This is a genomic window from Bartonella sp. AA168HLJHH (genome assembly GCF_042197365.1).
Taxonomy (GTDB): Bacteria; Pseudomonadota; Alphaproteobacteria; order Rhizobiales; family Rhizobiaceae; genus Bartonella.
The window spans coordinates 1-57,671 of the sequence record NZ_JBHIRS010000005.1 but is presented as its reverse complement, the minus strand read 5'-3'; the positions used below and the strand labels follow the sequence as shown (position 1 = coordinate 57,671).

The 57,671-nt window shown below is 36.1% G+C and carries 42 protein-coding genes, 2 tRNA genes and 4 pseudogenes (1 of these 48 running past the window's edge); 9 read left to right on the top strand and 39 right to left on the bottom strand.

The window, feature by feature from the left end; all coding sequences use genetic code 11:
- From ACFINM_RS04645 to sodC, 4 genes are all read left to right on the top strand, one after another.
- On the top strand, nt 1-532 hold the 3' portion of the coding sequence (locus ACFINM_RS04645) for a UbiH/UbiF family hydroxylase (protein WP_375629829.1). It extends 695 nt beyond the left edge of the window; 532 of the gene's 1,227 nt are visible here — the last part of the coding sequence; the start codon falls outside the window, past its left edge; its stop codon occupies nt 530-532.
- 516 nt (nt 533-1,048) lie between these two features.
- Nucleotides 1,049-1,393 (top strand): hypothetical protein, encoded by a 345-nt coding sequence (locus ACFINM_RS04640; protein ID WP_375621250.1) that lies wholly within the window; start codon nt 1,049-1,051, stop codon nt 1,391-1,393.
- Nucleotides 1,386-1,694 (top strand): hypothetical protein, encoded by a 309-nt coding sequence (locus tag ACFINM_RS04635; protein WP_375640782.1) that lies wholly within the window; start codon nt 1,386-1,388, stop codon nt 1,692-1,694. The genes ACFINM_RS04640 and ACFINM_RS04635 overlap by 8 nt, the downstream gene beginning before the upstream one ends.
- 452 nt (nt 1,695-2,146) lie before the next feature.
- On the top strand, nt 2,147-2,674 hold the full coding sequence (gene sodC, locus ACFINM_RS04630; RefSeq protein ID WP_375621248.1) for a superoxide dismutase [Cu-Zn] SodC: 528 nt from the start codon (nt 2,147-2,149) through the stop codon (nt 2,672-2,674).
- A gap of 546 nt (nt 2,675-3,220) precedes the next feature.
- On the opposite strand, the gene ACFINM_RS04625 is transcribed toward sodC, so the two are convergent.
- The 9 genes from ACFINM_RS04625 to ACFINM_RS04585 all read right to left on the bottom strand — a co-directional run bounded on the left by ACFINM_RS04625 (nt 3,221) and on the right by ACFINM_RS04585 (nt 15,699).
- Entirely contained in the window at nt 3,221-4,159 is a 939-nt protein-coding gene (locus ACFINM_RS04625) for a COG2958 family protein (RefSeq protein WP_375611904.1), read from the bottom strand.
- A gap of 372 nt (nt 4,160-4,531) precedes the next feature.
- Entirely contained in the window at nt 4,532-7,285 is a 2,754-nt protein-coding gene (locus ACFINM_RS04620; protein WP_375640777.1) for a DEAD/DEAH box helicase, read from the bottom strand.
- A 22-nt stretch (nt 7,286-7,307) separates the two neighbouring features.
- Nucleotides 7,308-8,951 carry a site-specific DNA-methyltransferase gene (locus ACFINM_RS04615; RefSeq protein WP_375640772.1) on the bottom strand — a complete coding sequence of 548 codons (1,644 nt, stop codon included), beginning with the start codon at nt 8,949-8,951 and terminating at the stop codon, nt 7,308-7,310.
- 83 nt (nt 8,952-9,034) lie between these two features.
- Nucleotides 9,035-9,436: an SUF system Fe-S cluster assembly protein gene (locus ACFINM_RS04610; RefSeq protein WP_273787976.1), complete on the bottom strand. Its 402-nt coding sequence runs from the start codon at nt 9,434-9,436 to the stop codon at nt 9,035-9,037.
- Nucleotides 9,429-10,673, bottom strand: coding sequence for a cysteine desulfurase (locus ACFINM_RS04605; protein WP_375629820.1), 1,245 nt, complete (start codon nt 10,671-10,673; stop codon nt 9,429-9,431). Before ACFINM_RS04605 ends, ACFINM_RS04610 begins: the two co-directional genes overlap by 8 nt.
- Before the next feature lie 10 nt (nt 10,674-10,683).
- A complete protein-coding gene (gene sufD / locus ACFINM_RS04600) occupies nt 10,684-11,946 on the bottom strand; it encodes a Fe-S cluster assembly protein SufD (RefSeq protein WP_375640767.1) in 1,263 nt (420 codons plus the stop codon).
- Nucleotides 11,947-11,957: 11 nt separating this feature from the next.
- Nucleotides 11,958-12,713 carry a Fe-S cluster assembly ATPase SufC gene (sufC, locus tag ACFINM_RS04595; RefSeq protein ID WP_375621243.1) on the bottom strand — a complete coding sequence of 252 codons (756 nt, stop codon included), beginning with the start codon at nt 12,711-12,713 and terminating at the stop codon, nt 11,958-11,960.
- 159 nt (nt 12,714-12,872) lie between these two features.
- Nucleotides 12,873-14,384: a Fe-S cluster assembly protein SufB gene (gene sufB, locus ACFINM_RS04590; protein WP_375611898.1), complete on the bottom strand. Its 1,512-nt coding sequence runs from the start codon at nt 14,382-14,384 to the stop codon at nt 12,873-12,875.
- Between the two features lie 139 nt (nt 14,385-14,523).
- Nucleotides 14,524-15,699 (bottom strand): cysteine desulfurase family protein, encoded by a 1,176-nt coding sequence (locus ACFINM_RS04585; RefSeq protein WP_375640765.1) that lies wholly within the window; start codon nt 15,697-15,699, stop codon nt 14,524-14,526.
- A gap of 160 nt (nt 15,700-15,859) precedes the next feature.
- Between ACFINM_RS04585 and ACFINM_RS04580 the strand changes: the two genes are divergently transcribed.
- The 3 genes from ACFINM_RS04580 (at nt 15,860) to ACFINM_RS04570 (ending at nt 18,793) form a co-directional block, all read left to right on the top strand.
- Nucleotides 15,860-16,540, top strand: a complete 681-nt coding sequence (locus ACFINM_RS04580) for an alpha/beta hydrolase (protein ID WP_375613441.1) — start codon at nt 15,860-15,862, stop codon at nt 16,538-16,540.
- Nucleotides 16,541-16,863: 323 nt separating this feature from the next.
- On the top strand, nt 16,864-18,117 hold the full coding sequence (gene tyrS, locus ACFINM_RS04575) for a tyrosine--tRNA ligase (RefSeq protein ID WP_375640760.1): 1,254 nt from the start codon (nt 16,864-16,866) through the stop codon (nt 18,115-18,117).
- 190 nt (nt 18,118-18,307) lie between these two features.
- Nucleotides 18,308-18,793, top strand: a complete 486-nt coding sequence (locus tag ACFINM_RS04570) for a peroxiredoxin (protein WP_375640755.1) — start codon at nt 18,308-18,310, stop codon at nt 18,791-18,793.
- 346 nt (nt 18,794-19,139) lie between these two features.
- Here the strand turns inward: ACFINM_RS04570 and prfB are convergent.
- The 3 genes from prfB to ACFINM_RS04555 all read right to left on the bottom strand — a co-directional run bounded on the left by prfB (nt 19,140) and on the right by ACFINM_RS04555 (nt 24,301).
- A protein-coding gene (gene prfB / locus ACFINM_RS04565) for a peptide chain release factor 2 (protein ID WP_375640750.1) occupies nt 19,140-20,268 on the bottom strand; the annotation gives its coding sequence in 2 pieces (ribosomal slippage) (nt 19,140-20,198 and nt 20,200-20,268; 1,128 coding nt in all).
- 169 nt (nt 20,269-20,437) lie between these two features.
- Nucleotides 20,438-22,903 carry a penicillin-binding protein 1A gene (locus ACFINM_RS04560; RefSeq protein ID WP_375621237.1) on the bottom strand — a complete coding sequence of 822 codons (2,466 nt, stop codon included), beginning with the start codon at nt 22,901-22,903 and terminating at the stop codon, nt 20,438-20,440.
- A 168-nt stretch (nt 22,904-23,071) separates the two neighbouring features.
- Nucleotides 23,072-24,301, bottom strand: coding sequence for an N-acetylmuramoyl-L-alanine amidase (locus ACFINM_RS04555; protein WP_375640745.1), 1,230 nt, complete (start codon nt 24,299-24,301; stop codon nt 23,072-23,074).
- Between the two features lie 587 nt (nt 24,302-24,888).
- Here ACFINM_RS04555 and ACFINM_RS04550 point away from each other — a divergent pair.
- Nucleotides 24,889-27,519, top strand: a complete 2,631-nt coding sequence (locus ACFINM_RS04550; protein ID WP_375640740.1) for a ribonuclease E/G — start codon at nt 24,889-24,891, stop codon at nt 27,517-27,519.
- Between the two features lie 89 nt (nt 27,520-27,608).
- Here the strand turns inward: ACFINM_RS04550 and ACFINM_RS04545 are convergent, their stop codons facing one another.
- The 24 genes and pseudogenes from ACFINM_RS04545 to ACFINM_RS04430 all read right to left on the bottom strand — a co-directional run bounded on the left by ACFINM_RS04545 (nt 27,609) and on the right by ACFINM_RS04430 (nt 55,846).
- The gene (locus ACFINM_RS04545) at nt 27,609-28,220 is read right to left on the bottom strand and encodes an invasion associated locus B family protein (protein WP_273791265.1); all 612 of its coding nucleotides are present in this window, start codon (nt 28,218-28,220) and stop codon (nt 27,609-27,611) included.
- Nucleotides 28,221-29,860: 1,640 nt separating this feature from the next.
- The gene (locus ACFINM_RS04540) at nt 29,861-30,700 is read right to left on the bottom strand and encodes a hypothetical protein (RefSeq protein ID WP_375640735.1); all 840 of its coding nucleotides are present in this window, start codon (nt 30,698-30,700) and stop codon (nt 29,861-29,863) included.
- Nucleotides 30,701-30,942: 242 nt separating this feature from the next.
- A complete protein-coding gene (gene mfd, locus ACFINM_RS04535; protein WP_375640730.1) occupies nt 30,943-34,431 on the bottom strand; it encodes a transcription-repair coupling factor in 3,489 nt (1,162 codons plus the stop codon).
- A gap of 5 nt (nt 34,432-34,436) precedes the next feature.
- Complete coding sequence (locus ACFINM_RS04530) at nt 34,437-34,724, bottom strand: succinate dehydrogenase assembly factor 2 (protein ID WP_375621232.1); 288 nt, start codon at nt 34,722-34,724, stop codon at nt 34,437-34,439.
- Nucleotides 34,725-34,789: 65 nt separating this feature from the next.
- The gene (locus ACFINM_RS04525; protein WP_375640725.1) at nt 34,790-35,470 is read right to left on the bottom strand and encodes an ABC transporter ATP-binding protein; all 681 of its coding nucleotides are present in this window, start codon (nt 35,468-35,470) and stop codon (nt 34,790-34,792) included.
- Nucleotides 35,470-36,738 carry a lipoprotein-releasing ABC transporter permease subunit gene (locus ACFINM_RS04520; RefSeq protein ID WP_375640720.1) on the bottom strand — a complete coding sequence of 423 codons (1,269 nt, stop codon included), beginning with the start codon at nt 36,736-36,738 and terminating at the stop codon, nt 35,470-35,472. Before ACFINM_RS04520 ends, ACFINM_RS04525 begins: the two co-directional genes overlap by 1 nt.
- 11 nt (nt 36,739-36,749) lie before the next feature.
- Nucleotides 36,750-38,075 (bottom strand): proline--tRNA ligase, encoded by a 1,326-nt coding sequence (proS, locus tag ACFINM_RS04515; protein ID WP_375640715.1) that lies wholly within the window; start codon nt 38,073-38,075, stop codon nt 36,750-36,752.
- A gap of 203 nt (nt 38,076-38,278) precedes the next feature.
- Nucleotides 38,279-39,955, bottom strand: coding sequence for a ribonuclease J (locus tag ACFINM_RS04510; protein ID WP_375621228.1), 1,677 nt, complete (start codon nt 39,953-39,955; stop codon nt 38,279-38,281).
- A gap of 45 nt (nt 39,956-40,000) precedes the next feature.
- Nucleotides 40,001-40,811, bottom strand: a pseudogene (locus ACFINM_RS04505) (biotin--[acetyl-CoA-carboxylase] ligase).
- Nucleotides 40,811-42,265 (bottom strand): NADH-quinone oxidoreductase subunit NuoN, encoded by a 1,455-nt coding sequence (gene nuoN, locus ACFINM_RS04500; RefSeq protein ID WP_375640709.1) that lies wholly within the window; start codon nt 42,263-42,265, stop codon nt 40,811-40,813. The pseudogene ACFINM_RS04505 and the gene nuoN overlap by 1 nt, the downstream one beginning before the upstream one ends.
- A gap of 17 nt (nt 42,266-42,282) precedes the next feature.
- Nucleotides 42,283-43,752, bottom strand: coding sequence for an NADH-quinone oxidoreductase subunit M (locus ACFINM_RS04495; RefSeq protein WP_273791287.1), 1,470 nt, complete (start codon nt 43,750-43,752; stop codon nt 42,283-42,285).
- On the bottom strand, nt 43,752-45,716 hold the full coding sequence (gene nuoL, locus ACFINM_RS04490) for an NADH-quinone oxidoreductase subunit L (RefSeq protein ID WP_375629783.1): 1,965 nt from the start codon (nt 45,714-45,716) through the stop codon (nt 43,752-43,754). The genes ACFINM_RS04495 and nuoL overlap by 1 nt, the downstream gene beginning before the upstream one ends.
- A gap of 6 nt (nt 45,717-45,722) precedes the next feature.
- A complete protein-coding gene (nuoK, locus tag ACFINM_RS04485; protein WP_273791275.1) occupies nt 45,723-46,031 on the bottom strand; it encodes an NADH-quinone oxidoreductase subunit NuoK in 309 nt (102 codons plus the stop codon).
- A gap of 14 nt (nt 46,032-46,045) precedes the next feature.
- A complete protein-coding gene (locus ACFINM_RS04480; RefSeq protein WP_375621225.1) occupies nt 46,046-46,666 on the bottom strand; it encodes an NADH-quinone oxidoreductase subunit J in 621 nt (206 codons plus the stop codon).
- 94 nt (nt 46,667-46,760) lie between these two features.
- Nucleotides 46,761-47,252, bottom strand: a complete 492-nt coding sequence (gene nuoI, locus ACFINM_RS04475; RefSeq protein WP_273723184.1) for an NADH-quinone oxidoreductase subunit NuoI — start codon at nt 47,250-47,252, stop codon at nt 46,761-46,763.
- 14 nt (nt 47,253-47,266) lie between these two features.
- A complete protein-coding gene (gene nuoH / locus ACFINM_RS04470; RefSeq protein ID WP_375629900.1) occupies nt 47,267-48,313 on the bottom strand; it encodes an NADH-quinone oxidoreductase subunit NuoH in 1,047 nt (348 codons plus the stop codon).
- A gap of 22 nt (nt 48,314-48,335) precedes the next feature.
- Nucleotides 48,336-50,405, bottom strand: a complete 2,070-nt coding sequence (gene nuoG, locus ACFINM_RS04465) for an NADH-quinone oxidoreductase subunit NuoG (protein ID WP_375640706.1) — start codon at nt 50,403-50,405, stop codon at nt 48,336-48,338.
- Nucleotides 50,406-50,473: 68 nt separating this feature from the next.
- Entirely contained in the window at nt 50,474-51,778 is a 1,305-nt protein-coding gene (gene nuoF / locus ACFINM_RS04460; RefSeq protein WP_375629774.1) for an NADH-quinone oxidoreductase subunit NuoF, read from the bottom strand.
- 129 nt (nt 51,779-51,907) lie between these two features.
- Nucleotides 51,908-52,598 (bottom strand): annotated as a pseudogene (nuoE, locus tag ACFINM_RS04455) (NADH-quinone oxidoreductase subunit NuoE).
- Nucleotides 52,598-53,788: an NADH-quinone oxidoreductase subunit D gene (locus ACFINM_RS04450; protein WP_375613457.1), complete on the bottom strand. Its 1,191-nt coding sequence runs from the start codon at nt 53,786-53,788 to the stop codon at nt 52,598-52,600. Before ACFINM_RS04450 ends, nuoE begins: the two are co-directional and overlap by 1 nt.
- Nucleotides 53,789-53,908: 120 nt before the next feature.
- Nucleotides 53,909-54,520 carry an NADH-quinone oxidoreductase subunit C gene (locus tag ACFINM_RS04445; protein ID WP_375629771.1) on the bottom strand — a complete coding sequence of 204 codons (612 nt, stop codon included), beginning with the start codon at nt 54,518-54,520 and terminating at the stop codon, nt 53,909-53,911.
- Nucleotides 54,521-54,534: 14 nt separating this feature from the next.
- Nucleotides 54,535-55,116 carry a NuoB/complex I 20 kDa subunit family protein gene (locus ACFINM_RS04440; RefSeq protein ID WP_375629768.1) on the bottom strand — a complete coding sequence of 194 codons (582 nt, stop codon included), beginning with the start codon at nt 55,114-55,116 and terminating at the stop codon, nt 54,535-54,537.
- Nucleotides 55,107-55,472, bottom strand: a complete 366-nt coding sequence (locus tag ACFINM_RS04435) for an NADH-quinone oxidoreductase subunit A (RefSeq protein ID WP_005773599.1) — start codon at nt 55,470-55,472, stop codon at nt 55,107-55,109. Before ACFINM_RS04435 ends, ACFINM_RS04440 begins: the two co-directional genes overlap by 10 nt.
- A gap of 297 nt (nt 55,473-55,769) precedes the next feature.
- Nucleotides 55,770-55,846, bottom strand: a tRNA-Asp gene (locus tag ACFINM_RS04430).
- A gap of 172 nt (nt 55,847-56,018) precedes the next feature.
- On the opposite strand from ACFINM_RS04430, the gene ACFINM_RS04425 reads away from it, so the two are divergent.
- Nucleotides 56,019-56,094 (top strand) — tRNA-Val (locus tag ACFINM_RS04425).
- Between the two features lie 34 nt (nt 56,095-56,128).
- On the opposite strand, the pseudogene ACFINM_RS04420 reads toward ACFINM_RS04425, so the two are convergent.
- The 3 genes and pseudogenes from ACFINM_RS04420 to ACFINM_RS04410 all read right to left on the bottom strand — a co-directional run.
- A pseudogene (locus ACFINM_RS04420) lies at nt 56,129-56,562 on the bottom strand (XRE family transcriptional regulator).
- Between the two features lie 119 nt (nt 56,563-56,681).
- On the bottom strand, nt 56,682-57,374 hold the full coding sequence (locus tag ACFINM_RS04415; RefSeq protein WP_375640700.1) for an AAA family ATPase: 693 nt from the start codon (nt 57,372-57,374) through the stop codon (nt 56,682-56,684).
- Nucleotides 57,328-57,671 (bottom strand): annotated as a pseudogene (locus ACFINM_RS04410) (filamentous hemagglutinin); the annotation flags it as partial. The pseudogene ACFINM_RS04410 and the gene ACFINM_RS04415, both read right to left, overlap by 47 nt.

Below are 57,671 nucleotides of genomic sequence, written 5' to 3'. Positions count from 1 at the left end.
CGCTGAGGAATTATTAAATATAGAACCAAAAACAATTGCAAAAATGATCGAAAACCAAATGCAATCAATGCTTGGAAAGCTAAGCTTAGAAACATCAATTCAAGCATGGCCGCTTTTCGGACTTCTTTCTCATCATTTTGCTGCTAATCGAACAATTTTAGTGGGTGAAGCCGCTCATGTTTTTCCCCCTATTGGGGCACAGGGATTGAATTTAGGATTCCGTGATGTCCAAACTTTAATTGATATTTTACCCAATAAAATATCCAATTCTAACTCTGAAATGATTGTTGCACATTATAACAAATGCCGCAAACCAGATATATTAATCCGAAGTGGAGCTGTTCATGCGCTGAACTCTGCTCTACTTTCTCATATGTTGCCTGTTCATATCATACGAAGCATTGGGCTTGGTTTGTTGCATAGTTTCCCACCATTACGTAATTTATTTATGCGCGAAGGAATGTATCCCGGTTATGGATTTAAGGAAATTATGCAAATATTTCCAACAAAATCATCAAAACAGCTCTACTAAGCAATAATGGATAATAACGTAAAATAATAAATAATAAATTGCATTTTGCAATCATATCTATTACTGATATAAAAAATATTTTTGTTCTTTATAAGAATTAACAAATTATATTAAAATAATTAATTATATTTATTTGATTTATTTATAATAATAACATGTGTAATTAATATAACTGTAAATTATTTTTTATTAAAAATTATTATATATATTTAGTATGTTGATATGAAATAAGAGAAAACTGAATTATATACTACAAATTAAATTATAAAGATATCTTCTAAATCATAGCTGTTAAATTTAGAACTATAAATAAAATGAAAAATAATACCGTTTTGAAAAAGTTATTTTATAAAATTAATTTTAATAAGAAAATAAATAATAAAAAAACAGTTTTATTTAATCAATATATTTTTAAAAATTTTTATTGTTAAGTATAATATTAAAAATAAAATCATCTTTGGAACCTGTTAGTAACACAGAGGTTAATGAAGTGTTGTTTCAACAAATGGTAACAAGATGACACTAAATAATTTTTTGAAATTAAGTACTTTTTTTATAATGATTGCATGTGTCTCGTTGATAGTCACGACTTCAATAAGTGAAGTTTTTCACCTTCCTTATTGTCAAACCTTTACCTATAGCTCTACTCAAAAGGTCACTAAAATAGGTCAGAACTCATTTACTGCTTCACAAGTTAAAAATTGTCTTATGCAAAATGGTTTTGGGAATATTAAACGATTGCGCTTAGATGACAATGGTATCTGGCGTGCTTTAGTAAAATTTAAAAAGTCCCTTTTTTTCGTATCCGTTGACTATTCAGGAACAGTTAGCATTCAAAATGAAAGAAAAGAATATGATTGATTTAAAAACTTACAGCAACGTTTCTTTTCACAGCTGTAAGAAAAAAAAATTAAAAAAGTGCTACCATTCTATTAAAGAATTTGCTTTCATTGGCGGTTTAAATGGTAGCATATCAGGAGCTATCGCGGCAACTCTTGCAGCTTATGGTTATATTGCTCTTCCAGGATTTGGTCCAGTTATCACAATGGGTATAGGAGTAGCACTTTCTGCCGGAATAATAATAGGAGCACTGATAGGATCAGGAATGGGAGGGAGTGTCGGTATATGCTGTATTTTATTGGGAAATTTATATGAATCATAATAATTTTTTCTCTTATAAATTTCATAATGAATAGAAATTTCTCGTCATTTTTTCTATGAAAAACAATTAAATCATCAACAAATTATATGTTCTTTTTTTGATGAAACGATTATCATATTATAAATGAAATAACATCTAACTTACTAAAATTCCTTATTTAATTTCTTATTATACCTCAAAAAGTAGATTTTTTAAAAGCATCTCTTGAAGAAATGTAAGCGAGATATAATTATCCATCCATAAAAGCTGTATTTTTTATAGATCAAGAAATAAAAGTTATGTTCAGAAATATATATAAACACACTTTAATTTATTTGCTCTTTCTAATAACAGAATATTTCTATGTAAATTATTTTTCTTAAATTTAAATTTAAGACATTTATATAATATATCATTAATATAGATTGTTATTTATAGATATAATATATTAAAGTATAAGATAAAGGTATTTCATGAAAAAAATATTATTATCATTATTGTTTTTTATGGCATTTTTAATTCATAAAAATTCTGCATTAGCACTATCAAAACAAGTAAATATTTATAAATTAGAAGATAACAATTCCAAAAAGGCTATTGGTAGCATTAAAATTGAAGAAAACATACACGGTTTGATTTTCATCCCTAATTTATCTACTTTATCAGAAGGGATACATGGTTTTCATGTACATGTAAATCCTTCATGTGATACAAAAGATGGTATAATTGGTGGAAGCGCAGGTGGACATTATGATCCGGAACATACCGGAAAACATTTAGGACCTTATAATGTCAATGGTCATCTTGGTGATTTACCAGCACTTTATGTTGATAAGCAGGGATATGCCATAATGAGCGTTCTTGCTCCACGATTAAAAAAAATCTCTGAAATTAAAGGGCGCTCTTTAGTCATTCATTTAGGGGCTGATAATCAATCAGATAAACCATTACCGCTTGGCGGAGGTGGTGCACGTTTAGCGTGCGGTATTATTGAAAAATAAAGAGTGTATTGTGGCAGACTGCGACAGTACACACTCCCTTTACCATAAGGTGTGAGAGAAATTTATTTTTTAAATCTATTTCAAGAAATTGAGTAAACTGTGTGAATATTTTATAAAATTAATGTTTTTTTGAATGTTTAGTTCGGATAACAAAAAGCTTAATAATCATCAAAACGAACAGCAATGGAAATTAAAGAAATAGTAGTGTAAATTCTCCGTAAGAAGACTTCAATATGAGGAAGTAATATTTTCCATGCTTGATGTAAAAAAGCAAAAAAGTCGAATTTCACTCTCTATAATAAAAAATTTATAATAAATTATAATCATTAAGTCTAGTATCTAATGGAATCACGCTCAATGCACAAAATATAACAGGCCTAAAACAGAATTTTTACTCTTCCCCTACTCAACCCTACTCATGAGGTACGTGAGAAAAATTTTAATTGATACAATATCAATATAATAAGTCAAACAAAATAATTAGAGTAATTTTTCATCACTCTGAAAAAAGGCTTTTAAATAATAGAGTCTTTTTAAAAATACTCCTCATAGATACATACGATCCCAATCTAGTGGACGCATCTCACCAGTTTGATAAAATTGACGAATGAGCTTAATATAATCAAGAAAATCTTTGTTTTCCTCCACTAATCTATTAGCAGTATCCCAATCAATATCACTACGTTCTTTGGCAGGAATTAAGATTTCACTCTCGGAAGAGTTTTCCTTATTAAGTCTTATAAATCCAATTCCATGCAAACTTGAAAGCATCCGAAGCTCTTTTAATGTATCAACTCCTTCAATTTCACTAGCAACTAAATAACTCAAATTAGCCCATGAAGAATTACTAACTGTTTGAAAAAATGCTTTTCGTAAATTTGAACGATTGATGAGAATTTTTACTTCAAAAGACCAAAGCTTTGTCTTTTTATCAAAATATTGCAAAACACAGTCTTTGATTTCACGATTCCATTCCTTGCTTAAATCTTGCATCCCTACGAGATCTGGATAAAGCCATTTATTTCCGCCTGCACCATGTTTATTACGAGAACATTTCTCATTAATGCGCTTGCTATAAACTGCAAGCTCTGACCATAAAAATTTAGATAATAATGGATAAAGATCATGCTCTTTAACAGAGCCATCTTCTGTTCTACTCTTTGCATTGTCCTCTATTGTATCAATTTCAGCACTATCTGTTTGTTCAGTAAAATAATATTGTCGCGGTCGTCCTTCAGTGGTTTTAATTTCTGAATAACGCTTTTGTAACTGAGGGCGTTTTGCCCCTATTTCAGCAACAATTTGCTGAATAAGAGCTGCATCACTATTAAGGGGAGTGATTATTGCCGTTGAATTCTTTTGTTTTTGACGGCATTTTTCTGGGTAATTTTCAAATATCCATTGAGCAATTTCTCGAGCTGTAAACTTTTTTGTCGGGTTTTTCTTTAAAAAATTAAAAACAGTGTTTGTTAAATTTAAAGTCATATGAAAAACTCCCCCTTTTATCCTCTGGGTATTTCATTATATTCAGGCGTTTTAAATGAAAGAACAATAAACTGTTTAAGTTTTTTTAAAAAAAGAACATTTATCAAATTACTCAATAAAATTAAAATATTTTTTTTAATTTATAACTATAACTCAAAGATCTTTTCACATAACGAAAATAAGATTGTACTTTTATAAAAAATTGTAAATGTGCTACAAATCCCCATACAAAAGCATAATCTTGTATAACTTTTCTATACATTTTTCTTTTAACGTCGTTAGAAAAAAGTTAAAATAATTATTCAAATATTTGATTGAACCTCACACCCGTCAATTAAAAAAACTTATGTGTTTTATTTTTGAAGCAAAAAGTTATGAGCTCTCAAGTATAGATTCTGAAATGGTAAACTCTGCACACAAACCTTCAAAACTACTATTTGCTTTAATAGCATCATGGGGAATAAGAACATAATACCATTTTTTATCGCCATAAGTTGCCGCATAGCGCGTTGCATGACAACACCATTGAACTGCAGCTTCTCTCTTTTTTAAAACAATAGGATTTTGCATTTCAGAGGCTTTTTTAGGCTCACAAAGATATTTGGCATCCTTCGTTTCTACAACAAAGTCTGGTTCATAGATTGATCCTTTATCATATTCTATTCTGAAAAAACCTCGAGCGGGTTTCATCCATTTCAATACTTTTGCATCATCCTCTAATATTTGGGCAAATCGTAATTCCCCTTCTACTGAATCAAACTTTTGTAAAGGATAACAGCATTTTCTAAAGCCGCTGAATACAAGTTTTTTAATATCGCTTTTAATGGCAGGAATATTACGAAAATCAAGAGGAGACGTCCCTTGCGGCAACACATAATGGATAGGTTGTAAAATTGTAAAACCTCGTGTAACTTTAACCGCATAATCTTTTTGCGTTTCCCATTGATGTTCTCTTAATTGCGCAACAATAAAACTAGTAAGCTTGTGCTGATAGTGAATTAATACGTTCTCAACAGCTGTATCATTGGGTAAATAAGATCGGAAATGTTCTACTATCTGACTAGCTAATTTTCGTAATAAGAGCGTATGGTTATCATAATCGACAAAGTCATTATCAATCAAACCACGAATGATGTAGTTTTCAAGATAAGGCTCTTTGACATATTCATTCTTAGATGTGAGAAAAATGCTTTTATGGGTACGCAATTCTCGAATTAAAAGTTCTTTACTAACAGGTTGAAAATTTAAGTTTTCTAAATTTTCCAAATCAAAATCATAAAAACCATAAGTAACATCACGCGAAGGAATGAGTATAATATTTGGAATATCTATTATTAGTTCTGTTAATTGTTTTGTCAGAATTGTCACCACTTTTGATACAAGAGACTTTTGTGATGAAGGCTTAATATTCATAACTTTATTAGCAATTTTTTCTTGTATCTGTGCAGAACAAAGCATTTGAGAACTTGGCAATTTATCATTCTCTTTGATAAGATCCCACGCGATCGCTGCAATATCTTGCTCTTCAGGCGTTAATGTAGGGGAATCTGTATGACGTAATATGATACCTTGTAAATCAGAAGATGCTCCATTTATATCGGAATTACGTATTACCATCGTTTGCATCAATAAAGCTTCTACTTGACTTGGAACTGTCACTATATCGGTCTTTTCAAAGGGGATATTCCCTCCTGTTCCAATCTCAATATGCTTTTTTATAATTGAGTTTGGATCGTTTGCACGATCAATAATATCTTGAAAACGATCATGCGCAATAATTGTTAAACGATCAATAGCTTCCACGCCTGTTCTATACCCATAAGGCAAACGCAATCCACGCCCAATTGTTTGCTCTGTTAAAATTTCTGAAGCCGATGCACGCAACGGTACAATAGTATAGAGATTCGTAACATCCCACCCCTCCTTTAATTTATTAACGTGAATAACAATTTCTGTTGGGTCATGAGAATCTTCAATTGCAATCAGCTTTTGAATATTTTGATCTTCTTCTATATTCGACTGTTTTGTATGAATCTCTATAACTTTTCCCTTATAAGCTCCTGCAAAAAAATCATCTGTTTCCAATAAATCACGCAATTTCTGTGCATGATTTGTATCTTGAGCGACAACTAAAATAAAAGGCTTAACAAACTTTTTGTTATAATCTTTGGCATAGGCAATTAAATCTGCTTTCACGTTTTCATGGGCATGAATTGCATCTTGTAATTTGATATGTTCTAATTGTTCAGATGTATAATTTTGAGGTTGAAAATCTTTACGTGTAGCAACAGCAGGCTCTTTTACAAAACCATCTCTCATAGCCTCTGCAAGTGAATAACTATAGACAACATTTTTAAAATCTACGGGTTTTGCACCTATTGTTTTTGGTGTCGCTGTAAGCTCTATTCCTAAAACAGGTTTTAACTCATTAATTGCTGCCGCACCAGCAGAAGCTCGATAACGATGTGCTTCATCCATTAACAAAACTAAATCAGGAAGATTTGCGAGATAATCAAAATAACTTTCACCAATCGTTTCTTGTAAGCGTTTAATTCGCGGAATACTAGATTTTAGTGCGCCTTTTTTATTATCCGTTGTATTAATTTTAGAAATATTAAAAATATTGATAAAGGCCGTATCTCTATTCTCAAACAAACGCTTTTGTCCTTGAATATGGTGTTCATCAACACGAATACCTTTACCACTTTCATAATCTTCACCTGTAATAATAACGGGTCTATTGGCAATAAATTCACTCATTCCACTGAAAACATACTTCGGACTTTGGGGACTAAAATCCTGTTTTAACTTTTCATAAATAGTCAAATTTGGCGCTAAAACAAAAAAATGGCGACTACGACCTGTTAAATAAAGATAGCTGATAAAAGCCCCCATAAGTCGCGTTTTCCCAACACCCGTTGCTAAGGCAAAACAAAAAGAGGGAAAATTTCGTTCAAAATCTTGTACAGAAGGATAAAGATTTTTTATCACTTCTAACTCTGCAACCAAATCAGCATTTTTAGAAAGCTCTATATTTTCTAAGATTTTTACCAAAATATTTAAAGATTCACGTTGAGGATCACGTAACGATAAGCGAGCAGAAATCCTTTTTTCAACAGTGTTCATGAAAAACTCCGCTTTTTATATACTATTCAAATAAATCTAATTCTGCTTGCGTAATAATATCTTTATTTTTGTTGTTTTCTTTTACCACAATCACTGGTTCAAGATTGGCTACATTTAAACTGTAATCGTCCCTTCCCCATTCGCATTTTTCTAATATTGCACGGGGGATTTTAGTGAGTGTTAGATTTTCAAAGAATGCTGATTTTGTATCAAAGGCTGTACCACAAACCAGCAACGTGCGATGAGAGCCAACCTCTTCACTCATTATACGGAGTTGTTCATGGGTCATAGCGCTTGTTGTGACATAAATATAATCTGTTTCGGTTGAATACCCTTGCATCCAATAATGATTTTCATCAGGTGCGTAGGTAAATCCCATATGTTTGCACATGGCTTCTGATAGCATGGCAGCATTATATTCGCGACTAATAATCCATTGTCCCCATGGATCTTTTTGCAACAGGGAAGGTGCAAGGCGATAATAACGGAATCCACCGCCACCTTGCCAATTGACACTTTTGGAAATTCCCCCTTGATCAGTTCCATCAATGACTTGTTTTAAACGAGGGATAATGTGGGTGTGACAATGCTCACCAAGTTCAATCATAATCCACTTCCTTCCCATTTTATGGGCAACAGCACCGGTTGTGCCAGAACCAGCAAAAGAATCCAGTACAAGATCACCGGGATTAGTGGCAAGTTGAATAATGCGTTCCATTAAACGTTCCGGTTTAGGAGTTGTAAAGACACTATCAGAATTAAAAATTTTAACTTCTCTTTTGGCATCTTGGTTGTGTCCCACTTCTGTGTAGGGCCAAATCGTCATTGAAACCATACCATTTTTTACTTCTGATAAAAAACGCTTAATACGTGGCACTCCATTATTATCTGTTCCAAACCAAATACGATTATCTTTCAATAATTCAAAGAATTTTTTTTCATTTATAGCCCAACTTCTACCATTAGGAGGCATCACCTTGCGTCCAGAAGGTGTGATGATTTCATAAATATCCTTAGGCGTTACTCTTTTTACGGACAAATCTCCAGATTGCCATAACCCACGCGGATCATTATCAGGATTTTTATAGCGCGCATCCATATCGCTTGAACGAGGAAGCAATTGAGGGCGCCAAATCGTTTTATCTTTGGCATAAACTATCACGAAATCATGATTGTCTGAAAGCCACTTTGCATCATTCTGCGGAGCAAATTTTTTTTGCCAAATAATGTTGTTGATGAAATTTTGGCGACCAAAAATTTCATCCATCATCACTTTAAGATAAGCTTGTTCATCATCATCAATGGAAATCCAGATACTTCCATCATCCGCCAGTAAATGATGTAACAATTCTAGCCTGTCTCTCATAAGGCTGAGCCATATGGAATGCTCTAAACCATCTTCATAATGTTCAAAGGCATTGCCTGTATTATAAGGCGGATCGATATAGATACATTTTACCTTCCCCATATATTCTTGTTCAAGCGCTTTGAGTGCGAGCAAATTATCACCAAAAATGAGTTTATTATCAAAAATATCTTGGGTAGATACTTGGTGCGGAGCGTGATAAGATTTTTCAAGATCTTCTAATAAGATACGAGGCTCTAGTTTTGGGCGTTTTTCTTTTCCAATCCAAGTGAGTTCTAGTTTTTGTTTATTATAACTCATGCGATCGTCCTTAAATTCAAATGCTTGTGAAAAGTAAACAGCTTATTCATGAATGGCTAAATTAGAGTCTCTTAACAATACTTTTAGTACCATCCGACAGCAATTTGAGCTTCTTCTGACATACAATCAGGTGTCCATGGTGGATCAAAAGTCATAGTGACTTCAACATACGAAACCCCTTCAACTGCACTGACTGCATTTTCTACCCACCCTGGCATTTCACCCGCAACAGGACATCCCGGTGCTGTAAGAGTCATTTCAATTTTTACTGAACGATCATCTTCAATATCAATACGATAAATCAGTCCTAGCTCATAAATATCAGCAGGAATCTCTGGGTCATAAACTGTTTTGAGAGCAGCAATAATATCATTTGTCATACGATCAATTTCGTCTGCTGGAATTGCTGATATGTAAGATTTTTTATTTTCGCTTACAGTTTCAACGGATTCTGTAGAATGACGCTCTTCAATTGATTCAGCCATTAAAAAATGTCCTTGTTTCTTGCAATGCTTCTACTAATTGATCTATATCCTCTTGAGTGTTATACATGGCTAACGATGCGCGGCAAATAGATGTTAGACCAAAGCGCTGTAATAAAGGCTGTGCACAATGAGTTCCCGCACGTATCGCAACCCCTTTTCTATCAATAAACATAGCGATATCATGGGCGTGAATCCCTTCAATTGTAAATGATATAATAGCTCCTTTATTGGGAGAATGACCATAAATACGCAATGACTCAACCATTTTAAGTTTTTCCTGCGCATAAGCTAAAAGGGACCTCTCATGGGCATGAATCTTACTCCGACCTTTCTCTTGTATATAATCAATAGCCGCAGTTAATCCAATAGCTTCAACGATAGGAGGAGTGCCTGCTTCAAAACGGTAAGGAGGAGCATTATAAAAAACCTTATCGGTTGTTACCTCCTCGATCATTTCCCCTCCCCCTTGAAAAGGACGCATTTCTTCTAATCTATCTTCTTTACCATACAAAACACCAATACCAGTGGGTCCATAAAGCTTATGACCTGTAAAGACATACCAATCACAATCGAGATCTTGCACATCAACGGTTAAATGTACTGCTCCTTGAGAACCATCAACAAGAACCGGAATAGAATTTTGATGTGCTAGCTTAATAATCTCTTTAACAGGAGGCACCGTTCCTAATATATTGGACATATGCGTTATAGCAACAAGCCGCGTTTTTTCGCTTAAAGATTTTTGGAAATCTTCAATGTGCAGAACACCATTTTCATCGACAGGAACAAAAATAAGTTTAACACCTTTTTGTTCACGGAGAAAATGCCAAGGAATAATATTTGAATGATGTTCCATGATCGTTAGAACAATCTCATCACCTTCCTTGAGTTTTGGCATCGCCCAACCATAAGCAACAGTATTAATAGCTTCTGTTGCATTTTTCGTAAAAACAATTTCTTCAGCTTTTTGAGCATTTAGAAAAACACGAACGGTTTCACGAGAATTTTCATATGATTGTGTTGCTATATTGGCTAAAAAATACATTCCCCTATGCACATTAGCATAACTATAGTGATAATAATTATTCATTGCATTGAGTACTGACATTGGTTTTTGGGCAGAAGCACTACTATCAAGATATGCTAATCGCTTTCCATAAACTTGATGGTGCAAAATAGGAAAATCACGCCGAATTTCTTCGACATTATAAGTAAATGTTTGTACGTTATTTTCCATTTTTTCTACCTTAAACATTTTTTTCAAGCCATTTACTAATGATATTCTCCAAAACGATTTGAATATTATCTTGCTTGATGTCATCAATGAGCTCAGAGATAAATCCTTTAATCAAAAGCGCACGAGCCGTTTTAAAAGGGATACCACGTGTCATAAGATAAAAAAGATAATCATGATTAATATTAGCAACTGTTGCACCATGACCACATGCAACATCATCAGCAAAAATCTCCAGTTCAGGCTTTGCATTAAATTCTGCATCATCTGAAAGAATAAGGCTATTACAAGCCATGCGTGCATCTGTTTTTTGCGCTTTTTGAGAAACACGTATTATTCCTTGGAAAACACCAACAGCCTTATCTGTAACCACATTGCGTATAATTTCGGTTGATGTTGATTTTTCTTCCACATGACGAACAGTCATTGTAAGATCACTATGTGTTTGTCCTGATAATAAATTTATGACGCGTAATTGAAAATCAGATTCTTCTCCCTGTAATTCAATATCGATTTCTTGGCGATTTAATTGACTCCCTATATTAATGACATAAAGTGATAACTTCGCTCTTTGATCAAGAACAGCACAAAATCGACCAAATTGTGTAGAATTAAAATCACGATTGCGAATGAGAATCCACGTAACATCACTATCAGCAGCAACATTTAATGAAAATATTGAACTGACAAAGGTATCTTTATCATTGCCGACCTGATGTTCAATAAACATAACTTGACTATTTTTATCAACTTTTATATCCGAAAAAATATGAGATTGTCCCCCCATTTGTATATTTTGTAATTCAATGGGGATACTTAACTTTGTATTTTCAGGGATGTGAAAAAGCCAACCATCTGTAACAAAAGCTGTATTTAACTGTCCAATAAAATCTTCATCAGAAATGTTTTGATTTATCTGTACAGAATTATCTTCTAATGCGTCTGAAAGGCGTTTTACTGCAATGTTGTCTACCTTTGACTCTATCGATGTTTTTCCATTGTTTATGGAGAAAACAGCACTTTCTGAAAGCAATGCATCAACCAATTGATTGTCTTGAACTTTTGAAAAATTGCTAATAGACTTCAGTAAGGTACGCAGATTGGTATAATGCCAACTTTCGATTTTACGGGAAGGAAGCCGTGTCATTTGAAACTGCTCAATAGTTTTCTTGCGGATTTCCTGTACAGCTTTATCACCAGGTAAGTGGTTTACATACTGATTGAAATTACTGAGTATATTTTCTTCAACCGCTAACAAGTTTTGCTGTGCATTCATATTTAATAACCTCAAACCGCTTCCCTAATAAGATCAGCATACCCATTTTGCTCTAAATAAAGCGCTAAGGATTTATCACCGCTTTTGATAATTTGTCCTTTATAAAGAACATGTACCGTATCAGGAATAATATAATTAAGCAGCCGTTGATAATGGGTAATCACCAAAAATGAACGTTTTGAATCCCGAAGTTTATTAACACCATCTGCAACAATTTTTAGTGCATCAATATCTAAACCAGAATCCGTTTCATCTAAAATGCAAAGTGTAGGTTCAAGAAGTGCCATTTGTAAAATTTCAGCGCGTTTTTTTTCTCCACCTGAAAAACCTACATTTAATGGACGCTTTAGCATATCCATATCTATTTCAAGTTTGGCTGAAACTTCTTTAACACATTTTATAAATTCAGGAATTTTAAGTTCTTCGTCACCTCGCGCTTTGCGTTGAGAATTCATCGCAACTTTTAAAAATTCCATTGTTGCTACCCCTGGTATTTCCATTGGATATTGAAATGCAAGAAAAACACCATATGCAGCACGTTCTGCTGGATCCATTTCTAAAAGTGATTGTCCATTATAGAGAATAGCTCCTTCTGTTATTTCATAATCATCACGACCAGCAAGCAAATAAGATAAAGTTGATTTTCCGGCTCCATTTTGTCCCATGATAGCGGCAACTTCTCCATCTTGAACTGTCAAGTTTAAACCACGAATAATTTCTGTATCGGTTTCAGCAATACGGGCGTGCAAATTTTTGATCTCTAACATAATTTAATCCTGTTTTGGCTGTTTTTCAGATATCAATGCGTATTATTTTACCTTAGCATCCATCTACTTTTGTAATTACCATAGAGGTCATTTTTAGCATTATGTGCTACCGTTACAGCCTTTTTACATAAAGTCTTCTATTTATCTAATTAAATAAAATTATCCAACACTACCTTCAAGGCTAATACTAATAAGCTTTTGTGCTTCGACAGCAAATTCCATGGGAAGTTTTTGAATGACCTCTTTTACAAAACCATTTACAATTAATGCGATAGCTTCTTCTTCGGGAATTCCTCTTTGCATAACATAAAAAAGTTGGTCATCAGAAATTTTTGATGTTGTGGCTTCATGTTCAAACTGAGCTGTTGCATTTTTTGCTTCAATATAAGGAACTGTATGCGCACCACAATCATTTCCGATTAACAAACTATCACATTGCGTAAAGTTACGCGCATTTTGTGCTTTTCGATGCGCTGTGACTTGTCCCCGATAAGTGTTATTTGAAAAACCTGCAGAAATACCTTTGGAAATAATGCGACTGGATGTATTCTCTCCCAAATGAATCATTTTTGTACCAGAATCAATTTGTTGATAACCGTTTGCAACAGCAATAGAATAAAATTCTCCACGCGCATTATTACCACGGAGTAAGCAGGATGGATATTTCCAAGTAATCGCAGAACCGGTTTCAACTTGTGTCCATGAAATTTTAGAGCTATCACCTCGACAATCTCCACGCTTCGTCACAAAATTATAAATACCGCCCTTTCCATCTTTATCGCCAGGATACCAGTTTTGTACTGTAGAATATTTAATCTCTGCATTTTCAAGGGCAATAAGCTCAACAACAGCAGCATGAAGTTGGTTTTCATCACGTTGGGGTGCTGTACACCCTTCAAGATAAGAAACATAGGAATCTTCAGCGGCGATAATCAATGTTCGTTCAAATTGGCCAGTGTTGCGTTCATTAATCCTAAAATAAGTTGAAAGCTCCATAGGACAACGAACCCCTTTGGGAATATAAACAAATGAACCATCTGTAAAGACAGCAGCATTTAAGGCCGCATAATAATTATCACTTATAGGTACAACTGTTCCTAAATATTCTTTGATAAGCTCAGAATGTTCAATAATCGCCTCTGAAATAGAACAAAAAATCACACCGGCGCGTGCCAGCTCTTTTTTGAATGTTGTTACAACAGAAACAGAATCAAAGACTGCATCAACAGCCACCTGCCCCGATACAGACATACTGTCATCAAAAGTGGAGGGATCAGACTGTTTTCTTACTCCTGCCAAAATCTCTTGTTCTTTAAGGGGAATGCCAAGTTTTTCGTACGTTGCTAATAACTCAGGATCCACTTCATCCAAAGATTTTGGTCCTGTATGATTTTTGGGAGCAGCATAATAATAAAGCTCCTGAAAATCAATTTTAGGATATTCAAGACGCGCCCAATGAGGCTCTTGCATTGTCAGCCAACGGCGATAAGCTTTTAAGCGCCATGTTAGCATCCATTCAGGCTCATTTTTTTTAGCGGAAATAAATTTGATAATATCCTCATTTAAGCCTTTTGGAGCTTTATCGGTTTCAATATTGGTTTCAAAACCATATTTATATTGGTCAACATCTATTTCACGTACTTGGCGTATCGTTTCTTGTACTGCCGGCATAAATTTTCTCCATTTTTTGGCGTCAAAAACCGGTAACTAAAGTCTTGTTTTTTACAAGATTAAAGTAAGCAAGTTATCTCCTAGGCTATAGGTAAAGCGCAAAAATTTCAATCAAACTTATTTTATTTTTAAAATAATTCTAATTTTTATAACTTTCTGATGATAAATCTTCCCCTTTTTTCCTGCTTATAATTTGAGAAAAAAACGACAGAAAATCATCAATATCTTCAGAAGTTGTGCCACGCCCTAGCGAAATGCGAATGGCACCATTTGGAACATGATACCCCATTGCCTCCAACACTTTGCTTTGTTTTACTTTTCCTGAAGAACAGGCAGAGCCGGATGATAAAGAAAACCCTTCTAAATCAAAAGCAATTTGCATCGTTTCAGCTTTTATATTTTTCACGGTAAAGTAAGTTGTATTTGGCAAACGTTGAACTCTTTTGCCAAAAATCTCAACATTTTTACTTATTTTTTGTAGTCCAGCTTCTAATTTATTGCGTAAATATATTAACTGTTTTATTTCCTCCTGTGTGAAGCAATCAGTCATTGCTGCCCCAAAAGCAGCAATAAGGGGCAATGCTTCTGTTCCTCCACGGAGACCTTTTTCTTGTCCTCCCCCAATAATAAGAGGGTGTGGCATGAGAAGATTACCACATGAAACAAAAGCACCGATTCCTTTAGGACCGCCAACTTTATGTGCAGACAGTATAAAAAAGTCTCCTCCTAGCTGATGAATATCCACAAAATTTTTATCTACATATTGTGTCAAATCAACTATAAGAGTGCCTCCTAAATCCCGAACAATAGCGGCGATTTCTGTTAACGGTTGAATAACACCCGTTTCACTATTTGCAGCTTGAATAGCAACAAGAGGTAAACCTGTTGTTTTATCGTGAACCGTTAAGAGTGATGTTAATTTATCTTGTTGTATGAGCCCATCTTGATCAACATCAATGACGCTTATCAACTCTTTAGAAAAACGTCCTCCCTCTGCAACAGAGGGATGTTCAGTCGCTCCAAGGTAAAGATGAGAAAATTTAACTTTTGCTTTCCCCATATTGTAAAAAGGTGTTAACAAAGTCATTGCGGCTTCACTCGCACCAGAGGTAAATACCACGTGATCTGGATCTGTTTTAAGATTTTCAGCGATTTGCCGACGGGACTTTTGCAACAAAGTTTTAGCGGCACGCCCTTCCTTATGAACCGATGATGGATTACCAAATATCTCTAAAGATTCCAGTAACGCTATCCGTGCCACTTTTTTGAGCGGTGTTGTTGCGTTATGATCAAAATATCGGCGTTTTATAACCATTTTACATCGCAATCATTAATCTTATGAATTGATTGAAAAAATAGCGCATTTTTCTTGAAAAGTGCACTAAAAAAAGAATATCTAATAATTATTTAAGAGATTCTATGGTAAAAGTCGACCAGGGTCAAAGAGAGCCTTTTATTGCATTAAGGAGCATTTTATGCCAGAAATTATTTTTAACGGTCCCGCGGGTCGGCTCGAAGGGCGTTATCAACCTTCACAACAAAAAAATGCACCCATTGCGATCATTTTGCATCCTCATCCCCAATTTGGTGGAACTATGAATCATAAAATTGTCTATGACCTCTTTTATATGTTCCAACAACGTGGCTTTACAACTTTACGTTTTAACTTTCGTGGTATTGGTCGTAGTCAGGGTGAATTTGATTATGGAATAGGAGAACTTTCAGATGCTGCTGCTGCTCTCGATTGGGTGCAGACACAACATCCAGACTCTAAAAATTGTTGGGTAGCAGGATACTCATTTGGAGCATGGATTGGTATGCAGCTTTTAATGCGCCGACCGGAAATTGAGGGATTTATCTCAGTTGCCCCTCAGCCTAATGTTTATGACTTTTCATTTCTTGCACCTTGTCCCTCTTCTGGACTTATCATTCATGGCGGTATCGATAAAGTTGCCCCTCCAAAAGATGTTCAAATACTTGTCGATAAATTAAAAACACAAAAAGGTATCATCATTACACAAGAAATATTGGAAGAGGCTAATCACTTTTTCAGTGGATGTCATGAAAAACTTATTGAACGATGTGCCCACTATTTGGATAACCATATCTCCAATGAACTTCTCGCTCCTCCTCCTGAAATACTTTCACTAACTTAGGAAAATACGATAGATTTATAAAAAATTAGCAAAAATCGTCTCTGATCATAACAAAGTAATTTTTTTTAGTCTGCATTTAAAATTTTTCTAAATTTTATTTCAGGATAGAAATGAGAATAACAGAACACCTTTTTTCTATTACTAAGAAGTTTCTTTTTTAGCGTAAAAAAGAAATAATACCTGTATTATTATCTTTATACTACCAATATGTCTCTTTCTCTTGTGAGGTGTGCGTCAGTTATGATAGATAACGCATTAATAATTCGTTATATAGTCGCCTATTATATACAATAAATGCACTCTTAAATTAGGAAATTAAATCTGTGTTTGCCTTTAAATCTGATTTTTTACACATTATGAGCGAACGTGGTTTTATCCACCAAATTTCAGATGAAAAAGGCTTAGATGATCTTTTTTCAAAAGAAACTGTAAGCGCTTATACTGGATTTGACCCAACAGCATCGAGTTTACATGCTGGAAGTCTTCTTCAGATTATGATGCTTTATTGGTTACAAAAAACGGGTCATCGCCCCATTGCTTTAATGGGTGGAGGAACCGGATTGATTGGTGATCCTTCTTTCAAAGACGAAGCGCGACGCCTTCTGACACAAGATGATGTTGCTGCAAATATTGATGGTATTAAAAAGGTATTTGCTAACTATTTGACATTCGGTGACCGAGAAACCGATGCTTGTATTGTGAATAATGCTGAATGGTTATGCAATTTAAACTACTTAGAATTTTTGCGTGATGTAGGAAAGCATTTTTCTGTCAACCGTATGTTGTCATTTGATTCTGTCAGACTCAGACTTGAGCGTGAGCACTCTTTGTCATTCTTAGAGTTTAATTATATGATTCTGCAAGCTTATGACTTTGTTGAACTTTATAAACGTTATGGGTTGCGTATGCAAATGGGGGGCTCTGATCAGTGGGGCAACATTATTAACGGAATCGAATTAGGACATCGTTTAGGAACACCGCAATTATATGCGTTAACATCACCATTGCTGACAACCTCTTCCGGTGCCAAAATGGGTAAATCATTGAATGGGGCTGTATGGCTAAATGCGGATAAACTTTCACCTTATCAATTTTGGCAATACTGGCGCAATACAGAAGATGCTGATGTAACACGATTTCTAAAGCTCTATACTCCATTGCCGATGGATGAGATTCTTAAACTTTCTCTATTACAAGGAACTGAAATTAACGAAGCAAAAAAAATTCTTGCAACAGAAATTACAGCAATGTTGCATGGACGTGTTCTTGCTGATGCAGCAGCAGAAACGGCTCGCAAGACGTTTGAAGAAAAAACTCTGGGAGAAAATCTTCCAACTGTTGAAATTAATGCCTCAGAATTAAAAAAAGGTGTTGGATTGCTCACTCTTTTAGTACAAGCAGGACTCGCTAGATCTAATAGTGAGGCACGCCGACACGTTCAAGGTGGAGGTGTCCGTGTAAATGATCAAATTATTGAGGATGAAACACATCTTATTATTGAAGGGGATGTCAGTGCAGAAGGAACCATTAAACTTTCTTTTGGTAAGAAAAAACATGTTGTAATGAAACCAGTATAATCTTTTGCTGTTTTGTTTATGTTGTTCACGTCGAGCTTGTTCTTTCAATTCAATCGTTGTGATAGGGCGAATTTTGTTAGGGAAATAAAAGTCTCTTCAAAACGATAAAATTCTAGAGAGTTGAATAGTTCTTTTCTTCTGTGTACTCTGATATCTTATACCTGTTACACAAAAAAGAAAGATGAAAACAATGACAAGACCAATGAAAGGTGCTCTTGCTCCTGATTTTACTTTGCCGCGCGATGGAGGTGAGACAGTGTGTCTTTCTGACTTTAAAGGAAAGCCTGTTGTTTTATATTTTTATCCCAAAGATGACACCAGTGGTTGCACAAGTGAAGCACTTGATTTCACAAAATTAAAGATGAAATTTGATGAAATCGGTGTTGCTGTTATTGGAATCTCTCCAGATAATGTAAAAAAACATGATAAATTTAAAATAAAACATGAACTTGATGTCATCTTGGTTTCTGATGAAGAAAAAACGACCCTCGAAGCTTATGGTGTTTGGGTTGAGAAAAGCATGTATGGACGCAAATATATGGGAGTTGAACGGAGCACTTTTTTAATTGATGCAAATGGAATAATAGCAGAAGAATGGCGCAAAGTAAGCGTATCTGGGCATGTTGAAAATGTTTTAGCTACTGCAACACTTTTATATCATAATGGTAACTTGTAAATTGAGTGTTTGATTTACCTTCAAAAGCAAAAGTTATTCTCCCTAATTGATTTTAGTTTTTCAACGGATTCAATTTTTACAATATATTGATTTATAAGGATAATGAATTGTTTTACATTTATATTAGTCCCCCGAATATCGCAAAATTTTCTGATTTCAGATTCTTCCTATCACTTGCAATATCATAAGCAGAATTAGCGTGTGAGAAAAAGTTGAAGAAAGGAACAAGAAAATCCCCCTTTAAACCTTTAAACCTTTAAAGTATCAAAGGCTATATAACATCACAGCATCCATAAAACGAACAGCTTAAGAAAAAATCTACATGGCTTGAAGGAAGGATATGTAATTAACGAATATCCTCAATTTTTTTGTCTTGTCCATAAATGCGCCGTGCGAGTGCTGCCTCTATAAATGCATCTAAATTACCATTAAGTACGGATTGTGGATCCGTATTTTCAATTCCTGTACGCAAATCTTTGACAAGCTGATAGGGTTGAAGAACATAAGATCTAATTTGATGTCCCCATCCGATTTCTGTTTTAGAAGATTCAGCAGCATTGGTTTCTTCTTCTCTTTTTTTAAGCTCTTCTTCATAAAGCCGTGCACGCAACATCGACCAAGCCGTAGCGCGATTTTTATGTTGAGAACGCTCTGTTTGACATTGAACAACAATACCCGTTTTTATATGTGTGATGCGAACAGCAGAATCTGTCGTGTTAACATGTTGTCCTCCTGCTCCAGATGCACGATATGTATCAATACGCACATCTGCCTCTGAAACATCAACTTCAATATTGTCATCAATAACTGGATAAACCCAAATGCTCGCAAAAGAGGTATGGCGCTTTGCATTCGAATCAAATGGAGAAATCCGCACTAAGCGATGAACACCTGATTCTGTTTTTAACATTCCATAAGCATTATGCCCTTTTACAAGAATAGTCGCTGACTTTATTCCTGCCTCTTCTCCATCATGAATTTCTAAAATCTCAACCTTCATTTCATGCTGTTCAGCCCATCGCATATACATACGTAAGAGCATAGAAGCCCAATCTTGGCTTTCTGTTCCCCCTGCTCCAGCATGAACTTCTAAATAGGTATCATTCGGATCTGCCTCTCCTGAAAGAAGTACGTCAATTTGCCTTTTATCTATCTCATTTTTAAGATTACGTATTGATCTTTCTGCATCAGCGATAATTTCCACATCACTTTCTTCTTCGCCCATCGCAATAAGCTCAATGCATTCTTCAAGTGTTTTTGTAAATGATAAAAGACCATTGATTGAATCATCAAGACGTTGACGCTCACGCATCATATCCTGTGCTCGTTGTGCATCATCCCATAATGATGGATCTTCCGCTTTTTGATTAAGATATTCAAGACGCTTTAGTGATTGATCCCAGTCAAAGATGCCCCCTTAGCAATTGTATTGCTTTCTGGATTTCATCAACTAATGTTTCTATTTCTGCTCGCATAATTTAACACCGTATTTTAAAAAACTCTTTTTGGTTGTGTCTCTTAGCATTTTATACAAATTTAATAGCTGCTATCAGAAAATGGTACAGTTCTATCACTCTATTTATAGAACCGACATTGTAAAAAAAGATAAAAACCATGACTCATGGCAAAAGGAGATTTTGTCGATTAATACAGGCCACCTGTCCCACTTTCAAGTGCTTTGTTGACTTGTGGAGAAGTCGTTACTGCAGGAACACCTTCTTGAAAAGAATTTGTACTCCCAATAACTTGATATATATCAGCAGGACCAGTCCCTGGTTTAAATGCTTCTATAATGACATCTTGATCTCCTCTTTCGGCAAGCATTCCTGTTTTCCGATTAATTGGCATTAAAATCATACCTTTTGGCATCTTAAAGGGAACATCTGGCTTCCCTTTAAGAGCATCTGCCATAAAATCACCAAAAATAGGTGCAGCTAATGAACTTCCTGTTCCATTATATCCTAACGAAGCTGGTTGATCATAACCGACAAAAATACCAACGACAATGTCAGGAGTAAATCCCATAAACCAGACATCCTTAGAGTCATTGGTTGTTCCTGTTTTAGCGGCAATATGTCGATTAAGATAACGTAAACGTGCCGCAGTACCACGCTGAACAACCCCTTCCATCATCGAGGTAATTTGATAAGCTGTCATAGGGTCAAGAACTTGATCTCGCTCATCAATCAATGTGGGCTCACTTTGATTATTCCATGAATTCGTATTACAATTTTCGCAAATACGATCATCATGACGATAAATTGTCTTCCCATAACGATCTTGAATTCTGTCTATCAGAGAAGGTTTAATAGAGCGTCCGCCATTGGCAATAACGGAATAAGCTGTAACCATCCGTAATACTGTTGTTTCACCAGCCCCTAAAGCCATGGGAAGATAAGGCTGCAATTTATCTACCACCCCAAAGCGTTCTGCATATTCAGCGACAAGAGGCATTCCCATATCATTGGCAAGCCGTATTGTCATAAGATTACGAGAATGCTCAATACCATAACGCAACGTTGAAGGTCCTGCAAAGGTACCACCATAATTTTTGGGTTGCCAAACTTCACCATTATATTGACGAACTTCAATGGGGCCATCTAAAACAACGGATGCTGGTGTATATCCGTTATCAAGAGCTGCTGCATAAACAAAAGGCTTAAAAGCAGACCCCGGTTGGCGGTAAGCTTGGGTTGCACGATTGAATTCAGATGCGGCAAAAGAAAATCCTCCCACCATAGCAAGAACGCGCCCTGTATGAGGTTCCATAGCAACAATTGCACCTTCAACCTTTGGAATTTGTTGTAAACGATAAGTGTTGTTTGTATTGGATAGTTTTTCAACAAAAATGACATCCCCAACTTGCAGAACATGAGATAAATTCTGAACAGTTTTTCGATAACCATTTTCTTTTACAACATGGAGTGCCCATTTTGAATTAGCTTCAGATAAAACAGCAATTTCCCGTTTTTTTGATAATATACCTGAAGCTTCGCGCTGTGGCTGTAAACCAATCTCTACTTTGTTGGGATTAGTAGAAAGAACAACAGCTAAACGCCATTCAGGAACATCACTTAGCCCTATGATATCTGCAAGTTCTGCCCCCCAATCACCTTTCTCATCAATATGCGCATAAGCTCCACGCCATCCTTGCGCATGATCAAATCTAATTAATCCATCGTGCAAAGCACGTCGCGCAATAAGTTGTAAATGCGGATCAAGCGTTGTACGAATGGAAAGCCCACCTTCATAAAGTGTTTTAGCCCCATAGCGATGTATTAAACGACGCCGTACTTCTTCAGTAAAATAATCAGCTGCAAAAACATAGCTATCACTCCCACGGATTGTCGCTCCTAAAGGTTTAGCTTTCGCTTTTTCACCTTGTTCACGCGTTACATATCCATTTGCAATCATCCGGTCTATAACCCAATTACGCCGATCAATAGCACGTTGTGTATTCTTAAATGGATCATAATTTGCTGGTCCTTTTGGAAGAGCAGCCAAATAAGCACATTGTTCTAGCGTCAGGTCATTGACGGATTTATTGAAATAAGTCAAAGAAGCAGCAGCTATGCCATAAGTGCCACGACCCAGATAAATTTCATTGAGATAAAGCTCGAGAATATGATCTTTTGAATAAGTTTTCTCAATACGCATTGCTAAAATAGCTTCCTTAAATTTACGTTCTAACGTTGTTTCTGAACTTAAAAGGAAGTTTTTAGCGACTTGTTGCGTTATAGTTGATGCACCCTCTGGACGTCTTCCAGAACCAATATTACGAATATTATTGATCAAAGCTCGAGAAAGTCCTTCAGGATCTAAACCAAAATGATGATAAAAGTTTTTGTCTTCAGCCGAAATGAAAGCATTTATAACAAGCTTTGGTATTGATTGAATCGGTAAATAGAGGCGATGTTTTGTTGCAAACTCTGCCATAAGACGGCCATCAGAAGCATGGACACGGGTCATTACCGGCGGCTCATAAAGTGAAAGAACTTCATAATCAGGGAGTGCATTTGCTTGACCACTGGTCATAACACCCCACGTTATTGCACCATAAAGTCCAATAGCAATAAAAAAACGAAGAAGATATCTTAAAAAAATCATCATAAAAATGGCTATCGCTTTCTTAAGAATTAATTAAAGAAAAAATACGTTACTTCAAACACACCAAGTGGATATCACCACAAGATTGAGATCAAGAGAAATTGTTTTCTATCTTTTATTTATACCAGGGTACATTAGAAGCCCATATTGATACTCTATTTTCTCATAAATTTAAAGAGGCTGTATCATTTTCTGCCTATAATCAGCAAATTGACGAATAGAATGAGCAATAGAGGCTGCCATTTGTTTTCTCCAATGAGGATCATTTAATAACTTTTCATCCTCTTTATTGGATAAATAACCTATCTCTATCAAGACTGAGGGTATATCTGAAGCTCTTAAAACTTGAAAATTAGCATACCGATGTGGGTTATTAATCAAGTTAATATGATTCTTTGATAAACTTGAAATAACACTATTTGCAAAATTAACCGAAAATGTATGTGTTTCACGTCGTGTAAGATCCATCAAAATATCTGTAACTTCGAGCGTTTCATCTGCAGGCAAACCATCAAGCAAATCAACTTTATTTTCACTTTCAGCTAAAGATTTTGCAATGGCATCAGAGGCTTTATCTGATATGGTATACACTGTGGCACCGCGAAGAGAATGTAGATCAATCGTATCTGCGTGAATAGATATAAAAAGGTCAGCATCAAACTCTTGCGCTTTTTTAACTCTTTCACTTAGTCTTAAAAAAATATTGGAATCTCGTGTTAAAGCAACGGTAATATGAGAATCCTTTTGTAATTCGTCTCGCAATGCACGCGCAAAGTCTAAAGTCACATCTTTTTCTAAAATTCCAGTAACACCCCGTGCACCACCATCAATACCACCATGACCAGGATCAAGAACAACACGGAAATTATATGCTGGCATTAACTGTGTTTTTGTATCAAAATTGCTTCTTTGCTGTTTTTTTAATATCTCATCAAATTTTTCTTGTGTACTTTTACGAATATCAATCAGCAACTGCCATAAACCATTATTTAATTTTTTTACGACATTTTTTTCAACCACAAAAGCCGTTTTACTTGTCAAAATAATGCGTGAAGTCTGTATGTCAGAGAAAGCATAACGCACATCTGAAAGCATAACGGATAATGTATTCCGTTTCTTTAAAGGCGTATTTTGCATCGAAAAGTCAATTGTAGGTAAATTGATAACCAAACGTGCGGGCCTGTCCAAAATCTGTAAACGAACATTTGGTTTTGAATTAAAAACCGCAATAATACGCGTATGAACACTATCACCAATGGTTCGAAAATTAATAAGTCTCAGAGGATCTGCGGCTTGAACACTAGTTTGGAGTAGCAAAAAAGATAATAAAAAGTATGTGACGAGCACAATAACATCCCCATAAGCTGTTTTCAGCTTTTTGGTAAAAAAAACTCTTATCATAAGCAAAATACTCTACATTACCTTTGTAATAATTTATCTTGTTTACATAAAATGATACACCAATTTATTATCTATTTTTCAATAAAAGCTAAATAAACACCTCAAAACGAAATTAAGGGCATAAAGATATTATAATTATACATGATTTACATTGTTACTTGCCAAACGCATGATATCAACATAAAAGAATATTTATGCTTCCTAGCTGATAATAGTCATCTAAATTATCTGTAACTCATATTAAGTTGTCTTTAGAGGTTTTTTGTCTATTATGCGTTGAGACTTTTTTATGGATGAAAAATTTCTATGTTGTAACATTAGGATTGCATTACTTAAGATTCGTTGGTTCGGATATCCGAACTGTTTTAAAGATTATTTTACCGGAGACTTTTAAGAAAATATGAGTCATAAAAAACAGATGGAAATAATGATGAGAAATGGTGTAAATGCAGTCATGCCTTTGCACGTGGTGTTCCGTCCTGTTTTTCTGGTACCTCCCTTTTATGGCAGACAGCCTTTTATGTTTACGAATAGTTATAGCGTTCGTTTGAATAAAATTGTGCATGTCGCCTTCAGGATATTAACTTATGTCAAACAAAATGCTTATAGATGCCTCCCATCCGGAGGAAACACGTGTTGTTGTTGTTCACGGCAACAAAATTGAAGAACTTGATTTTGAATCAGAACATAGAAAACAGCTCAAGGGGAATATTTATCTCGCACGTATTACGCGTGTAGAACCGTCTCTCCAAGCGGCTTTTGTTGAATATGGTGGAAACCGACATGGTTTTTTAACATTTTCTGAAATTCATCCTGATTATTATCAAATTCCTATTGCTGATCGCCTTGCTCTTCTTGAAGAAGAAGAAAAAGAAGCTGTAGGAGAAAATTCTGTAGATACCTTTACGGAAGAAGCAACTAAAAATAAAAAACGCTCCAGAAGAACAAAAAAAAGTGAAAAAAACAATGTTATAGCAGCCGATATTGAAAATGATATCACATCTGAAGCGATAATAATTGATAATACAGAAGAAGCATTAAATGCTGATATCTCTTATGATGAGATTGAAATGGTCGGTGCTGAGGACATCCGTGAAGAGCTCCCAATTTATCAAAGAAAACAAGGGCGCCAGTATAAAATTCAAGAAGTCATTAAACGACGTCAAATTTTGTTGGTACAAGTTATCAAAGAAGAGCGTGGTAATAAAGGTGCTGCCCTTACAACATATCTATCTCTAGCTGGTCGTTACTCTGTTCTAATGCCCAACACAGCACGTGGTGGTGGTATTTCACGAAAAATTACGAACGTACAAGACCGTAAGCGTCTTAAAGAAATCGTAAAAGAATTAGCCGTTCCAAAAGGTATGGGCGTTATCTTACGAACCGCTGGTGCCAATAGAACAAAAGCTGAAATTAAACGTGATTATGAATATCTTATGCGGTTATGGGACACTATTCGCACTTTGACACTCGAGTCAACGGCGCCATGCCTTGTCCATGAAGAAAGCAATCTCATCAAGCGTTCTATACGAGATCTTTATAATAAGAACATTAGTGAAATTCTTGTCTCTGGAGACCAAGGATATCGTGAAGCGAAAGACTTTATGCGTATGCTCATGCCAAGTCATGCAAAAGTTGTGCAACCTTACCGTGATCCTACGCCCATTTTTGCAAGAAATAATATTGAAATTCAACTTGATAAAATGTTGCAACCACAGGTTTCTTTAAAATCTGGTGGTTATCTTGTTATTAATCAAACAGAAGCACTTGTTGCTATTGACGTAAATTCTGGCCGCTCTACGAAAGAATTCTCTGTTGAAAAGACAGCCTTACAAACTAACCTTGAAGCTGCTGAAGAAGTAGCGCGTCAATTACGCTTGCGTGACCTTGCTGGTTTAATTGTGATTGATTTTATTGATATGCTTGAAGAACGCAATGTGAAGCTGGTCGAAAAAAAATTAAAAGATTGTTTAAAAAACGATCGTGCTCGTATTCAAGTAGGTCATATTTCACACTTCGGCCTTTTAGAAATGAGTCGTCAACGTATTCGCATATCGGTTTTAGAAAGTACGACACAGCCCTGCCCACATTGCGCAGGAACAGGAAATATACGTTCTGAATCATCAATTGCGTTACATGTCATGCGCTCAATTGAAGAATATCTTCTTCATAATTCGCAACATAATATTATCGTGCGCACCCCCGTAGCAACAGCGCTTTATGTATTAAATCATAAACGCAATATTCTTGTTAATTTAGAAGCTCGCTTTAAACTTAATATTAGTATTGAAGCAGATGATAGTATTGGAACACAACATCTTGTTATTTCTAAAGGCTCAATAGCAGAGAGAATTTCTCAATCTTCATTGGAAGATGACAATAAGCAAGAAATTGAAGATTCTGTTTTCATAAAGAGTGAATCTATTGAAAATCCTTCTCCCATTGAAACAAATCAAAAGCGTCGGCGCAAAAATCGTCACGGTGAAATTACTGATCATTCTCTCTCCAACGTTCATAAAAAAGAAGATACCTTGAATGATGATTCTTATCGTCGAGGACGTCGTCGAGGACGTCGTGGTGGTCGACGCAATCAAGATAATAGTTTTCATCAGATTCGCGTTCCTTATGCAGAACCAGTGGGAGATTTTGCTAAGCAAGCTTTAGCAGAAATTAAAGCAGCGCATCGCAAACGTCGTGTTTCACCTGCTAAATCTTTTGAACTTGAAGAAACAAAAAATAATACACAAACTCTAGATATACAACAACAGAGTGAATCTGAAAAAAATGATACAAGTATTAAACCTAAAAAACGTAAAACACGTTCTTCAAAAGTAGTAGAAAATCAACTTTCTTTAGAGAATGATCAAAATATTGCAGAACAAAAATCTCTTGAAAAAAAACCTACAACCAGTCCGGTGCGTAAAACTAAAACAAAAAAAGCAGACAAAGCTATTCATGAGGTAGAAGATAAAGCTCTTGAAAAGAGTAAAAAATCAACACGTGGAACACGTAAAAAATCATCTTCTAAAGAGACAACGCAAATACAAAAAATATTAGAGCAAGAAACTGTAATCGAGATGGAGAAAGTTATCGAAACCTCTCCTTCCCAAATTGAAGAAACAATTAATCAATCCGTTGTTATTTCATCAACGCCTAATGATTCTTCCAAAACTGAACGTATTGGTTGGTGGAAACGCAGAATTCTTTCGAAAAATTAAGGATTAAAAAAAACCGCCACAGAAAACTGTGGCGGTTCAAATAAACAATTATAGAAAACGTTTTGACCAACTTTTATGGTGTGGTTTTATTACTTTTGTTTCGCTTTTTCTTGCTCAGCCCGCATACGCTCTTCAATTTCTTTTTGCTTTGATTGAATAGCTTGCTGCAGCTTTATTTGTTCTTGTTGGAAATCTTTTTCCTCCATACCAGGACCGGTATAGGCTGCTGTAAACCCATTAAGAGAAAATTCAATAGGATTAGCTGAACCACGGAAATTAACTGTGGTTACAACCATTTTTGTACCACTTTTCATAGCTGCTATAAGCTTATCATCTAAGACATCATTAGCAATACAACTTGGTCCATTACAAATAATATAAGGAATTTTTTTAGAGAACTCGTCACCAATTTTAATGTGAACACCTTCTGGCAAAAAACGACCTGTAGGCACTTGAATACCTATACGTTTCTCATTTTGCTTCCCTTTTATTTCAACAAGATTAAAAGCCGTTAAAGGTTGTCCCGTATTCGATAATACAGTATTCATTGTATTACAAATATCAACATCATGCTGCTTACTGCAAACTTTGTACCAACCTTGTGATAAAGTTTGCGCATTTGCAGAAATACCAGCTATAAGAAAAAGGGCAGCGGCTCCAACTAATACTGAAACAGCAGAATAAACATTTTTATGCGACATGATTAAGTTAATCCTTTCAACGCGCTCTTAAGTAACTTCAAAAAAATATTAAATATAATTCCAACTTAATTTATTAAATTATAATGAAATAACAATTAATTTTACTATTTTTACTTCAATATAAAAAAAAAAGTCAAATTTAGAGAAAAAATACGACGAGCCATTCTAATTTTTATACACTCATATCATTTCCCCTCTTCATCACATTGGTATTTGATGCAATCTATCCATAAAACACCTCTGTGCACTTAAACTAAGATTACACAAACGAATCAATATTGCAATATTAATTAAAATAAACTCTGATACTACTCTAAAAAACTTACTAATTAAAATTTTTACATTTATTACTCTTCATGTTAAGCTTATAGAACCTTTGCAACAGGTGTTGCAATGCATGAAGCTCCAAAATATCAGATAAATTTTACTGTTTTCCTTGTGTGATACACAAAAACAAAATCATCTACGATATTATTGAAACATTTAATGAATTAAAACCACTGATTGTCTAAAATTTCTGCATAATTGTAAGAGAGCTTTTTGCTAATGAACAATTTTCTGCCCTTGTTTACAAAATAATAGTGATACGCTTTTGTAATAAAAATTTTATATTCCATAGCGTTTAACTAAACAGTTTAGTTTAAAAATACGCTACTAAAGAAGTGCTTTTTTCTTAATTAAACAACACATTTTCTTAGAGAGAAAATCTATAACTGCTGAAAATATTTTATTTATAATAAACTTTCTTAAAATATAATAACATATTAATTTATAATAATAATTTATCTTTTTTCTATATTGTATGAAAGATCCTAATAGCGCAAACCTCTCTTATGTTGAATCAATAAAATTTATCCACTTGTACATCACAAGCGGAGTTAGTTTTATAGATAAAACTACTGAACAAAGGAAACCCTCCCTATGAATCATCTCACGTGCCTAAAGCCATAATAAATTTATGCTCATATATTAAACATCTATTATTGCACTTCTGTACGAATATCATCTCTCAGTTTTATAACGTGAATAAAAAATATAGCTTTTATCAATTTCTTTTAAGTTATTTCTTAAATAAAAGAATCTACTAAAATGATAAATTCTTTTTATCTTTCACAATATCAAAGATATAAATCGTTAATGATTTAAGTTTTAAGAAAAAAATGAATTAAAAATATCATTTTGTTTCTCTATATAACACAACTTAGAGCTATAAAATAGCTCTCTTATCATATTAATGAAACAAGATTTATGATATGAGATGTATCGTCATTAAAATAATTAAACAGATAAAAATAAAAAACTACAAGCACAAAAAATTATGCATAAAAAGAAAACATAAAAAAGATATATGATTTTATTATTTAATATATATATTAAATCTTATATGATAAGAACAATATATAATATCTTATGTGCATAAAATTACTTTATTATAAATAATAATTAAAAACAAAAAATTAAAATATATTTTAAATATTATTTAGTATATAATCTTAATTTCTCTGTATTTATATGAGTAAATTTTTAATTGGCTATTCTTATAGCATTATTTTTTATGAATTTTCTAAACTATACCGTTACGAAAAATTAAGTATTTTTCTATTTTGAATATAATTCAACATAAATCAAATAAATAATTTTTAATTGAATAATTCTTCAACATGAAAACGCATACGATCTATAATATTCTTTTTCTTGTTTGGAAGCATTATATTATGTACTTCTTTAATGGCATTACAAAGCTTAGGTGCACTTTTTACAAACCAATTATCTTCTGTAAGACTATTTTTTATATCGTCAAATATTTGTTTTTCATAACTATAAGAGCCATCTGTTAGTAATTCTTTAATATCCCTGACTAAACTAGGACTTATTGAATTATTTGCGCCTTTAGCCCAACTAAAATCTTTATCTTTCCAATCAAAATCTTTGCGCAAAATAGCACCTATATCACTTTGCAATATATCCGCTAACGTATTGCAAGCAATAATAAATATGAGATAATTTTTCATTATCTCATCATCACCTCCACTTTTCTCATTCATTCCCCATTCATTAAACGTTTGAGTTTTTTTTAAATAATCTTTTGCTTTAATCAACTTTTCTTCATACTCCCCTACTTCATACTCTCTCGCTATATGTATTCTAGAGATAATTTTTTGTTTTTTTTCAGCTAGATCCTGTAATTTCGAACCAAGATTATAATATTCATCCTTCAGAGTTTTCAGTTTTTTATATAACTTATTCCGTTCCTGTAAACGCTCATAGTATTCTGCTTTAGAAATATTTTTTTCCCAAATATCCAAATGAGATATACTTTCTTCAATAAATTGTATGCTCTCTTTAATATTCTTTCTTTTGTTTTTTAAATGTTGGTATTGTTCATCAGAAGATAACTCAGCATAAGCGTTTTTTACGCCATATATTAAAGTGAGTAACAAAAAAACGATAGTTAGACACTTTTGTAATGAAGAAAGCATGCTATCTTTAGCTAAATTCTTTCTAAAAAATTTACAGGAGCTTATTAGCTTATTATATTGAAAGTGCTATTTATTGCAGTTAAACCGTCTAATCTATTTTCTTCATTATATCAATACGTATATAATAACAACCAAATAAATATATAAAAGGTTCTTTATTATAAACTTAAAGTTTATTCAGAATGATTTTATAAAAATGAGTAACAGTTCTGAAACAATAAAGAAATTTTTTAAACAGAATGTTATTCTGCCATTTCGACAAGCTGTGTCATAATATTCGCTGCTCCAACAAGCCTTTCATCCGCTGAGGACCAATCACGAATAAGAGCAATACTTTGATCTGGTCGAATTTTTGCCATTGTACCTTGTTTTCCCACCCACTGAACAAGAGCAACACTATTTGCGAAATAGTTATTACGAAACTGTATGACAATCCCCTTTGGTCCAACATCTAATTTTTCTACATGTGCTTTTCGACACAATGTTTTAATATGAAAGACTTTAAGAAGATGTTGAACCTCAAGGGGCAAAGGACCAAAGCGATCAATTAATTCCGCTGCAAATTCATCAATTTGTTCTAAATCATCAAGTTCTGTTAAACGACGATAAAGTCCCATACGTAATGATAAGTCAGGCACGAAACTTTCTGGTATCATAACTGTTGTACCAAGGGAAATTTGAGGAGACCATTGCTTATCTTCATTTAGCTCTCCATCTTTTAATTCAGCAACAGCTTCTTCAAGCATTTTTTGATAGAGTTCAAATCCAACTTCTTTGATATGCCCCGATTGCTCTTCACCTAAAAAATTGCCTGAACCGCGGATATCCATGTCATGGCTTGCCAATTGAAAACCGGCCCCTAAGGTGTCAAGAGATTGTAACACTTTAAGACGGCGATCAGCAGCAGTTGTTAAAACTTTACCAGCAGGAAATGTAAAGAGAGCATAAGCACGTTGTTTTGAACGTCCTACCCTACCACGTAACTGATAAAGGGCAGAAAGGCCAAACATCTCAGCACGATGCACAATTAGGGTATTTGCTGTTGGAATATCAAGACCTGATTCAATAATGGTTGTTGAGAGCAGCACATCATATTGTCCATCATAAAATGCATTCATGATATCATCAAGTTGTCCAGCCGGCATTTGTCCATGAGCCACAACGAATTTCAGTTCTGGCACATGTGTTTTGAGATATTCTTCTACAAAAGCTAAATCTGAAATACGAGGACAAACATAGAAACTTTGTCCACCACGATAATATTCTCGAAGCAGGGTCTCTCGTATAACAAGTGCATCAAAGGGTGAAATAAAAGTACGAACCGCCATTCTATCAATGGGGGGGGTTGTTATCAATGAAAGTTCACGTACACCCGATAAAGCTAACCCTAAAGTGCGTGGTATGGGAGTTGCTGAAAGTGTGAGAACATGAATATCACTTTTAAGCTCTTTTAAACGCTCTTTGTGTTTGACACCAAAATGCTGTTCCTCATCAATGATAAGAAGGCCTAACCGTAAAAAATTAACTGCACCACTTAATAATGCATGGGTTCCAATGACAATATCGATTGTACCATCTGAAACACCTTTTTTTACTCGTGCAAGTTCTTTCGCTTTTACAAGCCTCGAAGCATGTCCAATTTTAACCGGTAATCCTTGAAAACGCGAAATAAATGTTTTGTAATGTTGACGTGAAAGCAAAGTTGTCGGTACAACAACAGCAACCTGATATCCATTTAATGCTGCAACAAAAGCACTTCGAATGGCTACTTCAGTTTTTCCAAAACCAACATCACCGCATATCAAGCGATCCATCGGCTTGCCTGAGGCTAGATCGTCCAAAACAGCATCAATTGCATTCATTTGATCTTCCGTTTCTTCATAGGGAAAGCAAGCAACAAACTCATCAAATGGTCCAATTGGTGGAAGTAAAGCAGGCGCAGCACGAGTCATACGCTCTGCAGCTATACGGATTAATTGCCCTGCCATTTCCAATAAATGTTTTTTAAGCCGAGCTTTACGTGCTTGCCAAGCAACACCTCCTAATTTATCTAAAGTTACCTCTGTTCCTTCTGAGCCATAACGTGAGAGAAGCTCAATATTTTCAACAGGTAAAAAGAGTAAATCACCTCCAGCATATCTAATTTCAAGGCAGTCTCGTAAAATTCCAGTGGTTCTGATGGTTTTAAGACCAACAAATTGGCCAATACCGTGGTCGATATGCACAATAATATCACCAGAATTTAAAGCAGAAATTTCAGAAATAAAATTTGTATTATTCTTACGCCGCTTTGGCGATCTTATAAAACGATCGCCAAGGATATCTTGCTCTGCAATAATAGCCAAATCTTCAGCCACAAAACCATGTTCTATCATGATAACAGCTGCTAATATGCGATCTCGAGGTGTTGCTTTGACTGTTTGCAAAGATTTTGCAACATCTATTTTTTTCAATCCATGCTCATCGAGAACTTGTAACAAACGATTGAGAGATCCTTCACTCCAACACGCTAAAAGCACTTTTTTACCAGCAGCGCGTAAAGATGCGATATGATCAATAACACTTGAAAAAACATTTTTTTCCTGCGCATTACGCTCTTTTACAAAATCATATCCTTGTTTAACATTTGTGTGAATAACAGTTTGTTCCAAACTTTGTGGAACATTAAAAGGAGAAAAATCAATACGCTGTGAAGATTGTTGCGCACCTTCCAAAACACGCTCTGGCGTTAAATAAAAAAGACTAGGATCTATTGGATGATAAGAAGTAGAATTTTTTTCATCACTTTCGCGCTCTTTGCGTGCATTATAATAGTCTTCAATAAGACGATAGCGCTCAATGAAAACTTCTTCTATGAGATGCTCAAAAACTATCGGTAAATTGCCACAATGATCAAAAAAGCTATCAAGGTTTTCATAAAAAAATGGAAGCCAATGTTCCATACCGGCAAAACGCCGACCTTGAGAAATTGCTTCATAAAGCATGTTATTTTTTTGTGATACACCAAATGTACGGGTATAATTGCTTTTAAAACGACTGATGCGTTCTGGTGTAAGAGCAACCTCACTCATTGCCTGTAATAAAAGTTCAGTTTTTTGGCCTGTTGTCCTTTGACTTTCTGGATCAAATACGCGGATACTTTCTAGGGTATCTCCAAAAAAATCAAGGCGTAAAGGTTCAACATCCATCGGAGAAAAGATATCAAGTATTCCTCCTCTTACAGCAAACTCACCAATATCACGGACAACCGTAACGCGTTCAAAACCATTGGTTTCTAGAAATTGAATAAGATTTCCCATGTTATTGCGCTGGCCAACACGTGCGTGAATAAGCTGAGCTTCTATCATTTCACGAGGAGGCAACTTTTGCATAATTGCATTTGCTGTTGTTAATATAATTGCAGAATATGGATCTTTCCGTAAATTTGCTATGTGTGCCAATGTTGATAGTCGACGTGCCATAACAGCAATTCCTGGTGATACGCGATCATAAGGCAAACAATCCCATGCAGGAAATTGAAGTACGGGTAAATTGGGTTCAATAAAATTTAAAACTTGTTGTAAATGCGCAATTTTTGTTCCGTCACGGACAACATAGAGGAGCGGTTTACCTTGTGCAATTTCTGAACTTAATTTAGCAAGCGCAAAGGCTTCAAATCCATCAGTAACGCCATCTAAAATCATACGAACAGAATTATTTTTGGGAATAACAATTTTTTTAAATATAGGCATTGGAATCAATAACTTAAGCAAAAACGATAATTAGCAATATCACGAAAAAGTGGACTATCGACCTCAGTGGGGGGCAAAATTTCTCCAGTGATCCATGTGAGTAAATCACGGTCATCAAAAGACATAATATACTCAAGCTCAGAGAGCGTTTTATCATTCATCTCAGTGATATGAGCATCAACATAATGCCCAAAAATGAGATCCATTTCACGAATACCGCGATGCCATGCACGAAAAATCAACCGACGACGACGAGCATCTAATTGATTTTTGTCAACGACAAAAACTGTCATAAAAAATCTCCTTGAATAAAGTAATATAAACTATTCAATTAGTCGTATAAAGTTTTTACCTTGCTTTAAGGAAGTTCTATAATCTTTTGTTCTTTAAGTGTAATTCGACGATGCATTTGCTTAGCCAAAGCGTAATTATGTGTTGCAATAAGAGCAGAAAGACCAGACTGACGAACAAGGATAGATAAAGCTTGAAAGACATAAGCTGAAGTTACTGGATCAAGATTTCCTGTAGGTTCATCAGCCAAAAGAACCGAAGGGCCATTTGCTACTGCACGTGCAATAGCAACACGTTGTTGTTCTCCTCCCGATAACTCTGAGGGACGATGGTTCGCACGATGAGAAATACGCAGATACGTTAATAATTTGCACGCACGATCTTCTGCTATGGATTTTTTTAATCCTGCTATCATTTGCGGTATCATGACATTTTCTAACGCCGTAAACTCTGGAAGTAAATGATGAAATTGATAAACAAAACCAATATCATTTCGTCTTATAGCTGTTCGCTCACTATCAGAACGCTTTGCACAAGAAACACCTCGTAACATCACATCACCAGCGGTTGGTTTTTCTAATAATCCAGCAATATGAAGAAGTGTTGATTTTCCAGCACCAGATGGTGCAACAAGTGCAACAAGCTCTCCACGATTAAGAGTAAAATTCGCTTTATCTAAAACAATGAGCGGCTTATGACCCTCGAAAAAGTGTCTTTCAATCTCTACAAGCTCTAAAATAGCTGTCATTATTCATACCTCAAAGCTTGTACGGGATCTAGCTTAGCAGCACGCCATGCCGGAATGAGAGCAGCAAGAAACGACAAGAATAAAGCCATCATAGCAACCAAGATGGTCTGTTTCCACTCAATTTGTGCAGGCAATTTTGTTAAAAAATAAAGTTGAGGATTAAAAACGTCGACATTAAATAACCAAGATATAAAATCTTGGATATGATTAATATTCGCGGTCGCGATAACACCTAAAACTAACCCCAATATAGTTCCAATAAAACCAATCATCATTCCTGTAATGATAAATATACGCAAAATCGCACTCTGTTGAGCCCCCATCGTGCGTAAAATTGCAATATCATGACTTTTATCTTTTACAAGCATAATCAGCCCTGAAATAATATTTAAAGCAGCAACAAGAACGATCAGAGAAAGAATGAAAAACATAACATTTCGTTCAATCTGTAAGGCTGAAAAAAAAGCCTGATTGCGTGTACGCCAATCAATTAAATAGACCTGTTGATCAACTGCTTTTTCTACAACAGGTTTTATTTGATCAACAGCATCAGGATCATTTAGAAATAATTCTAAAGACTGAACCTTATCTCCCAAATTAAAAAACATTTGTGCTTCATGGAGAGGCATAAAGATAAATATTGAATCATATTCAGACATACCAACTTCAAAAATAGCAACGACTTTATAAGCTTTCACACGTGGGGTAACGCCAAAAGGAGTCTCATCACCATCTGGAGTAATAATACGAATATCTCTTCCAACTGTCAGTCCTAATTTTTCTGCTAAGCCACTTCCAATTGCAACACCTTCTTCTTGATCAAACCGAGAAATCGATCCTAATTTAATGTTTTGAGAGACTGTTTTAAGCTTTTCTAGATCTTGTTTGCGCATACCACGAACTAACGCGCCAGAGCCACCTTGAACTTCACCTTGAACAAGCGCTTGACCTTCAATAACAGGTAAAGCAAACTTCACACCATTTGTAGTTTCTAAAGAAGAAATAAGAGTCTTATAATCAGAAAAACCAGAATCAACTGTTTGAATAATAAGATGCCCATTCATACCAAGAATACGATTGAGAAGTTCTGTACGAAAGCCATTCATCACCGCCATAACAACAACCAGAGCAAATACCCCCAACATAATCCCAATAAGAGAAATAATTGAAATAACAGATGCAACGACATGTTTTTTATTGGGAATCATATAACGAAAAGCGATCATCCACTCATAAGATGAAAAGCATTTGTTTTTCAGCCTCTTCATAATATTTCCTATTAAATTATAGAAAGTTGGCTGAGCACATCTTCAACCTTTAGAGATTTTTTTATTCCTGTTTTTCGATCTTTAATTTCAACTTCATTTTGTGCAATGCTGTTAGGACCAACAATGATTTGCGTTGGCAAACCAATCAAATCCATTGTTGCAAATTTTGATCCAGGGCGTTCATTTCTATCATCTAATAACGGATCAAAACCAACCTTCTTTAATCCCTGATAGAGAAACTCACATGCCTGTGTGCATTTTTCATCATCGGGCTTCATATTGATAATCCCAAAATCAAACGGTGCCATCGACTTTGGCCAAATAATACCATTTTCATCATGAGAAGCCTCAATAGCGGCCGCAACAAGACGCGAAGGCCCAATACCATAAGATCCCATAGAGACCACATGCTCTTTTCCATCTTGTCCCATAACTTTTGCTCCCATTGGAGTAGAATATTTAGTACCAAAGTGGAAAATATGCCCTACTTCAATACCACGCGCTGAAAGACGATTATGATCAGAAACTTTAGCCCACTCCTCTTCATTATGCATTTCTTCCGTTGCTGCATAAAAAGATGTCCATTGCTTAACAATATCATCTAAAACAGCTTTATCACTAAAATCGATTGAACTATCAGGAATGGTAAGTTCAAGAAATTGTTTATCACAGAAGATAACACTCTCTCCTGTTTCAGCCAAAATGATAAATTCATGACTGAGTTCCCCCCCTATTGGACCTGTATCTGCACGCATAGGAATTGCTTTTAAGCCAAGGCGAGAAAAAGTGCGTAAATAAGCAACAAACATACGATTATAAGATGTTTCAGAGCCTTCATAATCAAGATCAAAAGAATAAGCATCTTTCATTAAAAATTCTCGTGCTCGCATCACACCAAAACGTGGACGAATTTCATCACGAAATTTCCATTGAATATGATATAAATTAAGCGGAAGATCTTTATAAGAACGAACATAAGAGCGAAAAATATCTGTTATCATCTCTTCATTGGTTGGACCGTAAAGTAAATCACGCTTTTGACGATCTTTAATGCGGAGCATTTCCAAACCATAATCATCATAACGACCGCTTTCACGCCAAAGATCAGCAGACTGAATTGTAGGCATCAATATTTCTATTGCACCCGCACGTTCTTGCTCTTCACGAATAATTTTACAAACTTTATCAAGCACTTTTTTTCCCAAAGGAAGCCAAGAATAAATCCCTGATGTTTGTTGTCGAATCATTCCAGCGCGCAACATGAAGCGATGAGAAACAATTTCTGCTTCTTTAGGATTCTCTTTTAAAAGTGGAAGGAAATATTGAGAAAGACGCATTGAAATAATTAACTCCTAATCAGATATATCATATCGGAACAATTTATCACACCCTCTATTCATCTATAGCCGCATTCTGAATACTTGCAAATATAACGATCTTATCATTTAAAAATTTATTGTGCTTTATTCTCTATTTTTCTTATTTAGCAATAAAATAAAAATGCTCTTCTCTTTTTTAATAACGTAATAGAAAAGTTCTTTTATTTTGACCGATGTAAAAAAACTGTACAGATAGGTTTTTTTTGCCAAATTTCATGAACAGCCGCTCTTACTGCACGTCGTGTTGCCTCTCGAATAAGTTCATTATTTTTCTGTTTCATGCGTGGGATATTATAAACTGTGTTTTCTACGATATCTAAAAGAATATCTTTTAAACTTTCCCCCTTTCCATTACTTTCAGGTAACCCGAATGTTGTTAGACCTATATCCCCTAATAATTCATGCTTACTATTTATATGGAGAGAAATAGTAACATGACCAGCATAACTTAGTTTACGGCGTTCACGAATCCCTAATTCATCTTCATCTCCAATTAAGCAACCATCCTTATAGATGCGGCCAACAGGAACTTGATCAATAACTTCTACAGGCTCTGGTGCAAGACGTAACATATAGCCATTTCTGATATCCATAACAGTTTTAATACCCGCTTGACGTGCTAAAATTGCCTGAGCCTTAAGATGCATTGCTTCCCCATGTACAGGGACAAGTATTTGTGGCTTTATCCAATCATACATCTGTAAAAGTTCTGAACGACGGGGATGACCTGAAACATGAACAAGTGCATCTTCATTCGTAATAATTTTAATACCCAAATCAATGAAACGATTTTGTACCTCAATAATCGCTTTTTCGTTTCCTGGAATACTTCGTGATGAATAAATAACGGTATCACCAGCGGAAAGTGCAATATTTTTCATTCCATCACGTGACAGTTTAGCCAAAGCAGCACATGGCTCACCTTGGCTCCCTGTGACAATTAAAACAAGATCTTTTCGCGAGATGTAGCCATAATCATCTTCCGTTACAAATGGTGCTAAATCATTCATATAACCAAGCTCTTGTGCAACCATAATACTTCGCTTAAGGGAACGCCCAATGACAAGCACCTTACGTCCAGCAGCTTCAGCTGCAAGAGCAATAGAACGTATCCGACCAATATTAGAAGAAAAAGTTGCTATCGCAACGCGCCCTTCAGCTTTAGAAATAATCTCTGAAAGACTGGCTTGAACTTGCTGTTCTGAAGGAGAGATACCATCCCGACATGCATTTGTGGAATCACAAAGTAATGCTAAAATACCTTTTTTGCCTAAAGCACGAAATCTTTTTTCATCGGTTACAGCCCCGAGTGAAGGGGTATGATCAATTTTCCAATCACCAGTATGAATCACAGTCCCCAAAGAGGTTGTAATTGCTAAAGATACAGATTCTGGTATTGAATGGTTAACGGCTATAGCCTCTACAGCAAAGGAACCTACCTGAAAACAATCACCAGCTTGAAAAATATTGAGTAAAATTTTTTGAGATTCAAAATCTAATTGTTTTTTAGTTTCCAATAATCCTGCCGTAAAAGGCGTACAGTAAATTGGTACTTGTAACTTTGGACATAAATCAAGAACGGCCCCATAATGATCTTCATGTGCATGTGTTAAAACAAGACCCCGTATATTGTGTTTTTCACTTTCTAGAAAACGAATATCAGGCAAAACAAGATCGACACCTGGTAATTCAGAACCAGCAAAACTAACCCCCATATCAACCAGCAGCCATTCACGAAGACTTTGGGGACCAAATCCGTAAGCAGCTAAATTCATCCCTATCTCACCTACACCTCCCAGAGGTAAAAAAACAAATTCATTCTTATTGGCTGCAACCATAAACATCTCCCAAATCATTAAGGTATTTGATGATAAAATAATTTTTCAACAACGGCCTGCATTAGACAGAATCAGCCAAACCAAAATGAACATCCCCAGCTGTTATAATTGCTGTCTGACCGTCTTTTTGCTTTATGATGCAGTTAAAATCACTATCAAGACCATCAAAAATACCCTCAATGACTTTTTCATCATTCACCACTTTGACATATTTCCCAAGATGAGCGGAGTATAAAAGCCATTTTTTTCGGATTATTTCACATCCTTTTGGTTGTTTCCAAAGAAGGTAATTTTTAGAAAAACACTCCGTCAAAACCGTAAATAATTGTTCTGCATCAATATGCAAACCGATATTCTTTAAGCTTGAAGTGGAATAGGGCGCATCTTCATAATTATATTTCACATTTATTCCAATACCAATAACCAAGGCATATTGTTGTGATGACAATTTTAAAATCTCAAGCAAAACTCCAGAGCTTTTTTCTCCTCTGAGCAAAATATCGTTTGGCCATTTTAAGCTCACAATATTGTTTGTCTGCTTTTCCTCTTTTATCAATTGTTTTATTGCCTCTGCCACACTTACTCCAGCAACAAAACCAAGTTGAGCCGCAGTTTGATGAACAATATCATCAATTAATAAAAGACTAGAATAAAGGTTCCCTTTTGGACTAGACCAAGTCCTCCCTCTTCTTGCTCTTCCCTGTGATTGTTCTTGTGCAACAATCCAAAGATTACCTTGATGACCAGTTTGCGCTTTTCGTTGCGCAATGAGATTTGTTGAATCAACACTATCGTACGCTTCAACAGTGTATCCCTGTTTTTGTGCAAAATCTGATAAAGTATAAACCATATTCATTAAAACAATGCTGTTGCTGCTTTTTCTGCTAGCTCAGCGAACCAAACTCCAAAAAGCGCGTAAAATAAAATAAAGAATACAGAAAGACCAAGACAAAATTGAAGCTCTTTCGATAAAGCAACAAAATGCGCTTGTGCATCATCAAACCACATAATTTTAATGACTCGCAAATAGTAAAAAGCCCCAACGACAGACGTTATCATCCCAACGACAGCAAGTGGCGTAAGTCCAGCGTGGACAGCAGCGGAAAAGGTATACCACTTTCCAAAAAAACCAGCCATAGGTGGTATACTGGCTAAAGAGAAAAGCTGTATTGTCATCACAACAGCCATAAACGGATTCGTCTTTGCTAACCCTGAAAGATCATAAATATTTTCAACATTTCCATTCTGAGAGCGCATTCCAAGAATAAAGGCAAATGAACCAAGCGTCATTCCAAGATAAATAGTCATATAAAGGATAACACTTTTTATCCCAAGCATATCTCCAGCAGATAAACCAACAAGTGCATACCCCATATGACTGATCGACGAATAAGCCATTAAGCGCTTAATATTATTCTGACCGATTGCAGCAAAAGCACCCAGTATCATTGATGCAATCGCCATGAACACCAAAATTTGTTGCCATGCAGGCATCACGTTATCAACACGCCCTAGGGGAATAAAGGTCACCACAATAATACGGATGATTAAAGCCATTGCAGCAACTTTAGGGGCACCAGCAAAAAATGCTGTAATCGGTGTGGGCGCTCCTTCATAAACATCAGGTGTCCACATATGAAACGGAACAGCAGAAATTTTGAAAGCCAAACCAGCTAAAATAAAGACAATTCCAAAAATGACCCCCAATTGTACATTTTTGCCTTTTAAAGCAAGAGCAATTTCGTGAAAACCAATTTGACCGGTAAAACCATAAAGCAAAGAAATACCATAAAGAAGCAAACCTGAAGATAATGCTCCTAAAACAAAGTATTTTATACCGGCTTCAGAAGATTTTACATTATTACGATTAATCGCTGCTAAAACATATAAAGCTAAAGATTGCAGCTCTAACCCCATATAAAGCGACAGCATATTACCCGCTGAAATCATAAACATCATTCCAAGGGTTGCTAAAAGAACAAGTACTGGAAACTCAAATATATTAAACTTTTGTGCATTGGCAAAACCAACAGACATGATAAGAGAAAAGAGTGCACCAATAAGCATTAAAATTTTCATATAACGACTAAAGGAATCGATAACGAGCGCATTGGTTTGAAATGAACCATTTTTCGGAAAAATTATAAGAATAATAATGGTTGCCACAAGAATTGCTATGGCTAAACCTGTCACTGTTAAAGAAGCACGTGTATTGGAATAAACACCAATCATAAGCAGCACGACAGCTCCTAATGCAATTAAAAGCTCTGGAAGAATTAAGACTAATTGCGCTATTATTTCAGTTTGCATGTGCATTCTTCCCTTATCTAGTGCAGTTTATTGATGAGGGTTTCTACGGAAAACGCCGTTGCCTTAAGAATAGGCGTTGGATAGATACCAAAGAATATTGTAAGAATAACCATTGGATAAAGGAGAAATTTTTCTCTTAAAGAAAGATCTATTAATACTTTTAAATTCTCTTTATCCAAGGAACCAAAAACCACACGCCGATAAAGATAAAGGGCATAGGCTGCCGATAAGATAACACCTGTTGTTGCTAAAACAACAACCAATTTATTTACTTGAAAAACACCTATTAAGGTTAAAAATTCACCCAAAAATCCTGAGCTTCCAGGCAAACCAACATTTGCCATGGTGAAAATTAAGAAAACAACAGCATATTTAGGCATATTATTCACTAAACCACCAAACGCTGAAATTTCACGTGTATGCAAGCGATCATAGATAACCCCAACACAAAGAAACAATGCTGCTGAAACAATTCCATGGGATAGCATCTGATAAATAGCCCCTTGTATCCCCTGTTCATTCGCAGCAAAAATACCCATCGTTACATATCCCATATGCGCTATTGAGGAATATGCAATAAGTTTTTTGATGTCACTTTGAACAAGTGCAACCAGTGATGTATAAATAATAGCGATAAGCGATAATGTGAAAACAAAAGGCGCAAAATCTGCTGAAGCGATAGGAAACATAGGCAAAGAAAAACGAAGAAAACCATACCCACCTAATTTAAGTAAGACACCAGCTAAAATAACAGAACCCGCTGTCGGTGCTTCTACGTGAGCATCAGGGAGCCATGTATGAACTGGCCACATTGGCATTTTAACTGCGAAAGAAGCAAAAAATGCAAGCCATAGCCATATTTGCATATGAGCAGGAAACTGATAATTGAGTAAAGTTGGTATATCAAGTGTCCCAGCCTCCCAATACATAACCATAAGAGCAACCAGCATAAGCACTGAACCAAGTAAAGTATATAAGAAAAACTTTATACTTGCATAAACACGACGTGCTCCTCCCCATACACCTATAATGATAAACATTGGAATGAGGCTGCCTTCAAAAAAAACATAGAATAGCATTGCATCAAGAGCACAAAAAACACCAATAATCGCAACTTCTAGAAGAAGAAACGCAATCATATAGGCTTTTAATCTTTCTTTAACATTCTCCCAACTTGCTAAAATACAGAAAGGCAAAAGAAAAGCCGAGAGAACAACAAAAAGAATAGAAATACCATCGACCCCCATATGATAGCTAATACCCCCCCCTAACCAACTGGATTTTTCAACCATTTGAAAATTTTGGTTGCTAGAATCAAATCCTATCCAAATAATTAAAGAAATAATAAAAACAAATAGAGTCGTAAAAAATGCGACATTACGTATATTATGGCGTGCTACTTCACTATCATCTTTGATAAACAAAATCAGAAGAACACCAACAAGCGGCAAAAATGTAACCGTAGAAAGAATAGGCCAATCGGTCATTAGTTTACGCCCCCGATCATCATCCATGTAATGAGCAATGCAACGCCGATAAGCATTGCAAATGCATAGTGGTAAAGATAGCCTGTTTGCATTCGAACAACTCTATTTGTAATATCAACAACACGCGCTGCAATACCATTGGGACCTAGACCATCAATAATCTTACCGTCTCCCACTTTCCAAAGAAAAGAACCAATTCTAAAGGTAGGACGAACAAATAAAAAGTTATATAATTGATCGAAATACCACTTTTGGTAAAGAAAGTGATACACTCCTGGCATAATACGCGCCATTTTCTTGGGAAGAGAGGGAGCCACAATATAAAATAAATAAGCCAACATAAACCCAAGAATCATTGCTATAAAAGGCGACCATTTTACCCAATTAAAAACATGGTGAGCATCATGAAGAATATGATTATGGCTGCTTGTAAATAATGCTCCCTTCCAAAAAGCATTATACAAGTCACCAAAAAAGTAAGGTTGGAAAACGACACCAGAAAATATTGCTCCAATAGATAAAAGAAAGAGTGGAATCAACATAACTGGAGGCGATTCATGAACATGATGCATCACATCAACTGTTGCCCGTGGTTTACCATGGAATGTCATAAAGATAAGTCGCCATGAATAGAAACTTGTTAAAAAGGCAGCAAAAACAAGAAGATAAAAAGCATATCCTGAAGCAATATTATGAGATGCAAAAGCAGACTCTATAATCGCATCTTTTGAGAAAAAACCTGCAGTCCCGAAAAGTGTTCCTGGAATTCCAACACCGGTCAAGGCAATGGTCCCGACCATCATCATCCAATAGGTGACCTTTATATGTTTGCGTAACCCACCCATTTTTCGCATATCTTGTTCATCAGATACAGCATGAATCACAGAACCTGCACCAAGAAACAATAAGGCTTTAAAAAAAGCATGCGTAAAAAGATGAAAGACAGCAGCGCCATAAGCTCCAACACCTAATGCCACAAACATATAACCAAGTTGAGAGCATGTAGAATAAGCAATAACACGCTTAATATCGTTCTGCACCAACCCCACAGTTGCTGCAAAAAACGCTGTTGTTGCACCAACAATAATAATCACGGTCAAAGCAGTTGAAGAAAGTTCAAAAATTGGCGACATACGCGCAACCATAAAAACACCAGCCGTTACCATTGTAGCGGCATGAATAAGCGCTGATACAGGGGTTGGTCCTTCCATTGCATCAGGCAGCCAAGTATGTAAAAGAAATTGTGCGGATTTTCCCATCGCACCAATAAATAATAAAAGACATGTAATGGTAATTGCCGTCTGCCCATCAAATTGCCAATCTAAAAATGTCATATTTTGTATAAAGCTCTTGTCGGCAGCTTTTGCAAAAATAGAGGCAAAATCAACCGATTGGAACAAAACAAAAATACTAAAGATTCCTAAGAGAAAACCAAAGTCTCCAACACGGTTAACTACAAAAGCTTTCATTGCGGCCTTATTAGCAGAATCGCGCTGAAACCAAAAACCAATGAGTAAATAAGAAGCAAGTCCGACACCTTCCCATCCAAAAAACATCTGAATCAAATTATTGGATGTGACCAACATAAGCATCATAAATGTAAACAAAGAAAGATAAGAAAAAAAACGAGACCTTGAAGGGTCATGGTGCATATAACCAATTGAATAAATATGCACCAATGCCGAAACACTGTTTACAACAATAAGCATGACAGCTGTTAATGTATCAACATGTAAAGCCCAATTAAAGCTTAAGTCACCAACAGTCATCCAATGTAATACCAATACATCAATCGCTGGAATATGACCAAGTGCAATACTGAAAAATGCTATCCACGATAATATGGCAACAACAACCATAAAGCTACATGTTATCAATTCACTCGCACGATCTCCTATCGTTTTTCCACCTAGTGCAGCAATTAAAAAACCCAAAAGCGGAAGAAAGACAATCGTATAATACATCACTGGTTAGCCTTTCATTACATTAACATCTTCAACCGCAATGGAACCACGATTACGGAAAAAAACGACCAGAATTGCTAAACCAATGGCAGCTTCAGCAGCTGCTACGGTTAAGACAAATAAAGCGAATACCTGACCAACGAGATCATGAAGAAATGCTGAAAATGCAACAAAATTGAGATTAACTGAAAGCAATATAAGCTCAATGGACATCAAGATAATAATCACATTTTTTCTGTTGAGAAAAATTCCAGCAATACCAATTGTAAACATCAAAGCAGAAACAGTGAGATAATGTGTAATATCAATATACATCTACATAGCCCCCCTTACATACCTTTGCCTGATTCAACTTGTTTGATTTCAATGGCACTTTCTACCGTTCTAGAAACTTGCTCCGCAATAGATTGCCGCTTTACTCCTAATTTATGACGAAGTGTTAAAACAATAGCTCCAATCATTGCAACCAATAAAATCATTCCAGCAATTTGAAAATAGAAAACATAATCCGTATAGAGAATATCACCTAATGCTTGTGTATTTGTTCGCTGCGCTAAATCTGGCATTGGTTGCGTAACATGCGTTCTCAAGACTGGAGAAAAATAGCTACTCATAAAAACAACAATCAATTCTACAGCGATAATAATGCCAATAAGAGCCCCAATCGGAGCATACCGAAGAGTTCCACTCTTTAACTCAGCAAAATCAACATCAAGCATCATAACGACAAATAAAAATAAAACAGCGACAGCTCCAACATAAACAACAAGCAGAATAAGCCCCAAAAACTCTGCTCCTGCAAGTAAAAACAAAGCTGCTGCATTAAAAAATGCGAGGATTAAAAACAAAACAGAATGCACTGGATTGCGTGCTGTAATAACAATAACTGCACTTGTTAGCATAATAAAAGCAAACAAATAGAAAAATGCCGCCGCTAGATCTGTTAGCATAGGCTTCTCCTTAATTATTCAAACAATTGGTATAAACTTCATACCAGATTACAATTTATCGGAAAAATATCCGACACCTCATTTAACGATACACTTAACGATAAGGCGCATCCATCAATATATTTCGAGCAATTTCTCGCTCCCAGCGATCTCCATTCAATAAAAGTTTTTCTTTATCATAATAAAGTTCTTCACGTGTTTCCGTCGCAAACTCAAAATTTGGACCTTCGACAATAGCTTCAACCGGACAGGCTTCTTGACAAAAACCACAGTAAATACATTTAACCATGTCTATATCATAACGGACAGTTCTACGTGTACCATCATTGCGCCGTGGCCCAGCTTCAATTGTAATCGCTTGAGCAGGACAAATCGCTTCACATAATTTACAAGCAATACACCGTTCTTCACCATTTGGATAGCGACGCAATGCATGCTCACCGCGAAAACGCTGAGATACAAAACCTTTTTCATAAGGATAATTAATCGTGGGTTTTGGTGAAAAAAATTGACGCATAGCTAAGAAAAAAGCACTCACAAATTCCAATAGAAGAAGTGACTTTGCCGCCTGAATAAAACCTGACATCGTAAAATCTCCTCTTAAACGAAATCCGTAAACTTTAAAAAAGCAGCAGTTATCACAACCATTGTTAGTGAGAGAGGAAGAAAAACCTTCCAACCAAGCCGCATGAGCTGATCATAGCGATAACGTGGAACAAATGCTTTGACCATAGCAAACCAAAAAAATACAAAACAGACTTTTAAAACAAACCAAATGATACCAGGAACCCAATTAAGCCACCAAACATCTAAGGGAGGCAGCCAACCGCCTAAAAATAGAATGGTTGTTAATGCGCACATTAAAACAATCGCAACATATTCACCTAGAAAGAAGAGCATGTAAGGCGTTGAAGAATATTCTACCATATGACCAGCAACAAGTTCAGATTCTGCTTCCACCAAATCGAATGGAGGACGGTTTGTCTCTGCAAGCGCAGAAATAAAAAATATAATAAACATTGGAAAAAGGACCAACCAATTCCAATCGAGAAAACTGTTAAAAGGAAGACCAAGAGTTGTACCAAGCCCGTGCGTTTGTTTAAAAACAATTGTTGTGAGATCTAACGAACCACTTATTAAAATGACAGTCACAAGCACAAAACCAATGGAAACTTCATAAGAAACCATTTGTGCCGCCGAACGAAGAGCTCCTAAGAAAGGATATTTTGAATTTGATGCCCATCCCCCCATAATAACACCATAAACTTCAAGAGATGAAATGGCTAAAATATAAAGCAAGCCAACATTAATCTTTGCAACCTCCCAGCCCTCATTGACAGGAATAACAGCCCAAGTTGATAAAGCAAGTGTCGCTGAAACAAAAGGAGCCAAAAGAAAAACCCCCTTATTTGCACCTGCTGGGATAATAGGTTCTTTCACAACAAATTTAATTAAATCTGCAAAAGACTGTAACAAACCCCATGGTCCAACAACGTTTGGTCCACGACGCAATTGTACCGCTGCCCAAATTTTTCTATCGGCATAAAGAAGATAAGCAACTAAGACCAAAAGAACGACCAAAAGAAGAAGTGTTTTTCCGATTATAATGAGTAATGGCAACAGCCAAGTCATAAAGAAATCATACATCATTATTCCTTTTCCTTTGCCCTTACTTTACTGTTTGTATAGCACGTTTTTTTGCAAGAGATGAACATTCAGCCATAACAGCAGAAGCACGTGCTATCGGATTTGTTAAATAAAAATCTTTAACCATAGAAGTAAATGCTTGACTCTCGAGAGAAACCATTTTTGAACCAAGCGCCTTAAGATCACTTATATCAGAAGGCACTATATCATCAACAGCACAAAGGTGTGGATAATCATTAAACAAGCATTGCCTTAATTGAGAAAGAGAATCAAAAGGGAGCTTTTGTCCTAAAATATCCGATAAAGCACGCAAAATAGCCCAATCTTCTTTTGCTTCACCTGGAGCAAAACCAGCCCGATTTGTCATTTGAACACGTCCTTCTGTATTCACATAAAGCCCTGATTTTTCAGTGTAAGCAGATGCAGGCAAAATAACGTCAGCAGCATGTGCACCATTATCACCATGGCTCCCAATATAAACTGTAAAAGCTTTTGTATTGGCTAATTCTACTTCATCAGCACCAAGCAAAAATAGAACTTCACAGGTTTTAAGTATATTTGCAACCCCAAGCTTAGAAGTAAAGCCTATGTCCAACCCTCCAACAATCGATGCTGCATTATGAAGAACCCCAAACCCATTCCATGTCTCACTAAGAGCACCTATATTATCAGCTAATTTAGCAAGACTTTTTAAAACCGATAAACCTTCACTTCCTGAAACCGCTCCCTCTCCGATAAGAATAAGGGGCCTCTTCGCTTCTTTTAAGACATTAAAAAAAACATCCTCTCCACGAATAAGTGTCGTTAATGTATCACTCCCAGATCCAAGGTAAGAATAAGGATAACGTAAATCGACTTTCTCTCCAATTAATGCAATAGGAAAATTGCCCATCCGTTGGCGCTTTAAAATACGCGCATTTAAAACAGCTGCTTCATGACGTGGATTAGATCCCACAATAAGCAGTGCATCAGCCTGTTCAATACCTACAATTGTAGGATTAAAAATATAACTCGAGCGCCCAAACTCTGGCGATAAAGCCCCCCCTCTTTGACGACAATCAAAAAGCGTTGAGCCCAAAGAACTCAATAATGCTTTAAGGGCATACATTTCTTCAACAGAAGCAAGATCCCCCGCAATGGCTCCAATTTTTTCTGGAAAAATTTTAGAGATTACCATTTTAATTTTTGCAAAAGCTTCTGTCCAACTGACAGGTTGAAGCTTTCCATCTTTGCGTACATATGGCTTATCAAGCCGCTGAGTCCGTAATCCATCCCAAATAAAACGCGTTTTATCAGAAATCCATTCCTCATTTACATCTTCATTCGTACGCGGCATAATCCGCATAACTTCACGGCCGCGGCTATCAATACGGATAGCACTACCAAGCGCATCCATCACATCAATCGATTCCGTTTTTACCAATTCCCACGGACGGGCATGAAACGCATAAGGTTTTGAAGTTAGAGCTCCCACTGGACAAAGATCAATAACATTTCCCTGTAATTCAGATGTCATAGCTTTTTCAAGATACGTCGTAATTTCAGCATCTTCACCACGACCGATCAAACCAAGCTCAGAAATACCTGCAACTTCCGTTGTAAAACGAACACACCGTGTACAATGAATACACCGTGTCATAACAGTTTTGACGAGAGGTCCAATATATTTATCTTCTACAGCACGTTTATTTTCTGTATAACGAGAACAATCTCGTCCATAAAGCATTGCTTGATCTTGAAGATCACACTCTCCCCCTTGATCACACACTGGACAATCCAAAGGATGATTAATGAGAAGAAATTCCATAACACCTTCACGTGCTTTTTTTACCATCGGTGTATTGGTAAAAATCTCAGGTGCCTCACCGTTAGGCCCCAATCGTAAATCACGAACCCCCATAGCACAAGAAGCCTGAGGTTTTGATGGACCACCCTTAACCTCAACTAAACACATACGACAATTTCCAGCAATTGACAAAGATTCATGAAAACAAAAACGTGGAATTTCTGCCCCAGCCGCCTCAGCAGCCTGAAGCAAAGTGTAGTAATCAGGAACTTCAATCTCTTTGCCATCAACTTTGATATTTATCATCACCCATCCAACCTGCGGATAACCCACTTAAAATTTGCATTCGGTTGCTCTTAAAACAAAATCCTTTATTAAACCGCTTCTAAAGCAATATTTTTGCTTTGGACTACATTTCGCGTGTATTCATCAATTCTACGCTCGATTTCCGGACGAAAATTACGTATCAACCCCTGTACAGGCCATGCGGCAGCATCACCAAGCGCACAAATAGTGTGTCCTTCAACCTGTTTAGACACTTCAAACAAAAGATCAATCTCGCGTTTTTGCGCTCTTCCCTCAACCATACGCCCTAAAAGACGCATCATCCATCCCGTCCCCTCACGACACGGTGTACACTGACCACAACTCTCGTGCTTGAAAAAAGCAGCTATACGCCAAATTGCCTTGATAATATCGGTTGATTTATCCATAACAATCATTCCCCCTGTGCCAAAAGAAGACCCGACATCTCTCATCCCATCAAAATCCATGATCGCATCGATCATATCCTCACCACGAACGACTGGACAAGAAGCCCCCCCTGGAATAACTGCTAAAAGATTATTCCATCCACCACGAACACCACCCGTATGTTTTTCAATTAATTCACGGAATGAAACACCAAGAGCGTCTTCAAATGTACAAGGTGCATTAACATGCCCTGAAACCATAAATAATTTCGTTCCAACATTATTTGCTCGTCCGATTGATGAAAACCACGAAGCACCCCGCCGCAAAATCGTTGGAACAACGGCAATAGACTCTACATTATTTACTGTTGTTGGACAGCCATAAATCCCCATATTGGCAGGAAATGGTGGTTTAAGCCGAGGTTGTCCCTTTTTTCCCTCAAGACTTTCAAGAAGAGCCGTTTCTTCACCACAAATATAAGCACCAGCTCCATGATGAATAACAATATCACAAGCATGCCCATATTTCGTTTTTTTACCAAGTAAACCCGCATCATAGCATTCATCAACGGCAGCTTGAAGCGCTTCACGTTCACGAATATATTCACCACGAATATAAATAAAAGCAACATTGGCTCCCATAGCAAAAGTAGCGATTGCACATCCTTCAATCAAAGTGTGGGGGTCATGACGTAAAATATCACGGTCTTTACAAGTTCCAGGTTCAGATTCATCGGCATTGACAACCAAATAATGAGGACGCCCATCATTCTGCTTTGGCATAAAGGACCACTTCATTCCAGTAGGAAAACCAGCACCACCACGACCGCGTAAACCCGATGCCTTCACTTCATCAATGACCCAATCACGACCTTTGTCAATCATTTCTTTCAGACCATTCCAATGCCCACGCAACATCGCAGCCTTTAATGATTTGTCTTTTAAACCATAAATATTGGTGAAGATACGATCTTTATCAGCTAGCATACCCCACCTTTTTTTCTATTACCCATAGCATTTTCCGCTTTTCCTCAAATGCAGTTTTTAAATATCTTTTCAAGACTTCTTACTTTTCGTTAAATGTTGCCGTCATGGGTAGAATAATAAAATATTTTCTCAAGAAAAATACTTAATTATGTTCCCCATTCTTTCCTTATCCTTTTTTGGTGAAGACTTGAGAGATCTTTTTTTCTTTCTCATCATCAATAAGAGAAGTTAAACCACTAATCGGTTCCGACGATTTACGACTATTTTGCGGACCAACCGCTATCTCAGAACCCTTACCTGCTTCAAATGCATCAATAATTTCTTCAAGGCGTTCAGCTGTAAGATCTTCATAAGTATCTTTAAAAATCATAACCATCGGAGCATTCACACAAGCACCAAGACACTCCACCTCTTCCCATGATAAGGTTCCATCCTGATTGGTCGCAAAAGGTTCATGATGAATTTTTTTCTGACAAACTTTAATCAATTCGTCAGAACCACGTAACATACAAGGCGTTGTACCACAAACTTGAATATGCGCTTTTGTTCCAACAGGCTTAAGCTGAAACTGAGTATAAAAAGTAGCAACTTCTAAGACACGGATATAAGCCATGGAAAGAATCTGAGCAATATGCTCAATCGCTGCACGTGTCACCCAACCATCTTGCTCTTGAGCACGCATTAATAATGGAATTACAGCAGACTGCTCACGCCCTGCAGGATATTTTTTTATGGTATTTTTTACCCATATCTGATTTTCTTTTGTAAAAGAAAACTCAGCGGGCTGATAAACATCATCTGCAAGACGGCGTACGGACATTAGCGATCAACCTCCCCAAAAACAATATCAATCGAACCCAAAATAGCTGTAGCATCTGCTAACATATGACCTCTGGTTAAAAAATCCATAGCTTGGAGATGAGCAAACCCAGGAGCACGCAACTTGACACGATAAGGCTTATTGGTTCCATCAGAAACAAGATAAACACCAAACTCACCCTTCGGAGCTTCCACAGCAACATATACTTCTCCAGGAGGTGTATGAAAACCTTCCGTATAGAGTTTAAAGTGATGAATCAGTGCTTCCATCGAGCTTTTCATTTCACTCCGCGTCGGTGGTACAATTTTGCGATCCAAGCTCGAAACCGGTCCATTTTTTTCAGTACTCAGTAAACGTTCCACACATTGGCGCATAATTTTCGCTGATTGACGCATTTCTTCCATACGAATAAGATAGCGATCATAACAATCGCTATTTTTACCTATAGGAATATCGAATTCCATTTCATCGTAACATTCATAAGGCTGACTTTTACGCAAATCCCATGGAACACCAGCTCCACGAATCATAACCCCAGAAAAACCGCGTGCCCAAGCTTCATCAATACTTACAACGCCAATATCCACATTACGCTGCTTAAAAATCCGATTTGGGGTCACAAGCGCATCAAGTTTTCCGAGAGAAACAAGAAATGGATCAATAAAATCACCAATATCCTCAACTAAAGATTCTGGTAAATCTTGATGCACGCCACCAGGACGAAAATAATTTGCATGAAGACGAGCACCACAGGCACGCTCATAAAAAATCATCAATCTTTCACGTTGCTCAAATCCCCAAAGCGGTGGTGTTAAAGCACCAACATCCATTGCCTGTGTCGTTACATTAAGCAAATGATTAAGAATACGCCCAATTTCAGAAAACAAAACACGTATTAATTGCCCTCTTTTAGGAACTTTTATATCTAATAACTTTTCAATAGCAAGAACAAAAGCATGTTCCTGATTCATAGGAGCAACATAATCCAAACGATCTAGATAAGGACCAGCTTGGAGATAAGTCTTTGTTTCCATTAATTTTTCAGTACCGCGATGCAACAACCCAATATGTGGATCTACACGCTCAACAACTTCACCGTCCAGCTCCAGAACCATGCGCAAAACCCCATGCGCGGCAGGATGCTGCGGACCAAAATTGATATTAAAGTTTCGAACATTGACCTCAGCCACAATCAACCCCTTGCTTTTTAAAAAACTTCATATCAAATATCAAAAAATCTATCACGCTAAAAAATATTTAATTATTTAAGAAATACAGTACTCTAATATAATGCCTTATCAAAACCAATATTATTTTTTTTCATCTGCTTTCCCATCACATGGCAAAGTATACTGTCCTCCTTCCCAAGGAGAAAGAAAATCAAAATTACGCATCTCTTGACGCAAAACAACAGGCTCATAAATCACCCTCTTTGCTTCATTATCATAACGGCATTCAACAAATCCTGTCACAGGAAAGTCTTTGCGTAAAGGATATCCTTCAAACCCATAATCTGTTAAAATCCGTCTCAAATCCGGGTGTCCTGAAAATAAAACCCCATACATATCATACGTTTCACGTTCATACCACTCTGCGCCAGGATAAACCGTACAAGCTGAAGCAACAGGAGTATTTTCATCCGTACGAACTTTTACACGTAAGCGTAAATTCTCACGAGGAGATAACAATTGGTAAGAAACATCAAAGCGCTTATCGCGAAAAGGATAATCCACACCACTAATGTCTGTAAGATTAATAAATTGACAGCGAGAATCATCACGAACAAACATTAAGACATCGATAATTGCATCAAGACGTGCCACAATGGTCAATTCACCAAAAGCAAGAACAGTCTCTTCAAGCTTATTTTTTAATTTGTTTTCCAAATAAGCAGCAAGCTCAACCAATGTTTCATCCACCATGACAAGAAAACTCTCTATCGCTCTATGGATCCGGTACGACGGATTTTTTTCTGTAGCAACAATATGCCGTATAATAATGCCTCTGCTGTAGGTGGACACCCTGGGACATATATATCGACAGGCACGATACGATCACATCCCCGCACTACTGAATAGGAATAATGATAATATCCCCCACCGTTTGCACATGATCCCATAGAAATCACATAACGTGGCTCTGGCATCTGATCGTACACTTTTCTTAAAGCAGGAGCCATCTTATTTGTTAGAGTACCTGCCACCACCATCACATCTGACTGGCGGGGTGAAGCTCGTGGTGCATATCCAAAACGCTCATTATCATAATGAGGCATTGAGCATTGCATCATTTCGATAGCACAACAAGCCAAACCAAAACTCATCCACATTAAAGAACCGGTACGTGCCCAAGTAATCAAAGCATCTGCCGAGGTAACTAAAAACCCCTTATCTGATAATTCAGCATTGATATCACGAAAAAACTTATCGTCAGATCCTATCAGCCCACCAGTATTTGGATCAATGATTCCTTTTGGTTTTGGAGCCTCAATCGTTGAATTATTAGATATTAATTCCATTCAAGGGCTCCTTTTTTCCATTCATATATAAATCCAATAGTCAAAATCGCTAAAAACACAATCATCGACCAAAAGCCAAACATACCTATTGATTCGAATGAAACAGCCCAAGGAAAAAGAAATGCAACTTCAAGATCAAAAATAATAAATAAAATTGACACCAAATAGAAACGAATATCAAACTTCATGCGTGCATCACTAAATGAATTAAACCCACATTCATAAGCCGATAATTTTTCAGGATCGGGGGAACGATATGCTACAATGTAAGGTGTAATCAACAAAACTCCAGCAATAACCGCTGACACAATAATGAAAATCAAGACTGGCAAATAAGAGCTCAATAAATAAGCCATAACCCTCTTCCATCGTAACGAAATGCCTGAGTTTAACACAATGATTCAATATTGCGAGACCAAACAGACAAATTTAACAATCGCTCTATTAACTCTATTCATACTGCTTCAAAGGCATACAGAGCGATACTTTTCTTATCGGCATAGGTAACGCAGAGCAAAGAAAGACGCAAGCCCTATTCTTATAAACCATATAAAAAGAAAGAAAAAACATATTTATTCCCAATCAAACACTCCACCACATCACTCATAGCATATGGATATTTTAAAAAGGAAATTTCATAAGGAATCACGAAATGGCGCGAGTGACGGGGCTCGAACCCGCGACCTCCGGCGTGACAGGCCAGCACTCTAACCAACTGAGCTACACCCGCGCATTTTTTCGAACCAATTTAATTTGGTACAAGCGGTCGTGTAAGGGGTTCATGCGTTTATGTCAAGAAGGATTATGCATTTTTAAAAAAAATTATCAAATACCATCTTTATTCTTGCGTTTAGAAAAATTTTTCCTTAAAGATTCTCCATTCAATGGCTGATCATTGCATTGGGCGATTAGCTCAGCTGGTAGAGCGCCTCGTTTACACCGAGGATGTCGGGAGTTCGAGTCTCTCATCGCCCACCATATAGCTTTATATTCCTATTAAGTTTTTGATTCTTCATATATTTTTAAAAGATAAGGGATGCCTAAATAAAGTTAGGGGAATATGATTTTTATTCTTTTCTTTACAAAGCGCATTCTTTTTGCCAGCTTTCTCTAACAATTTTTTAATAGTTCTAAATCTTCTTGTGAAATAATGTTTATCAGTCTAGCAAACATACCAACAGCTTCACATCTAAATGTATCAGAAGACTTTATAGTGAAACTTTTACAATAAGAATCCGATTCTCTTTTCAAAATTTCTGCTACCTCTTGATCTAAACTATAAAGCTCTATGATCTTTTCCTCCAGTCCTACAGGAACAGATTTTTTGCTAATCTCGACAGAAGATAAAAATCCTACAGATATGTCTAATTTCTTAGCCATATCTAAGAGGCGTTTGGAGTGATCAATGCGAAGTTTCCGTAAAATTTTACCAAAGGGTGTAAGCATTTAAATAAAACGCGTAAGGGTATAAGCTTTACGGCATAAACTGAGAAAATTATCCACCAATAATATGTTTCACGCAATCAGCAATGTGATTTACCTTCTTTGCATTAGCAGCAACTCCATTAAATTTTTTTTATAATCCAATCAGCTCCTGTTCCAAGGTGTGTAATCCATGTTTTGTGAACAATAGGCTCAACAGCCCTCACAGTTTCTTCAGTAGATGTAGTTAATTCCAGAAATCTTTCACAAACAATTCGAGGCGCTTCAAAATCATTTGCTTCATTACGTACGGTAAACAAATTATCCAAATTATCGTCGTTAATAAGATAAGGGGAATGCGTCGAATAAATTACTTTATTGCCCTTTATGCTCGATAACGTTTGTAAGGAGCTTAATATTTTTCTCTGTGGATGAATATGTAAATTATTTGCTGGCTCATCCAATAAAAAAACTATTCCATTTTTGCTTCTATGCCTGCGAACTTCTGTAAGAACTTTAAAACAAAAAAACCAACGAAACCCTTTACTTCTCTCATGTAAATAAAAAAAGAGGTTATTTGCTTTAATTTGTAAACAATAATCTACAAAACCACTGACAGTATCGTGATCACTATTAAATTTTTCTATTATACAATCATCAAAAAGGCTCTTCCCTTCAGTAATATCCACCCAACCTTCCTTCACTACTGACTTCAAATAACCATTGATCAATCCTATACGCTGCTTAACAGCATCGTTGTCATCACAATCGACAATATCTTCCTGAAAACTAATACCAAGATTTTTTCTTATTTTGCACTCGATTGGATGAGCCATAATTATAGCGACATTTTGGACTCGCATCTCCAAGACAAGTATGGGGACTTATGGGATTCATGACCACTCTCCACCATTCTGTCAAAACGTTACTACCAGCAGGTATTGTCTCATAAGTATAGCCATTGCCGCCAATAATTCTGCTTACAAAGTCATATCTATGCCCATCAAAACCAACAATGGTTTGTTTGCCATCACTCACATAACCTAACAGACCGGATGCAACTAAAACATTAAAGGCTGGTCCATAGAGATTGATAGTCGTGTTTTCGTTGGCTATACCGTGAACACCTTCTT

Coding starts and splice junctions, on each gene's coding strand:
- ACFINM_RS04640 (WP_375621250.1), top strand. CDS start 1,049: ATGACACTAAATAATTTTTTGAAATTAAGTACTTTTTTTATAATGATT.
- ACFINM_RS04635 (WP_375640782.1), top strand. CDS start 1,386: ATGATTGATTTAAAAACTTACAGCAACGTTTCTTTTCACAGCTGTAAG.
- sodC (WP_375621248.1), top strand. CDS start 2,147: ATGAAAAAAATATTATTATCATTATTGTTTTTTATGGCATTTTTAATT.
- ACFINM_RS04625 (WP_375611904.1), bottom strand. CDS start 4,159: ATGACTTTAAATTTAACAAACACTGTTTTTAATTTTTTAAAGAAAAAC.
- ACFINM_RS04620 (WP_375640777.1), bottom strand. CDS start 7,285: ATGAACACTGTTGAAAAAAGGATTTCTGCTCGCTTATCGTTACGTGAT.
- ACFINM_RS04615 (WP_375640772.1), bottom strand. CDS start 8,951: ATGAGTTATAATAAACAAAAACTAGAACTCACTTGGATTGGAAAAGAA.
- ACFINM_RS04610 (WP_273787976.1), bottom strand. CDS start 9,436: ATGGCTGAATCAATTGAAGAGCGTCATTCTACAGAATCCGTTGAAACT.
- ACFINM_RS04605 (WP_375629820.1), bottom strand. CDS start 10,673: ATGGAAAATAACGTACAAACATTTACTTATAATGTCGAAGAAATTCGG.
- sufD (WP_375640767.1), bottom strand. CDS start 11,946: ATGAATGCACAGCAAAACTTGTTAGCGGTTGAAGAAAATATACTCAGT.
- sufC (WP_375621243.1), bottom strand. CDS start 12,713: ATGTTAGAGATCAAAAATTTGCACGCCCGTATTGCTGAAACCGATACA.
- sufB (WP_375611898.1), bottom strand. CDS start 14,384: ATGCCGGCAGTACAAGAAACGATACGCCAAGTACGTGAAATAGATGTT.
- ACFINM_RS04585 (WP_375640765.1), bottom strand. CDS start 15,699: ATGGTTATAAAACGCCGATATTTTGATCATAACGCAACAACACCGCTC.
- ACFINM_RS04580 (WP_375613441.1), top strand. CDS start 15,860: ATGCCAGAAATTATTTTTAACGGTCCCGCGGGTCGGCTCGAAGGGCGT.
- ACFINM_RS04570 (WP_375640755.1), top strand. CDS start 18,308: ATGACAAGACCAATGAAAGGTGCTCTTGCTCCTGATTTTACTTTGCCG.
- ACFINM_RS04560 (WP_375621237.1), bottom strand. CDS start 22,903: ATGATGATTTTTTTAAGATATCTTCTTCGTTTTTTTATTGCTATTGGA.
- ACFINM_RS04555 (WP_375640745.1), bottom strand. CDS start 24,301: ATGATAAGAGTTTTTTTTACCAAAAAGCTGAAAACAGCTTATGGGGAT.
- ACFINM_RS04550 (WP_375640740.1), top strand. CDS start 24,889: ATGTCAAACAAAATGCTTATAGATGCCTCCCATCCGGAGGAAACACGT.
- ACFINM_RS04545 (WP_273791265.1), bottom strand. CDS start 28,220: ATGTCGCATAAAAATGTTTATTCTGCTGTTTCAGTATTAGTTGGAGCC.
- ACFINM_RS04540 (WP_375640735.1), bottom strand. CDS start 30,700: ATGCTTTCTTCATTACAAAAGTGTCTAACTATCGTTTTTTTGTTACTC.
- mfd (WP_375640730.1), bottom strand. CDS start 34,431: ATGCCTATATTTAAAAAAATTGTTATTCCCAAAAATAATTCTGTTCGT.
- ACFINM_RS04530 (WP_375621232.1), bottom strand. CDS start 34,724: ATGACAGTTTTTGTCGTTGACAAAAATCAATTAGATGCTCGTCGTCGT.
- ACFINM_RS04525 (WP_375640725.1), bottom strand. CDS start 35,470: ATGACAGCTATTTTAGAGCTTGTAGAGATTGAAAGACACTTTTTCGAG.
- ACFINM_RS04520 (WP_375640720.1), bottom strand. CDS start 36,738: ATGAAGAGGCTGAAAAACAAATGCTTTTCATCTTATGAGTGGATGATC.
- proS (WP_375640715.1), bottom strand. CDS start 38,075: ATGCGTCTTTCTCAATATTTCCTTCCACTTTTAAAAGAGAATCCTAAA.
- ACFINM_RS04510 (WP_375621228.1), bottom strand. CDS start 39,955: ATGGTTGCAGCCAATAAGAATGAATTTGTTTTTTTACCTCTGGGAGGT.
- nuoN (WP_375640709.1), bottom strand. CDS start 42,265: ATGCAAACTGAAATAATAGCGCAATTAGTCTTAATTCTTCCAGAGCTT.
- ACFINM_RS04495 (WP_273791287.1), bottom strand. CDS start 43,752: ATGACCGATTGGCCTATTCTTTCTACGGTTACATTTTTGCCGCTTGTT.
- nuoL (WP_375629783.1), bottom strand. CDS start 45,716: ATGTATTATACGATTGTCTTTCTTCCGCTTTTGGGTTTTTTAATTGCT.
- nuoK (WP_273791275.1), bottom strand. CDS start 46,031: ATGTATATTGATATTACACATTATCTCACTGTTTCTGCTTTGATGTTT.
- ACFINM_RS04480 (WP_375621225.1), bottom strand. CDS start 46,666: ATGCTAACAGATCTAGCGGCGGCATTTTTCTATTTGTTTGCTTTTATT.
- nuoI (WP_273723184.1), bottom strand. CDS start 47,252: ATGTCAGGTTTTATTCAGGCGGCAAAGTCACTTCTTCTATTGGAATTT.
- nuoH (WP_375629900.1), bottom strand. CDS start 48,313: ATGTATGATTTCTTTATGACTTGGCTGTTGCCATTACTCATTATAATC.
- nuoG (WP_375640706.1), bottom strand. CDS start 50,405: ATGATAAATATCAAAGTTGATGGCAAAGAGATTGAAGTTCCTGATTAC.
- nuoF (WP_375629774.1), bottom strand. CDS start 51,778: ATGCTAGCTGATAAAGATCGTATCTTCACCAATATTTATGGTTTAAAA.
- ACFINM_RS04445 (WP_375629771.1), bottom strand. CDS start 54,520: ATGGTGGATGAAACATTGGTTGAGCTTGCTGCTTATTTGGAAAACAAA.
- ACFINM_RS04440 (WP_375629768.1), bottom strand. CDS start 55,116: ATGGAATTAATATCTAATAATTCAACGATTGAGGCTCCAAAACCAAAA.
- ACFINM_RS04435 (WP_005773599.1), bottom strand. CDS start 55,472: ATGGCTTATTTATTGAGCTCTTATTTGCCAGTCTTGATTTTCATTATT.
- ACFINM_RS04415 (WP_375640700.1), bottom strand. CDS start 57,374: ATGGCTCATCCAATCGAGTGCAAAATAAGAAAAAATCTTGGTATTAGT.